The organism is Spiroplasma endosymbiont of Eupeodes luniger (assembly GCF_964019525.1).
Taxonomy (GTDB): Bacteria; Bacillota_I; Bacilli_A; order Mycoplasmatales; family Nriv7; genus Nriv7.
The window spans coordinates 865,070-922,740 of the sequence record NZ_OZ026453.1 but is presented as its reverse complement, the minus strand read 5'-3'; the positions used below and the strand labels follow the sequence as shown (position 1 = coordinate 922,740).

At 27.1% G+C, this 57,671-nt stretch carries 74 protein-coding genes and 1 pseudogene (2 of these 75 running past the window's edge); 10 read left to right on the top strand and 65 right to left on the bottom strand.

Annotated elements, in window-relative coordinates; all coding sequences use genetic code 4:
- Together AACK86_RS05385 and AACK86_RS05380 are read right to left on the bottom strand one after the other, a co-directional pair.
- Positions 1 to 429 carry the 5' portion of a rolling circle replication-associated protein gene (locus AACK86_RS05385; RefSeq protein WP_338981763.1) on the bottom strand. Its footprint begins 414 nt before the window's first position, so only the first 429 of its 843 coding nucleotides appear in the window; it begins with the start codon at positions 427 to 429; its stop codon lies off the left edge, out of view.
- Positions 430 to 561: 132 nt separating this feature from the next.
- Positions 562 to 861, bottom strand: coding sequence for a hypothetical protein (locus AACK86_RS05380; RefSeq protein ID WP_338966992.1), 300 nt, complete (start codon positions 859 to 861; stop codon positions 562 to 564).
- A 291-nt stretch (positions 862 to 1,152) separates the two neighbouring features.
- On the opposite strand from AACK86_RS05380, the gene AACK86_RS05375 reads away from it, so the two are divergent.
- Both AACK86_RS05375 and AACK86_RS05370 read left to right on the top strand, forming a co-directional pair.
- On the top strand, positions 1,153 to 1,518 hold the full coding sequence (locus AACK86_RS05375; RefSeq protein WP_338981761.1) for a hypothetical protein: 366 nt from the start codon (positions 1,153 to 1,155) through the stop codon (positions 1,516 to 1,518).
- A 36-nt stretch (positions 1,519 to 1,554) separates the two neighbouring features.
- Positions 1,555 to 2,166 (top strand): hypothetical protein, encoded by a 612-nt coding sequence (locus AACK86_RS05370; RefSeq protein ID WP_338981760.1) that lies wholly within the window; start codon positions 1,555 to 1,557, stop codon positions 2,164 to 2,166.
- Positions 2,167 to 2,377: 211 nt separating this feature from the next.
- Here AACK86_RS05370 and AACK86_RS05365 read toward each other — a convergent pair whose 3' ends face one another.
- From AACK86_RS05365 to AACK86_RS07935, 25 genes are all read right to left on the bottom strand, one after another.
- Complete coding sequence (locus tag AACK86_RS05365; protein ID WP_338981759.1) at positions 2,378 to 2,899, bottom strand: integrase core domain-containing protein; 522 nt, start codon at positions 2,897 to 2,899, stop codon at positions 2,378 to 2,380.
- A gap of 34 nt (positions 2,900 to 2,933) precedes the next feature.
- Entirely contained in the window at positions 2,934 to 3,461 is a 528-nt protein-coding gene (locus AACK86_RS05360) for a hypothetical protein (RefSeq protein ID WP_338981758.1), read from the bottom strand.
- Between the two features lie 75 nt (positions 3,462 to 3,536).
- On the bottom strand, positions 3,537 to 3,962 hold the full coding sequence (locus AACK86_RS05355; RefSeq protein WP_338981757.1) for a hypothetical protein: 426 nt from the start codon (positions 3,960 to 3,962) through the stop codon (positions 3,537 to 3,539).
- A 54-nt stretch (positions 3,963 to 4,016) separates the two neighbouring features.
- The gene (locus tag AACK86_RS05350) at positions 4,017 to 5,867 is read right to left on the bottom strand and encodes a hypothetical protein (RefSeq protein ID WP_338981756.1); all 1,851 of its coding nucleotides are present in this window, start codon (positions 5,865 to 5,867) and stop codon (positions 4,017 to 4,019) included.
- 25 nt (positions 5,868 to 5,892) lie between these two features.
- Positions 5,893 to 6,138 (bottom strand): hypothetical protein, encoded by a 246-nt coding sequence (locus AACK86_RS05345; protein WP_338968823.1) that lies wholly within the window; start codon positions 6,136 to 6,138, stop codon positions 5,893 to 5,895.
- 9 nt (positions 6,139 to 6,147) lie between these two features.
- The gene (locus tag AACK86_RS05340) at positions 6,148 to 6,474 is read right to left on the bottom strand and encodes a hypothetical protein (RefSeq protein ID WP_338981755.1); all 327 of its coding nucleotides are present in this window, start codon (positions 6,472 to 6,474) and stop codon (positions 6,148 to 6,150) included.
- A gap of 13 nt (positions 6,475 to 6,487) precedes the next feature.
- A complete protein-coding gene (locus AACK86_RS05335) occupies positions 6,488 to 7,477 on the bottom strand; it encodes a hypothetical protein (protein ID WP_338981754.1) in 990 nt (329 codons plus the stop codon).
- Positions 7,478 to 7,508: 31 nt separating this feature from the next.
- Complete coding sequence (locus AACK86_RS05330) at positions 7,509 to 7,751, bottom strand: hypothetical protein (protein ID WP_338968818.1); 243 nt, start codon at positions 7,749 to 7,751, stop codon at positions 7,509 to 7,511.
- Between the two features lie 15 nt (positions 7,752 to 7,766).
- Positions 7,767 to 7,997: a hypothetical protein gene (locus AACK86_RS05325; RefSeq protein ID WP_338981367.1), complete on the bottom strand. Its 231-nt coding sequence runs from the start codon at positions 7,995 to 7,997 to the stop codon at positions 7,767 to 7,769.
- 164 nt (positions 7,998 to 8,161) lie between these two features.
- Complete coding sequence (locus AACK86_RS05320; RefSeq protein ID WP_215825617.1) at positions 8,162 to 8,374, bottom strand: hypothetical protein; 213 nt, start codon at positions 8,372 to 8,374, stop codon at positions 8,162 to 8,164.
- Positions 8,375 to 8,447: 73 nt separating this feature from the next.
- Positions 8,448 to 9,290, bottom strand: a complete 843-nt coding sequence (locus AACK86_RS05315; protein ID WP_338981753.1) for a rolling circle replication-associated protein — start codon at positions 9,288 to 9,290, stop codon at positions 8,448 to 8,450.
- 132 nt (positions 9,291 to 9,422) lie between these two features.
- Complete coding sequence (locus tag AACK86_RS05310) at positions 9,423 to 9,722, bottom strand: hypothetical protein (RefSeq protein ID WP_338966992.1); 300 nt, start codon at positions 9,720 to 9,722, stop codon at positions 9,423 to 9,425.
- 386 nt (positions 9,723 to 10,108) lie between these two features.
- Positions 10,109 to 11,188: an integrase core domain-containing protein gene (locus AACK86_RS05305; protein ID WP_338981752.1), complete on the bottom strand. Its 1,080-nt coding sequence runs from the start codon at positions 11,186 to 11,188 to the stop codon at positions 10,109 to 10,111.
- 76 nt (positions 11,189 to 11,264) lie between these two features.
- The gene (locus AACK86_RS05300; RefSeq protein WP_338981357.1) at positions 11,265 to 11,681 is read right to left on the bottom strand and encodes a hypothetical protein; all 417 of its coding nucleotides are present in this window, start codon (positions 11,679 to 11,681) and stop codon (positions 11,265 to 11,267) included.
- 53 nt (positions 11,682 to 11,734) lie between these two features.
- Positions 11,735 to 13,609: a hypothetical protein gene (locus AACK86_RS05295; RefSeq protein WP_338981355.1), complete on the bottom strand. Its 1,875-nt coding sequence runs from the start codon at positions 13,607 to 13,609 to the stop codon at positions 11,735 to 11,737.
- A gap of 382 nt (positions 13,610 to 13,991) precedes the next feature.
- A complete protein-coding gene (locus tag AACK86_RS05290; RefSeq protein ID WP_338967003.1) occupies positions 13,992 to 14,237 on the bottom strand; it encodes a hypothetical protein in 246 nt (81 codons plus the stop codon).
- Positions 14,238 to 14,255: 18 nt separating this feature from the next.
- Positions 14,256 to 14,573: a hypothetical protein gene (locus AACK86_RS05285; RefSeq protein ID WP_338981353.1), complete on the bottom strand. Its 318-nt coding sequence runs from the start codon at positions 14,571 to 14,573 to the stop codon at positions 14,256 to 14,258.
- A gap of 13 nt (positions 14,574 to 14,586) precedes the next feature.
- Positions 14,587 to 15,576, bottom strand: coding sequence for a hypothetical protein (locus AACK86_RS05280; RefSeq protein WP_338981351.1), 990 nt, complete (start codon positions 15,574 to 15,576; stop codon positions 14,587 to 14,589).
- 31 nt (positions 15,577 to 15,607) lie between these two features.
- Positions 15,608 to 15,850 (bottom strand): hypothetical protein, encoded by a 243-nt coding sequence (locus AACK86_RS05275; protein WP_338968818.1) that lies wholly within the window; start codon positions 15,848 to 15,850, stop codon positions 15,608 to 15,610.
- 15 nt (positions 15,851 to 15,865) lie between these two features.
- Positions 15,866 to 16,096, bottom strand: coding sequence for a hypothetical protein (locus AACK86_RS05270; RefSeq protein ID WP_338981733.1), 231 nt, complete (start codon positions 16,094 to 16,096; stop codon positions 15,866 to 15,868).
- 164 nt (positions 16,097 to 16,260) lie between these two features.
- Positions 16,261 to 16,473 carry a hypothetical protein gene (locus AACK86_RS05265; protein ID WP_215826178.1) on the bottom strand — a complete coding sequence of 71 codons (213 nt, stop codon included), beginning with the start codon at positions 16,471 to 16,473 and terminating at the stop codon, positions 16,261 to 16,263.
- A 73-nt stretch (positions 16,474 to 16,546) separates the two neighbouring features.
- Positions 16,547 to 17,389 carry a rolling circle replication-associated protein gene (locus tag AACK86_RS05260; RefSeq protein WP_338981751.1) on the bottom strand — a complete coding sequence of 281 codons (843 nt, stop codon included), beginning with the start codon at positions 17,387 to 17,389 and terminating at the stop codon, positions 16,547 to 16,549.
- A 162-nt stretch (positions 17,390 to 17,551) separates the two neighbouring features.
- Complete coding sequence (locus AACK86_RS05255) at positions 17,552 to 17,737, bottom strand: hypothetical protein (protein WP_338981750.1); 186 nt, start codon at positions 17,735 to 17,737, stop codon at positions 17,552 to 17,554.
- Positions 17,738 to 18,523: 786 nt separating this feature from the next.
- Positions 18,524 to 18,916 (bottom strand): transposase family protein, encoded by a 393-nt coding sequence (locus tag AACK86_RS07940; RefSeq protein ID WP_422398327.1) that lies wholly within the window; start codon positions 18,914 to 18,916, stop codon positions 18,524 to 18,526.
- Positions 18,901 to 19,353 (bottom strand): transposase family protein, encoded by a 453-nt coding sequence (locus AACK86_RS07935; protein WP_338982632.1) that lies wholly within the window; start codon positions 19,351 to 19,353, stop codon positions 18,901 to 18,903. Before AACK86_RS07935 ends, AACK86_RS07940 begins: the two co-directional genes overlap by 16 nt.
- A 102-nt stretch (positions 19,354 to 19,455) precedes the next feature.
- Between AACK86_RS07935 and AACK86_RS05245 the strand changes: the two genes are divergently transcribed.
- Positions 19,456 to 19,770: a hypothetical protein gene (locus AACK86_RS05245; RefSeq protein WP_338981747.1), complete on the top strand. Its 315-nt coding sequence runs from the start codon at positions 19,456 to 19,458 to the stop codon at positions 19,768 to 19,770.
- Positions 19,771 to 19,801: 31 nt separating this feature from the next.
- Here the strand turns inward: AACK86_RS05245 and AACK86_RS05240 are convergent, their stop codons facing one another.
- The 11 genes from AACK86_RS05240 to AACK86_RS05190 all read right to left on the bottom strand — a co-directional run bounded on the left by AACK86_RS05240 (position 19,802) and on the right by AACK86_RS05190 (position 27,241).
- Entirely contained in the window at positions 19,802 to 20,884 is a 1,083-nt protein-coding gene (locus AACK86_RS05240; protein ID WP_338981746.1) for a DDE-type integrase/transposase/recombinase, read from the bottom strand.
- Between the two features lie 66 nt (positions 20,885 to 20,950).
- Entirely contained in the window at positions 20,951 to 21,406 is a 456-nt protein-coding gene (locus AACK86_RS05235; RefSeq protein WP_338981745.1) for a hypothetical protein, read from the bottom strand.
- A 53-nt stretch (positions 21,407 to 21,459) separates the two neighbouring features.
- The gene (locus tag AACK86_RS05230) at positions 21,460 to 23,376 is read right to left on the bottom strand and encodes a hypothetical protein (RefSeq protein ID WP_338981748.1); all 1,917 of its coding nucleotides are present in this window, start codon (positions 23,374 to 23,376) and stop codon (positions 21,460 to 21,462) included.
- 36 nt (positions 23,377 to 23,412) lie between these two features.
- Positions 23,413 to 23,658: a hypothetical protein gene (locus tag AACK86_RS05225; protein WP_338981743.1), complete on the bottom strand. Its 246-nt coding sequence runs from the start codon at positions 23,656 to 23,658 to the stop codon at positions 23,413 to 23,415.
- Positions 23,659 to 23,667: 9 nt separating this feature from the next.
- Positions 23,668 to 23,994, bottom strand: coding sequence for a hypothetical protein (locus AACK86_RS05220; RefSeq protein ID WP_215826163.1), 327 nt, complete (start codon positions 23,992 to 23,994; stop codon positions 23,668 to 23,670).
- 12 nt (positions 23,995 to 24,006) lie between these two features.
- Positions 24,007 to 24,996, bottom strand: a complete 990-nt coding sequence (locus AACK86_RS05215; protein ID WP_338981742.1) for a hypothetical protein — start codon at positions 24,994 to 24,996, stop codon at positions 24,007 to 24,009.
- A gap of 31 nt (positions 24,997 to 25,027) precedes the next feature.
- Complete coding sequence (locus tag AACK86_RS05210) at positions 25,028 to 25,270, bottom strand: hypothetical protein (protein ID WP_338981741.1); 243 nt, start codon at positions 25,268 to 25,270, stop codon at positions 25,028 to 25,030.
- Between the two features lie 15 nt (positions 25,271 to 25,285).
- On the bottom strand, positions 25,286 to 25,516 hold the full coding sequence (locus tag AACK86_RS05205) for a hypothetical protein (RefSeq protein ID WP_338981740.1): 231 nt from the start codon (positions 25,514 to 25,516) through the stop codon (positions 25,286 to 25,288).
- A gap of 164 nt (positions 25,517 to 25,680) precedes the next feature.
- Positions 25,681 to 25,893 (bottom strand): hypothetical protein, encoded by a 213-nt coding sequence (locus AACK86_RS05200; RefSeq protein ID WP_215826178.1) that lies wholly within the window; start codon positions 25,891 to 25,893, stop codon positions 25,681 to 25,683.
- 73 nt (positions 25,894 to 25,966) lie between these two features.
- Positions 25,967 to 26,809, bottom strand: a complete 843-nt coding sequence (locus AACK86_RS05195; protein ID WP_338981739.1) for a rolling circle replication-associated protein — start codon at positions 26,807 to 26,809, stop codon at positions 25,967 to 25,969.
- Between the two features lie 132 nt (positions 26,810 to 26,941).
- Entirely contained in the window at positions 26,942 to 27,241 is a 300-nt protein-coding gene (locus AACK86_RS05190; RefSeq protein ID WP_338966992.1) for a hypothetical protein, read from the bottom strand.
- 566 nt (positions 27,242 to 27,807) lie between these two features.
- Here AACK86_RS05190 and AACK86_RS05185 point away from each other — a divergent pair.
- On the top strand, positions 27,808 to 28,122 hold the full coding sequence (locus AACK86_RS05185) for a hypothetical protein (RefSeq protein ID WP_338981747.1): 315 nt from the start codon (positions 27,808 to 27,810) through the stop codon (positions 28,120 to 28,122).
- Between the two features lie 31 nt (positions 28,123 to 28,153).
- On the opposite strand, the gene AACK86_RS05180 is transcribed toward AACK86_RS05185, so the two are convergent.
- The 24 genes from AACK86_RS05180 to AACK86_RS05070 all read right to left on the bottom strand — a co-directional run bounded on the left by AACK86_RS05180 (position 28,154) and on the right by AACK86_RS05070 (position 45,126).
- Entirely contained in the window at positions 28,154 to 29,236 is a 1,083-nt protein-coding gene (locus tag AACK86_RS05180; protein WP_338981746.1) for a DDE-type integrase/transposase/recombinase, read from the bottom strand.
- A 66-nt stretch (positions 29,237 to 29,302) separates the two neighbouring features.
- Positions 29,303 to 29,758, bottom strand: a complete 456-nt coding sequence (locus tag AACK86_RS05175; protein ID WP_338981745.1) for a hypothetical protein — start codon at positions 29,756 to 29,758, stop codon at positions 29,303 to 29,305.
- Between the two features lie 53 nt (positions 29,759 to 29,811).
- Positions 29,812 to 31,728 carry a hypothetical protein gene (locus AACK86_RS05170; protein ID WP_338981744.1) on the bottom strand — a complete coding sequence of 639 codons (1,917 nt, stop codon included), beginning with the start codon at positions 31,726 to 31,728 and terminating at the stop codon, positions 29,812 to 29,814.
- 36 nt (positions 31,729 to 31,764) lie between these two features.
- Positions 31,765 to 32,010: a hypothetical protein gene (locus tag AACK86_RS05165; protein WP_338981743.1), complete on the bottom strand. Its 246-nt coding sequence runs from the start codon at positions 32,008 to 32,010 to the stop codon at positions 31,765 to 31,767.
- Positions 32,011 to 32,019: 9 nt separating this feature from the next.
- Positions 32,020 to 32,346, bottom strand: a complete 327-nt coding sequence (locus AACK86_RS05160) for a hypothetical protein (protein WP_215826163.1) — start codon at positions 32,344 to 32,346, stop codon at positions 32,020 to 32,022.
- A gap of 12 nt (positions 32,347 to 32,358) precedes the next feature.
- Positions 32,359 to 33,348, bottom strand: coding sequence for a hypothetical protein (locus tag AACK86_RS05155; RefSeq protein WP_338981742.1), 990 nt, complete (start codon positions 33,346 to 33,348; stop codon positions 32,359 to 32,361).
- Positions 33,349 to 33,379: 31 nt separating this feature from the next.
- Entirely contained in the window at positions 33,380 to 33,622 is a 243-nt protein-coding gene (locus AACK86_RS05150; protein WP_338981741.1) for a hypothetical protein, read from the bottom strand.
- A gap of 15 nt (positions 33,623 to 33,637) precedes the next feature.
- Positions 33,638 to 33,868 carry a hypothetical protein gene (locus AACK86_RS05145; protein ID WP_338981740.1) on the bottom strand — a complete coding sequence of 77 codons (231 nt, stop codon included), beginning with the start codon at positions 33,866 to 33,868 and terminating at the stop codon, positions 33,638 to 33,640.
- Between the two features lie 164 nt (positions 33,869 to 34,032).
- Positions 34,033 to 34,245, bottom strand: coding sequence for a hypothetical protein (locus AACK86_RS05140; RefSeq protein ID WP_215826178.1), 213 nt, complete (start codon positions 34,243 to 34,245; stop codon positions 34,033 to 34,035).
- A gap of 73 nt (positions 34,246 to 34,318) precedes the next feature.
- The gene (locus AACK86_RS05135; RefSeq protein ID WP_338981739.1) at positions 34,319 to 35,161 is read right to left on the bottom strand and encodes a rolling circle replication-associated protein; all 843 of its coding nucleotides are present in this window, start codon (positions 35,159 to 35,161) and stop codon (positions 34,319 to 34,321) included.
- 132 nt (positions 35,162 to 35,293) lie between these two features.
- Positions 35,294 to 35,593: a hypothetical protein gene (locus tag AACK86_RS05130; RefSeq protein WP_338966992.1), complete on the bottom strand. Its 300-nt coding sequence runs from the start codon at positions 35,591 to 35,593 to the stop codon at positions 35,294 to 35,296.
- Positions 35,594 to 36,248: 655 nt separating this feature from the next.
- On the bottom strand, positions 36,249 to 36,641 hold the full coding sequence (locus AACK86_RS07930) for a transposase family protein (RefSeq protein WP_422398306.1): 393 nt from the start codon (positions 36,639 to 36,641) through the stop codon (positions 36,249 to 36,251).
- Entirely contained in the window at positions 36,626 to 37,078 is a 453-nt protein-coding gene (locus AACK86_RS07925) for a transposase family protein (RefSeq protein WP_338982632.1), read from the bottom strand. Before AACK86_RS07925 ends, AACK86_RS07930 begins: the two co-directional genes overlap by 16 nt.
- Positions 37,079 to 37,343: 265 nt before the next feature.
- On the bottom strand, positions 37,344 to 38,426 hold the full coding sequence (locus AACK86_RS05120) for a DDE-type integrase/transposase/recombinase (protein WP_338981738.1): 1,083 nt from the start codon (positions 38,424 to 38,426) through the stop codon (positions 37,344 to 37,346).
- Positions 38,427 to 38,495: 69 nt separating this feature from the next.
- A complete protein-coding gene (locus AACK86_RS05115; protein ID WP_338981737.1) occupies positions 38,496 to 38,957 on the bottom strand; it encodes a hypothetical protein in 462 nt (153 codons plus the stop codon).
- A gap of 53 nt (positions 38,958 to 39,010) precedes the next feature.
- Positions 39,011 to 40,912: a hypothetical protein gene (locus AACK86_RS05110; protein ID WP_338981736.1), complete on the bottom strand. Its 1,902-nt coding sequence runs from the start codon at positions 40,910 to 40,912 to the stop codon at positions 39,011 to 39,013.
- A 383-nt stretch (positions 40,913 to 41,295) separates the two neighbouring features.
- Positions 41,296 to 41,541 carry a hypothetical protein gene (locus AACK86_RS05105; protein ID WP_338968823.1) on the bottom strand — a complete coding sequence of 82 codons (246 nt, stop codon included), beginning with the start codon at positions 41,539 to 41,541 and terminating at the stop codon, positions 41,296 to 41,298.
- 9 nt (positions 41,542 to 41,550) lie between these two features.
- A complete protein-coding gene (locus AACK86_RS05100) occupies positions 41,551 to 41,877 on the bottom strand; it encodes a hypothetical protein (protein WP_338981735.1) in 327 nt (108 codons plus the stop codon).
- Positions 41,878 to 41,894: 17 nt separating this feature from the next.
- Positions 41,895 to 42,881, bottom strand: coding sequence for a hypothetical protein (locus AACK86_RS05095; protein ID WP_338981734.1), 987 nt, complete (start codon positions 42,879 to 42,881; stop codon positions 41,895 to 41,897).
- A 31-nt stretch (positions 42,882 to 42,912) separates the two neighbouring features.
- Entirely contained in the window at positions 42,913 to 43,155 is a 243-nt protein-coding gene (locus AACK86_RS05090; protein ID WP_338968818.1) for a hypothetical protein, read from the bottom strand.
- 15 nt (positions 43,156 to 43,170) lie between these two features.
- Positions 43,171 to 43,401 carry a hypothetical protein gene (locus AACK86_RS05085; protein WP_338981733.1) on the bottom strand — a complete coding sequence of 77 codons (231 nt, stop codon included), beginning with the start codon at positions 43,399 to 43,401 and terminating at the stop codon, positions 43,171 to 43,173.
- A gap of 164 nt (positions 43,402 to 43,565) precedes the next feature.
- Positions 43,566 to 43,778 (bottom strand): hypothetical protein, encoded by a 213-nt coding sequence (locus tag AACK86_RS05080; protein ID WP_215826178.1) that lies wholly within the window; start codon positions 43,776 to 43,778, stop codon positions 43,566 to 43,568.
- 73 nt (positions 43,779 to 43,851) lie between these two features.
- The gene (locus AACK86_RS05075) at positions 43,852 to 44,694 is read right to left on the bottom strand and encodes a rolling circle replication-associated protein (RefSeq protein WP_338981732.1); all 843 of its coding nucleotides are present in this window, start codon (positions 44,692 to 44,694) and stop codon (positions 43,852 to 43,854) included.
- A gap of 132 nt (positions 44,695 to 44,826) precedes the next feature.
- Positions 44,827 to 45,126, bottom strand: coding sequence for a hypothetical protein (locus AACK86_RS05070; protein ID WP_338966992.1), 300 nt, complete (start codon positions 45,124 to 45,126; stop codon positions 44,827 to 44,829).
- A gap of 403 nt (positions 45,127 to 45,529) precedes the next feature.
- Between AACK86_RS05070 and AACK86_RS05065 the strand changes: the two are divergent.
- Together AACK86_RS05065 and rpoC are read left to right on the top strand one after the other, a co-directional pair.
- A pseudogene (locus AACK86_RS05065) lies at positions 45,530 to 49,225 on the top strand (DNA-directed RNA polymerase subunit beta); the annotation flags it as partial.
- 32 nt (positions 49,226 to 49,257) lie between these two features.
- Complete coding sequence (gene rpoC / locus AACK86_RS05060) at positions 49,258 to 53,022, top strand: DNA-directed RNA polymerase subunit beta' (protein ID WP_338981730.1); 3,765 nt, start codon at positions 49,258 to 49,260, stop codon at positions 53,020 to 53,022.
- A gap of 71 nt (positions 53,023 to 53,093) precedes the next feature.
- Here rpoC and AACK86_RS05055 read toward each other — a convergent pair whose 3' ends face one another.
- Positions 53,094 to 53,744 (bottom strand): nitroreductase family protein, encoded by a 651-nt coding sequence (locus AACK86_RS05055; protein WP_338981728.1) that lies wholly within the window; start codon positions 53,742 to 53,744, stop codon positions 53,094 to 53,096.
- 201 nt (positions 53,745 to 53,945) lie between these two features.
- On the opposite strand from AACK86_RS05055, the gene rpiB reads away from it, so the two are divergent.
- From rpiB to AACK86_RS05040, 3 genes are all read left to right on the top strand, one after another.
- Entirely contained in the window at positions 53,946 to 54,398 is a 453-nt protein-coding gene (rpiB, locus tag AACK86_RS05050; RefSeq protein ID WP_215826141.1) for a ribose 5-phosphate isomerase B, read from the top strand.
- Positions 54,391 to 55,740, top strand: coding sequence for a serine hydroxymethyltransferase (gene glyA / locus AACK86_RS05045; protein ID WP_338981727.1), 1,350 nt, complete (start codon positions 54,391 to 54,393; stop codon positions 55,738 to 55,740). The genes rpiB and glyA overlap by 8 nt, the downstream gene beginning before the upstream one ends.
- A 61-nt stretch (positions 55,741 to 55,801) precedes the next feature.
- Complete coding sequence (locus tag AACK86_RS05040) at positions 55,802 to 56,164, top strand: hypothetical protein (RefSeq protein WP_338981726.1); 363 nt, start codon at positions 55,802 to 55,804, stop codon at positions 56,162 to 56,164.
- A 153-nt stretch (positions 56,165 to 56,317) separates the two neighbouring features.
- Here AACK86_RS05040 and AACK86_RS07920 read toward each other — a convergent pair whose 3' ends face one another.
- Positions 56,318 to 56,710 carry a transposase family protein gene (locus tag AACK86_RS07920; protein ID WP_422398306.1) on the bottom strand — a complete coding sequence of 131 codons (393 nt, stop codon included), beginning with the start codon at positions 56,708 to 56,710 and terminating at the stop codon, positions 56,318 to 56,320.
- Positions 56,695 to 57,147, bottom strand: coding sequence for a transposase family protein (locus tag AACK86_RS07915; RefSeq protein WP_338982632.1), 453 nt, complete (start codon positions 57,145 to 57,147; stop codon positions 56,695 to 56,697). Before AACK86_RS07915 ends, AACK86_RS07920 begins: the two co-directional genes overlap by 16 nt.
- 97 nt (positions 57,148 to 57,244) lie before the next feature.
- Here AACK86_RS07915 and AACK86_RS05030 point away from each other — a divergent pair, with 97 nt between their 5' ends.
- Positions 57,245 to 57,671 carry the 5' portion of a class I SAM-dependent methyltransferase gene (locus tag AACK86_RS05030; protein WP_338981725.1) on the top strand. Its footprint extends 302 nt past the window's final position, so 427 of the gene's 729 nt are visible here — the first part of the coding sequence; it begins with the start codon at positions 57,245 to 57,247; its stop codon lies beyond the right edge, outside the window.

Sequence of the window (57,671 nt, the reverse complement as noted above, 5' to 3'; positions counted from 1 at the left end):
ATGAGGTATTTTTTCGGTAATTAAAATATGAAAATGAATAACGCCTCGTTTCTGATATTCATAGGTATACAAATACTTAATATTTTTATTTTTAACTTTAAATCAGTATTTTAATTTTTTAAAAAATTTATTTAAATCACGCTTACATTTTCTAATATCAAATTCATTAACATTAGCATAAGTAAGCGTTAAAAATGTAAGTTTTTTGCAGTCTCAAAAATTATGATATGCCTTCCGAATAACATTAGATTTTGCACGAATATTGCTATTAAGCAGTTTTGTATCACAATTACCCTTATTTTTTAAACCGCTAGCATTACGAGTATTTGCTTTGATGTGTTCTAAAGGCATAACAATATTGCGAATATATTGACCGTAATAAATGGTTTTCATATAAAAATCAGTCGAATTTTGAGGTTGTAAATTCATATTTTATGCTCCCATTTTAGATTTTCGCCAGTTGTGTTATTTAATCAAGTAATAGTCGGCTTCGCCGACTAACCCGCTAGCGGGCGGGGCATACGCCTTCCGCACCGCTTCGCAGACCGAAGTGATTATCAATTAACTGGACAAGTTTTTTTGATTTTTTGATAATTCAATTTTTTGCAAGTTAACTATTTTGGGGGTTTTTTCAAAAGTTAATTCGCAACTAAAAAATGATTTAACATTTTCTTTTAACAGTTTATAAATTTCTTGTTGTTCTAGATTGTTATCATCAATTCATAAAGCCTTTTGTTCGCCGGTAGGCTCAAATAAGTCATTTTCATAACGCAAAAATTCGGCAGAATAACCTGACATCATAGAGCCATCTTTATTTTTAAATATTTTTCTTTTTATACTAACTAATTTAACTTTAAACATTATTTTTTAAATTCCTTTTACTTTTATTTTTTAAAATTTTTTTAATATGATTAATAAATTTTTTCTCACAAGCAACATGCAAATATCGTTTATCACTAAATAGATGTAAACACCAGCGACATATTTTATAATCTATCGTTCCTTTCAAAATTTAAAAACCCTTTTCATCGCAAGAATTACAGATTCCAACTGTATTTTTATTACCAACGATATAACTTTCGTTGTCGCATTCAATACAAAATATTACCGCCAAAAGAAAACACCCCCTAAAAGTGTGTAGAAAACAAAATCTTGTCATATGTATATGGTTTCTACAGATTTTTAGCTCATAATGGTATACAAATTAGAATAAGTAATGATACTTTTAATCAAATTTCATTTAATCATGATTTAAAAACAAAAACTGAATTTGAAAATTATTTATATTTAATTTTAAAAGAATTTCCATTTTATAATGGGTCATCAAACGCAGGAGACGGTCAATGATATATTAGTAATGAAGACATTTGACATTCTGTACATGTTATAAGTAATCATTATGAAGAAATTTTAAATTTATATAATAAAAAAGAAGATAATAATAGAGGAATAAAAATAATTACTAATAGAGCTGAGAGCTGAGAAAAGGGTGATTATGGTGTTTTTTTAGATAATTAATTTTCAAAATATTATAAAGAAAGGAAATATAAAGTTATGAAGAAACTTTTAAGTTTATTAAGTGTAGTAACAATTACTGGAACGGCGATGCCGATAGTCGTTGCCAAAGCACCTCATGAAAAAGAAGAAATTAATTTAGAAAAATTAATTAGAAGTAAAAGAGATAATCATGAAATAGTAATTGATATAGAAGGTCATGATGATTTACTTTTTCAATCAAATGATATTAATGTTCAATGATATCGAAGTTATGGTTTAAATTGAATATTAAAGATTGGTGCAAATTCATGTAATACTATTTTAAATTGATGAAAAAATGAGCCCAATTCTCCTGAAAATAAAATTAATAAATTTGCAATAATTTTAGGAACTCTTGTTAGTGCGGCAGGGACAGATTATCTTTCACAATTAGGTTACCAGTGGCCAACTTTAACTGCTACAACGGTGGGGCTCACCACAGGAGCTTTATGAACTAAAGCATCAGAAAAACAAGTATTAAGAAAAATTATTGATTTAATAGTACTATCAGGAACTGTTGCGACAAGAAATGTTGGAGTTTGAATTTCATTTAATTCAGTTTATCCTGTTTTTAATATTGGAAATTTAAATTCTGATAATGCTGAAACTGGTTTAATTGTAAGACCATAATATATTTTTTTATATTATCATATTTATATAAATAATTATTCTCTGGTTCAATAATAGTTAAGTATAGTATTTTACTACCAACAGTTGTTGATTTAGAAATCCGTATGCAGTTCAAGTTAATTTTTGTTTCCCTATGTAAGAGCAAAAAATAAATCTTTTAAAATTTAATAAAGAGAATTATATAAAAAATAATTATTCAAACTTCTAGAAATTACTTTGTTAAAAATTTTTGTAATGTTTGAAAAGGAGTTTTAGTGTTTAATGACGAATGACGGCGTTCGAAGTTATAAAAGTAATAATATTTGTTTAAATAATGTTGAAGTTCGTTTTGATTTAATTTTTTATCATTATCATAAAATAATTTGGTATAATGTTGATGGAATCTTTCAATCTTCCCATTAGATTGAGGCGAACGAATTGGTGTCGTTTCATGAACAATCCCATTATTTGAAAGAAAGGTTGTAAAAGGCCTTTCTTTTACTTTGTATGATTTTTTATTGCTTCAGTTAGTAGTAGTAAATTCCGGAGCATTGTCAGTACGAAGGCGTTTAATAATTATGCCAAGTTCACGAAAATCTTTCATTGCTCTTTGCACGGCATTAATGGCGTTATTGGTTCCTAAACTATCATAAACATAGCCAAATACTATCCGTGTTATTTCGTCAATGAAATCATAAATATAATATTTTTTATCAACCGGAAAATTTGATGTGGTAATAATTTTAGCATCCATTTGTAAAAGACCAATCTCGGATACTTCATAACGCTTAAAATGGCGTTTTTTTTTGTTTGATTTGTTGTTTTAATTCTTTTCAACGAGGGTCAGATTTAATTCAGCGATAAAAAGTTTTGATATTTTTCGGAACTTCTGAATTTTTAATATCGTGAAAACCGTTTTTTAAATTGTTAAATAAAGACCACATTCCGCCGGCTTGAAGATTTTTGTAATCAAAATATAACTCACATACTTTTTCGCGAGAATTTAAACTATATTGATAATTAAGATTTTGTGGTTTTGTAGTTTTAAACAATAACAAATCTAAATTATCAGAATAATAAGCGGTCATAATTTTTTCTGCCCAACGATAAAAGGTTTTTGTCGCCCCTTTAAAATATTTTTTAATAAGTTTTGTTAAAGTAGTTTCTGCAATATAGAAATAAGTACATAAATTTAAATAGGTGGTAATGCGTTTTTTAGTTTTATAGTAATAAGGATTACGGCAATTGGCACTTAATCAACTTTGTACTTTTGCTTTTAAATCTGCTAAATCAGCTTGGGAAATAATATATTTCATTTTTAAACTCCTTAAATTAAGAAAATCGCATTACAAAAAAATACGATTTTCAAGAATGGTTATTAAATTACTAAATTAATGAGGCATTTCTGCTGAGAAAAAGATTAAGGAATAAGGACTTAAATTTCTTAATTTAATTACAATATCAACTACTTTTGGAATAGTATAAATTTTTTTACTACCAATAGATTGAAAGGTTCCATATTTTTGAAAAAAATCTTTTATAGGTAGAAAAGCTTGACTATCCATAAAAAAAGGTAAACGATTAGGATAATTTTTATTTTGATTTTTAACATCATTAGGTAATTCAATATCAAATTTAGATAAATCAAAATAAACACCAGAATCAACAACAAGAGTGATGTTTAATAAACTAGAAAATTTCAATTCACAACTGTTATTGCAAATATTATCTTTTTTTGATTTAGAAACATCTGCTTTACTACAACCAAAAATAAACATTACACATATTAAATTTAAAGCTGATAAAAATTTTCTCATAAAGAAAAATCCTCCTTTCAAAGGAATTATATTATATAAAAATATTGGCAATATTTAAGAGAACTTTTTTAATATCATTAGTAAGATTGCTAGTGGAACTACAAATTCAAATAACATCTGAAATGCCGGAATAACTTCAAACACTGGAAAGGCAGTTTTGGTAAAGTTAATTGTTGTTTTGGCAATATCTGCAATGGGGCGAATTAAAAGATTAATCCCAGAAAGGCCAAGCAATCAATTCAACACACTAACAGAAGCGTGCTGAATGCCACAGGATATTGCACTAAATAAACCCCAATAAGAACAGTTGGGCGTCGGAATTAAGTCATCCATATTACCGCTTATTCCACCGCCAATAAAAGCCGTTGAATTCAAAATGTTAAAATCGTATAAAGAATAATGATATTCAGTGTTTTCACTTTTCTTTTTATATAGTGGAAAAGTTAGCGTAAAAATATTAATCCCATACATTACATCGACTTTAGCATTATAAAAATGCAGTTTATTACTAGTAGCATTTCATAATTGGTTATCATATGCTTTTAAAACATTAAAATCTATTTGATAAGAATTTTTACCAGTATTAAAACCATTGGCAATTTGTTTATCTTTCACAAAAAAATACGAACGAAAAATCATATTCTTACTATTTTGTAGTGTTGAACCAAAGTTAATTAAATACTGTTTGGGATAAAAAGTAATTAAGGAACGATAGAAAAAACCCATTTGTAAAACATTTTTAGGAATTTGTTGCATCCCTCTGTAATCTAATTCTACATAAGTAGAGGTATCTGTATCAAAACTCGCATAAAAGAATTGTACAAAAAACTCACCTAAAACTTTATAAATTTTATTAAATAAACCATTAATAAAATCAACAGTTAAATGTTTTTGATAATGGAGCATAAAATCTTTAAAATCAGTCTTTAATTTGTCATCATAGCGTAAAAAATGGAAAGTATTACCATAATAATTAATTTGTCCAAAAAAGGTATTAATAAAATCTTCTCCAAAACTTGTTCGCGAGCCAAATTTTAAAATTGATTTACCATTCTCTAAAAACTCAATATCACCCATAGAGTCAACACCATTAGTTTTTATAGTAATAACATCACCAAAACTAGAAAAGGAAAGTTCTGTAAAAATAATATCTTGTGCTATATAATCATCATACAAAGTCTTTCGACTTAAACTAAATTTACTATTTTGTTTAAAACCATTTAATTTAATTGAAATTTCACTCATATATTTAAAATTATCGTCAAAGAAATTAAAAATGGGTACTCAATATAAATAGCTATAATTAAATTTATCAAAATCTCGGCGTTGTATCATTAAATAATCTAATTTATCTTGAAACTGATTATATTGATATTCACCATCATTTTTAGTTATTGCAGTCGGTAATGGTTGCTCGTTATCTTTTTCTGATTGTAGTGGCATTTCTACCGAGAAAAAGATTAAAGAATAAGGACTTAAATTTCTTAATTTAATCACAATATTAACTACTTTTGGAATAGTATAAATTTTTTTACTACCAATAGATTGAAAGGTTCCATATTTTTGAAAAAAATCTTTTATAGGTAGAAAAGCTTGACTATCCATAAAAAAAGGTAAACGATTAGGATAATTTTTATTTTGATTTTTAACATCATTAGGTAACTCAATATCAAATTTAGATAAATCAAAATAAACACCAGAATCAACAACAAGAGTGATGTTTAATAAACTAGAAAATTTCAATTCACAACTATTACCACATTGACTAGTATTAGTTGCTCGTTTTTCTCGCTTCATAAAGGATTTTTCCATATTAGTTTTTGGTGGTTGTTTTGTATCAAAGAAGGCACCTAGAGGAACTAAACCAATAAAAGCGATAACTAACCATGACATAAATTTATACATATTTATTTTATCCTTTCTTTTGTGTTTAACTCCTTAAAATTAAATATATTGTTGATAAAATGCAAATTGTTCCTAAAATTTGGAAAATCGGATGTTGAGAAAATAATCTAATCATTGGTTTAAACAAATCTAAAATTTTAATATTACTTGATAGAACTTTATTAAAATATTCTAAACCCTCACGCACATAAGCTCACAAACCTAAAAAGTCATTTAAAGCAAAAATAGAAAAAACAGCAACAAGAATAAATAATATTATTAATTTAAACATTTTTTAAACCTACCTTTTTATTCGCAGCCCGTGTTGGTTAACTCACGGTCTATTTTTAGGACTATTACCACTAAATTTCTTAATTGGACCACTAGATGATTGCTTCTTAGTTCCTCAATTAGCAACTGATTTTCGATATTTTTTACGAAAACCAACTTTTGGTCGTTCGATATGAATACCTAAAATGCCACCAATTACAAGATTTATCACAAGCATAATTAGCGGAAAAATAATAATGCGAATATCTGTCCCGGGAATAGTTAAAGTTCAAATTAAATCAAAAACTTTATAAAACATATCGCCAATTAAACTAGCCATTTTTTCTAAGTTTTCCATTTTTTAAACTCCTTTACTTGTTTTTCTTATTCAGATTATTTTTTAACTTAGTAAGTATCTTACTAAATTTTTCCATTTTTAAATATTCTAATGCTTCAATATCCATTACATTATCATTTCAAAATTTATGTTGATAATTATCATTCAAAGCACGATTACTTAATTCACGCAAGAATGATAAATATTTATTATCGTAAAGATTTAAGATTGACATTGGAATTTTCAATTTAAAGAAATAAATATCTAATTCCGGAATGCTACGATACTTAATTTTGCGACCTTTTTTATCATTTTTAGCATTAATTAAAGTTAATCGTCATTGCTCGTATTCGCTTACCGATTTAAAAGTGCCATAAATAACTTGTAAATAGGGTCGAAAGATACTAACGGGTTTTTTTCTAATGCCAACAATTATTGAATTCGCAATATCACGAACTTTAACTCATATATGTTCGGCTCGTTGTCCGCTTGCTAATACGATATGGGTGAATTGGCGAGCCGAAGCAAAATATTCTTGTAAACCTTGGGTTACTCTATCATTTTCTTTATAATCAGTACCTTCAAGAAATAAGTTAGTTTCATCTCAAAGTAATAATGATTTTTCATCTAAAATTGGATAATTATAATCCAATAAAGACATATGCCCTAATGAAAGCATTTGTTTATTGGTAATCGGAAAAGTAGAAATCGTTTTTCAACCACTTAATAAGTAAGAAGCTAAAACCATTAAAGCGGTTTTTCCAGTCCCTAAGGCACCAATAATTAAATTTAAGGGTGAATTTAATAAGAAATTAATAAAACTACGACGAGCAAAGAAATGAGAAATTTTAGTATATAAAATATATAAAGCAATTAATAAATAAATAATATCAAATAGCATTAGTCAACTCTGAGGATTATAATAATGCAAAATCGCACCATAGAATCACGCAATAATAAATAAAGTGCGATTCAAAGCAACAAAATCATATAATCTTAAATTTATGTTTTTAAACAATGGCATCACTTAAATCACACTTTCTTTATTTTTATTATTATCTGCCGGGCATTAATTTTTCAAACATTTTGAAAGCGATTAAAAATAAACCAATAATCACACCAAGCAAGAAAACTCAATATGTAGCAAAGAAATTAACAACATTTGGCATATTACCACCAATAATATCAGTTCAAATATTACCGAACGCTTTAATTAATGCTTTTCATAAGTTAGTAACCGCTTGTTCACCAGTAACAGCTACTGGCGTAACCACTTCTGTTAAGAAAGTTCTAATCATATAATCACCCCCTTTCTAAACAAAATATGATTTAACCTTATAAAATAAAATAACCATAAATAAGACAATGAATACTAATACCATTCAAAACGCAATATTTGCTATTAAAAGTCAAAGTAGTTCTTTGGTTAAATCAATTTCTTTACCAGAAACTCACGCCGGAATAACTTTAATTTGAATAAATAAATCTCAAAAATATAATTTTGTCATTTCTCAATCTAAATCTTTTCAAGCAACTAAAAACATAATAATTACCGCTTAAAAGGTCAAAAGAGTATAAAAATAATTGCTGAGAAGAGCATTACAATTATTAAAATTGAAAACAAAAATACAACTTGGGGTGGTAAATCGGTAGTTGGATAAATTAATTCAATTAACTCAATAATTATTTTTTTAAACATTTTCTAAACCTACTTTTTAATTTCTTTTTCATCTTGTTCTAATAAATTTCGCTTAAACTTTGCAATAAATATTCGTTGTGAATAAGTAAAATCTTTTGGCAACTGTTTTGCTTCGCTACCATATTTCTTTTTATCTTTAAAAAACCGATAAATATTAACCGCAATATAGTATGCTAGTAATAATGTTAAAATCGTAAAAAACACTAATCCAAAAATACTCATTTTTCTTTTCTCCTTAATTTTTTAATTTTTAATTCTTATTTTAAATTGCAATTTTTCTTTCATTTTTTAACTCCTAATGTTTCATTTTTCTTAGTTGATTTCTAAATCTTAAACTTTCTAATGAAACATAATTTACACTTTCAAAGTCTATATAATTAATATTTTTAAATTCATAGATTGCTCCGCACATTTTGGTTTTAAATTTATTAACTGTTGATTTTAAGTATTTTACAAATTCAGAATTTACAGTTCGATTAACAATATTATTCAAAGTGTCGGTAAATACTTGTTTTCTAGTAATAGGGTTTTGACAGTTATATGAGAATTGATAAGCCTTGATATTTAAGTCATACTGGTTTAATGACTTTTCGTTCAAGACATTTTTAGTTATATATTTGGAGCAATATTTTACAACCATTTCATTAGTGTTTTCACGAACTCTAATATTTTTATTAATTCCATAAGGTCAAAATTGTAAAATAATTTTATGAGGTATTTTTTCGGTGATTAAAATATGAAAATGAATAACGCCTCGTTTCTGATATTCATAGGTATACAAATACTTAATATTTTTATTTTTAACTTTAAATCAGTATTTTAATTTTTTAAAAAATTTATTTAAATCACGCTTACATTTTCTAATATCAAATTCATTAACATTAGCATAAGTAAGCGTTAAGAATGTAAGTTTTTTGCAGTCTCAAAAATTATGATATGCCTTCCGAATAACATTAGATTTTGCACGAATATTGCTATTAAACAGTTTTGTATCACAGTTACCCTTATTTTTTAAACCGCTAACATTGCGGTTATTTGCTTTGATGCGTTCTAAAGGCATAACAATATTACGAATATATTGACCGTAATAAATGGTTTTCATATAAAAATCAGTCGGATTTTGAGGTTGTAAATTCATATTTTATGCTCCCGTTTTAGATTTTCGCCAGTTGTGTTATTTAATCAAGTAATAGTCGGCTTCGCCGACTAACCCGCTAGCGGGCGGGGCATACGCCTTCCGCACCGCTTCGCAGACCGAAGTGATTATCAATTAACTGGACAAGTTTTTTTGATTTTTTGATAATTCAATTTTTTGCAAGTTAACTATTTTGGGGGTTTTTTCAAAAGTTAATTCGCAACTAAAAAATGATTTAACATTTTCTTTTAACAGTTTATAAATTTCTTGTTGTTCTAGATTGTTATCATCAATTCATAAAGCCTTTTGTTCGCCGGTAGGCTCAAATAAGTCATTTTCATAACGCAAAAATTCGGCAGAATAACCTGACATCATAGAGCCATCTTTATTTTTAAATATTTTTCTTTTTATACTAACTAATTTAACTTTAAACATTATTTTTTAAATTCCTTTTACTTTTATTTTTTAAAATTTTTTTAATATGATTAATAATTTTTTTCTCACAAGCAACATGCAAATATCGTTTATCACTAAATAGATGTAAACACCAGCGACATATTTTATAATCTATCGTTCCTTTCAAAATTTAAAAACCCTTTTCATCGCAAGAATTACAGATTCCAACTGTATTTTTATTACCAACAACATAACTTTCGTTGTCGCATTCAATACAAAATATTACTGCCAAAAGAAAACACCCCCTAAAAGTTTGTAGAAAACAAAATCTTGTCATATGTATATGGTTTCTACAGTTTCTACAAAAATATGTAATATACCACAGATGTTTAGTACAATCAAGAAAAATATTAAAAAAGTAGAAATTAATTTATTAATTCTTGTAATTTTTGAAATGGTGATTTATTTTGTAATGCTGAATGACAGCGTTGGAAGTTGTAATAGTAATAATATTGATTTAAGAAATGTTGGAGTTCATTTTGATTTAATTTTTTATCCTTAACATAAAATAATTTAGTATAATGTTGATGAAACCGCTCAATTTTACCGTTACTTTGTGGCGAACGAATTGGAGTGGTTTCATGAATAACCCCATTCCTTGAAAGAAAGGCCGTAAAAGGTCTTTCTTTTACTTTGTATGCTTTTTTATTACTTCAATTAGTAGTAGTAAATTCTGGGGCATTATCAGTACGAAGGCGTTTAATAGATATTCCAAGTTCACTAAAATCTTTCATTGCTCTTTGCACAGCGTTAATCGCGTTATTGGTTCCTAAACTATCATAAATATAACCAAATACTATGCGTGTTATTTCGTCAATGAAATCATAAATATAATACTTTTTATCAACTGGAAAATTTAATGGGGTAATTATTTTGGCATCCATTTGTAAAAGACCAATCTCTGAGACTTCATAACGCTTAAAATGGCGTTTTGTTTGTTTGATTTGTTGTTTTAATTGTTTTCAACGAGAGTCAGATTTAATTCAGCGATAAAAAGTTTTAATATTTTTTGGAATTTTTGAATTTTCAATATCGTGAAAACCCATTTTTAAATTGTTAAATAAAGACCACATTCCACCGGCTTGAATATTTCTATAATCAAAATATAAATTGCATATTTTTTCACGAGAATCTAAATCATATTGATAACTAATTTTGTTAGGTTTTTTATATTTTAAAATTAAACTATTAAAATCATCATTTTGATAAGCAGCAAGAATTTTATTAGCTCATTGATAAAATGTATTTCGTATACCGTGAAAATGCTTTTTTACTAATTTATTTAAAGTTATTGGTTCTAAATAAAATTGATTACATAAATTTAAATAACTAGTAACTCGTTTTTTGGTTTTATGGTAGTGTTTATGGTTATAAATTGTTGTTAATCAACTTTGTACTTTTGCTTTTAAATCTGCTAAGTCAGCTTGGGAAATAATATATTTCATTTTTTTAAACTCCTTAAATTAAGAAAATCGCATTGCAAAAAATACGATTTTCAAACATATTTATTAAAATTGCTAATTAATTAGGTATTTTTGCTAAAAATGAACTTATAAAATATTGTGGTTTATTTAATTGATATCTATCTAAATAAACAAATGACACTTTAATACTTTCAAGTTTAGGAATTTCTCAGCCATAAGTAGTCAATATATCTTCAGATGGTTTTGGTTTATAAACACCTTCTCGTTTAAAAAAATCCTCTATAGGATTATTAATACTTTGATTTTGGATTAAAAAGCTTTTTTCAGACATATCATCTGGAAAACGAACACCTTCGTCATAAAAAGTTATTCTTCCAGCAGAGCCAAAACTCTCTACATTAAAAAATGTATTATTTAAACTAGAAAATTGTAATTTTTTTTCATAAACATTACTTCTACACCCAAAAATAAACAGTACACATACTAAATTTAAAGCTGATAAAAATTTTCGCATAAAGAAAAATCCTCCTTTCAAAGGAATTATATTATAAAAAATATTGGCAATATTTAAGAGAACTTTTTTAATATCATTAATAAGATTGCTAATGGCACTACAAATTCAAATAACATCTGAAATGCCGGAATAACTTCAAACACTGGAAAGGCGGTTTTGGTAAAATTAATCGTTGTTTTGGCAATATCCGCAATGGGGCGAATTAAAAGATTAATCCCTGAAAGACCAAGCAATCAATTTAACATACTAACAGAAGCGTGCTGAATGCCACAAGATATCGCACTAAATAAACCTCAATAAGAACAATTGGGTGTCGGAATTAAGTCATCCATATTACCACTTATTCCACCGCCAATAAAAGCCGTTGAATTCAAAATGTTAAAATCGTATAAAGAATAATGATATTTAGTACTTTCATTTTTCTTTTTATATAGTGGAAAAGTTAGCGTAAAAATATTAATTCCATACATGACATCAACTTTAGCCTTGTAAAAATGCAATTTATTGCTAGTAACATTCCATAATTGGTTATCGTATGCTTTTAACACATTAAAATTTATTTGATAAGAACTTTTACCAGTTTTAAAATCATTAGCAATTTGTTTATCTTTAACAAAAAAATAGGAACGAAAAATCATATTCTTACTATTCTGCATTGTGGAATTAAAATTAATTAAATACTGTTTGGGATAAAAGGTAATTAAGGAGCGATAGAAAAAGCCCATTTGTAAAACATTTTTAGGAATTTCTTGCATTCCTTTGTAATCTAATTCTACATAAGTAGAAGTATCCATATCAAAACTTGCATAAAAGAATTGTACGAAAAAACCACCTAAAACTTTATAAATTTTATTAAATAAACCATTAATAAAATCAACAGTTAAATCTTTTTGATAATGAAGCATAAAATCTTTAAAATCAGTTTTTAATTTATCATCATAGCGTAAAAAATGGAAAGTATTACCATAATAATTAACTTGTCCAAAAAAAGTATTAATAAAATCTCCTCCAAAACCTGTTTGTGAGCCAGATTTTCAAAGTGATTTACCATTTTCTAAAAACTCATTATTACCCACAATACTACCGTGCTCAGTTTTTATAGTGATAACATCACCAAAACTAGAAAAGGAAAGTTTCCTAAAAATAACTTTTTCAATGAAACCTTGTGGATATGAATTTTTGCGACTTAAACTAAATTTACTATTTTTTTTAAAACCATTTAATTTTATTGACACTTCATTCATATATTTAAAATTATCGTCAAAGAAATTAAAAATAGGAACTCAATATAAGTAACTATAATTAAATTTATCAAAATCTCGGCGTTGTATCATCAAATAATCTAGTTTATCTTGAAACTGAGTATAATCATACTCACCATCATTTTTATTTATTTCCGTAGGTAACGGTTGCTCGTTATCTTTCTCTGGTTGTAGTGGCACTTTAGCTGAAAATAAACTTATAAAATATTGTGGTTTATTTAATTGATATCTATCTAAATAAACAAATGACACTTTAATACTTTCAAGTTTAGGAATTTCTCAGCCATAAGTAGTCAATATATCTTCAGATGGTTTTGGTTTATAAACACCTTCTCGTTTAAAAAAATCCTCTATAGGATTATTAATACTTTGATTTTCGATTAAAAAGCTTTTTTCAGACATATCATCTGGAAAACGAACACTTTCATCATAAAAAGTTATTCTTCCAGCAGAGCCAAAACTCTCTACATTAAAAAAAGTATTTTTAATACTAATAAACTCTAATTCACAATTATTTCCGCATTGACTAAGGTTTGAGGCTCGTTTTTGTCGTTTCATAAAGGAATGTTCCATATTAGGTTTTGGTGGTTGTTTTGTATCAAAGAAAGCCCCTAATGGCACCAAACCAATAAACATTATAATAAATCAAGAAATAATCTTATGCATCTCATCACGCCTTAAAACTCTTTTTTATCGCTTTAAAAGCATCACAAAATTTATATTGATTATGTTGTGGACATTCACAATTAACAACTTGCATTTGGTGCTTTCTAAAAACTTTATTAAAGTAATAACCCCTAATAATTAATTTATTAATACCAGTTATTAACAAATAAACGATTAATAATCAAAAATACACCTTAAAAACTACATTTTGGAAATCAAACAATATAAAATCTTTAAAAAACTCATCTGTGTTAGTTCGAATTTTTGTTAAAAACACTCAAATTATAACCATAACAGTATGAAATATAATAAAAAAATGCATAAAACCTAAAACGCTTTTAAATAATTTAATACTTAATATTTTCTTTAACATTTTCATTTTTTAACTCCTTAAAATTAAATATATTGTTGATAAAATACAAATCGTTCCTAAAATTTGAAAAATCGGATGTTGGGAAAATAACCTTATCATTGGTTTAAACAAATCTAAAATTTTAATATTATTTGATAGAACTTTATTAAAATATTCTAAACCCTCACGCACATAGGCTCATAAACCTAAAAAGTCGTTTAAAGCAAAAATGGAAAAAACAGCAACAAGAATAAATAATATTATTAATTTAAACATTTTCTAAAACCTACCTTTTTATTCGCCGTCCGGCTGCTTAACTCACGGTCTATTTTTAGGGCTATTACCACTAAATTTCTTAATTGAACCACTAGATGATTGTTTCTTAGTTCCTCAATTAGCAACTGATTTTCGATATTTTTTACGAAAACCAACTTTTGGTCGTTCAATATGAATACCTAAAATACCACCAATTACAAGATTTATCACAAGCATAATTAGCGGAAAAATAATAATGCGAATATCTGTTCCGGGAATGGTTAAAGTTCAAATTAAATCAAAAACTTTATAAAACATATCGCCAATCAAACTAGCCATTTTTTCTAAGTTTTCCATTTTTTAAACTCCTTTACTTGTTTTTCTTCTTCAGATTATTTTTTAACTTAGTAAGTATCTTACTGAATTTTTCCATTTTTAAATATTCTAATGCTTCAATATCCATTACATTATCATTTCAAAATTTATGTTGATAATTATCATTCAAAGCACGATTACTTAATTCACGCAAGAATGATAAATATTTATTATCATAAAGGTTTAAAATTGACATCGGAATTTTTAATTTAAAGAAATAAATGTCTAATTCCGGAATGCTACGATACTTGATTTTGCGACCTTTTTTATCATTTTTTGCATTAATTAGCGTTAATCGTCATTGTTCGTATTCACTTACCGATTTAAAAGTGCCATAAATAACTTGTAAATAAGGACGAAAGATACTAACCGGTTTTTTTCTAATACCAACAATTATTGAATTCGCAATATCACGAACTTTAACTCATATATGTTCGGCTCTTTGTCCGCTCGCTAATACAATATGGGTGAATTGTCGAGCCGAAGCAAAATATTCTTGTAAACCTTGGGTTACTCTATCATTTTCTTTATAATCAGTACCTTCAAGAAATAAATTAGTTTCATCTCATAACAGTAAATGTTTTTCATCTAAAATTGGATAATTATAATCTAAAAGTGACATATGCCCTAATGAAAGCATTTGTTTATCTGTAATCGGAAAAGTAGAAATCGTTTTTCAACCACTTAATAAGTAAGAAGTTAAAACCATTAAAGCGGTTTTTCCAGTCCCTAAGGCACCAATGACTAAATTTAAAGGTGAATTTAATAAGAAATTAATAAAACTTCGACGAGCAAAGAAATGAGAAATTTTAGTATATAAAATATACAAAGCAATTAATAAATAAATAATATCAAATAGCATTCGTCAACTCTGAGGATTATAATAATGCAAAATCGCACCATAGAATCACTCAATAATAAATAAAGTGCGATTTAAAGCAACAAAATCATATAATCTTAAATTTATTTTTTTAAACAATAGCATCACTTAAATCACACTTTCTTTATTTTTATTATTATCTGCCGGGCATTAATTTTTCAAACATTTTGAAAGCGATTAAAAATAAACCAATAATCACCCCAAGCAAGAAAACTCAATATGTAGCAAAGAAATTAACGACATTTGGCATATTACCACCAATAATGTCAGTTCAAATATTACCGAACGCTTTAATTAATGCTTTTCATAAGTTAGTAACCGCTTGTTCACCAGTAACAGCTACTGGCGTAACCACTTCTGTTAAGAAAGTTCTAATCATATAATCACCCCCTTTCTAAACAAAATATGATTTAACCTTATAAAATAAAATAACCATAAATAAGATAATGAATACTAATACCATTCAAAAGGCAATATTCGCTATTAAAAGTCAAAGTAGTTCTTTAGTTAAATCAATTTCTTTACCAGAAACTCACGCTGGAATAATTTTAATTTGAATAAATAAATCTCAAAAATACAATTTTGTCATTTCTCAATCTAAATCTTTTCAAGCAACTAAAAACATAATAATTACCCCTTAAAAGGTCAAAAGAGTAGAAAAATAATGGCCGAGAACAGCATTACAATTATTAAAATTGAAAACAAAAATACAACTTGGGGTGGTAAATCGGCAGATGGATAAATTAATTCAATTAACTCAATAATTATTTTTTTAAACATTTTCTAAACCTACTTTTTAATTTCTTTTTCATCTTGTTCTAATAAATTTCGCTTAAATTTTGCAATAAATATTCGTTGTGCATAAGTAAAATCTTTTGGCAACTGTTTTGCTTCGCTACCATATTTCTTTTTATCTTTAAAAAACCGATAAATATTAACCGCAATATAGTATGCTAGTAATAATGTTAAAATCGTAAAGAACACTAGCCCAAATATACTCATTTTTCTTTTCTCCTTAATTTTCTAATTTTTAATTCTTATTTTAAATTGCAATTTTTCTTTTATTTTTTAACTCCTAATGTTTCATTTTTCTTAGTTGATTTCTAAATCTTAAACTTTCTAATGAAGCATAATTTGCACTTTCAAAGTCTATATAATTAATATTTTTAAATTCATAGATTGCTCCGCACATTTTGGTTTTAAAGTTATTAACTGTTGATTTTAAGTATTTTACAAATTCAGAATTTACAGTTCGATTAACAATATTATTCAAAGTATCGGTAAATACTTGTTTTCTAGTAATAGGATTTTGACAGTTATATGAGAATTGATAAGCCTTGATATTTAAGTCATACTGGTTTAATGACTTTTCGTTCAGGACATTTTTAGTTATATATTTAGAGCAATATTTTACGACCATTTCATTAGTGTTTTCACGAACTCTAATATTTTTATTAATTCCATAAGGTCAAAATTGTAAAATAACTTTATAAGGTATTTTTTCGGTGATTAAAATATGAAAATGAATAACACCTCGTTTTTGATATTCATAGGTATACAAGTATTTAATATTTTTATTTTTAACTTTAAATCAATATTTTAATTTTTTAAAAAACTTATTTAAATCACGCTTACATTTTTTAATATCAAATTCATTAACATCAGCATAAGTAAGAGTTAAGAATGTAAGTTTTTTGCAGTCTCAAAAATTATGATATGCCTTCCGAATAACATTAGATTTTGCACGAATATTGCTATTAAGCAGTTTTGTATCACAATTACCCTTATTTTTTAAACCGCTAGCATTACGAGTATTTGCTTTGATGCGTTCTAAGGGTATAACAACATTACGAATATATTGACCGTAATAAATGGTTTTCATATAAAAATCGGTCGGATTTTGAAGTTGTAAATTCATATTTTATGCTCCAGTTTTAGATTTTCGCCAGTTGTGTTATTTAATCAAGTAATAGTCGGCTTCGCCGACTAACCCGCTAGCGGGCGGGGCGGCATACGCCTTCCGCACCGCTTCGCAGACCGAAGTGATTATCAATTAACTGGACAAATTTTTTTGATTTTTTTATAATTCAATTTTTTCCAAGTTAACTATTTTGGGGGTTTTTTCAAAAGTTAATTCGCAACTAAAAAATGATTTAACGTTTTCTTTTAACAGTTTATAAATTTCTTGTTGTTCTAGATTGTTATCATCAATTCATAAAGCCTTTTGTTCGCCCGTAGGCTCAAATAAGTCATTTTCATAACGCAAAAATTCGGCAGAATAACCTTACATCATAGAGCCATCTTTATTTTTAAATATTTTTCTTTTTATACTAACTAATTTAACTTTAAACATTATTATCTAAATTCCTTTTACTTTTATTTTTTAAAATTTTTTTAATATGATTAATAAATTTTTTCTCACAAGCAACATGCAAATATCGTTTATCACTAAATAGATGTAAACACCAGCGACATATTTTATAATTTATCTTTCCTTTCAAAATTTAAAAACCCTTTTCATCGCAAGGATTACAGATTCCAACTGTATTTTTATTACCAATGACATAGCTTTCGCTGTCGCATTCAATACAAAATATTACTGCCAAAAGAATATACCCCCAAATAATTTATAAAAACCAAATGTACTAAACATCTATGGTTTCTACAGTTTCTACAAAAATATGTAATATACCACAGACTTATGACAAGAACAAGAGGGTTTTTAAAAAGGGTGAATTTAATTTTTACTTAAAATTTTTATAAATAACGACAAAATTATAAGAAAGTTTTTTAAAATAGTTTATAATTAAATTCCAAGGTAAAAAGATTGTAGATTATTTTTTTGGTAGAAAGGCTGTTGATTGTTGAATAAATTTTTATTAATTAGACTTCTTGCATAACCTATTAAAAAATTACAAATATTTGTAAAAAGACAGTAATAGAAAAATATAATTTTAATTAATTATGTCTTTTATCTAAAAAATTAATATTTTGCCACAACAAAAAATGAATTTATTATTTAAATTCTTTAATTTTAAATAAATCTTTTATGTTAAATTAATAATTGCAAATTATAAATTGAGGCAATTAAATTAAATCTTAAACCAAATCTTTTTCTACGATTACGATATTTTTCTGTCATAATTTTAAATTTTTTAAGAATAGCAAAAATATTTTCAATAATAATTCTCATTTTTGAAACTAGTCTATTATGTTGTTTTTGTGCTTTATTTAAATGGTTTTTATTTGTTTTCTTTGTAGGTATTAGAACATTATTGTGAATTTTTTGTATTCCTTGATAACCACTATCAACTATTAATTTGGTATTTTTTAAAATTGAGATTTTTGATTCTTTAAATAAAGCATAATCATGTTTTTTCCCAAGTGAAAAACTTGTTGCAATAATTTTTCTGGTTTCTTGTTCGATAATTACTTGTGTTTTAATGGTGTGTTTTTTCTTTTTACCAGAATAAGATTGTTTTTGTCTTTTTTTGGGCGTTGGATTGGAGTTTCGGTAGCATCAATAATAATAGTTTTATCATTAAAATAATCATTTATTAGTGCTTTTTTACCAGCAAGTTGTTGAAAATCAGAGTTTTTAATTAAAATATCTTCAATTCACTTGATATTCCGATAACAATTAGCTTCACTAATTCCGAAATTTTTACCAAGATGAAAATAAGTCTGATATTCTCGTCAATATGATAAAGTCATCAATAATCTATTTTCTAGTGATAATTTATTAGTTTTACCACCTTTTTTAAATTTTTCTATTTCAGCTACTTGTAAAATATCTAACATTTTATTAAAAGTGGATTTTTTTATTCCTGTTAATCTTAACCATTCTTTATCATTAAGAGTATTAAATTTATTATTGTTCATATTTTGATATCCTCATAAATTATATTTTATAAGAATATTTTAATAAAAAAAGTATCGCAAGAAGTCTATTAGTAAAAATTCACGAAAAGGAAATTAATTAATATGAAAAAATTATTAGGAATCTTAGGAACAATTACCATTGCAGGAAGCGGAATAGCAGGACTTGTCGGAAATGCCCCAGCAAAAAATAATATTGTTTATCAACAAACAAATAATTTAGAAACTTTAAAAAGAAACAAAAGACAATGAGCTCAAATTGGAGGGGCAATCGGTCTTGCCTCTGGTATTGCCGGATTGGCGGATTCTTATAAAAGCGGTGGCGTAGTAAAAGATACTTCAAATTTTATTGATAAAAACTACAATTCTCAACAAAATACAGCCATTAAGAATGGTCTCGCTTGAGGAGGTTGAGGTTAATAAAAAAAGTAATCATTCAAACTTCTAGAAATTACTTTGTTAAAATTTTTTGTAATGTTTGAAATGGAGTTTTAGTGTTTAATGATGAATGATGACGCTCAAAGTTATAAAAGTAATAATATTTGTTTAAATAATGTTGAAGTTCGTTTTGATTTGATTTTTTATCATTAGCATAAAATAATTTGGTATAATGTTGGTGGAATCGTTCAATCTTTCCGTTACTCTGCGGAGAACGGATTGGTGTGGTTTCATGGACAATTCCGTTCCTCGAAAGAAAGGTTGTAAAAGGCCTTTCTTTTACTTTGTACGATTTTTTATTGCTTCAATTAGTAGTAGTAAATTCAGGAGCGTTGTCAGTACGAAGGCGTTTAATAGTTATGCCAAGTTCACGAAAATCTTTCATTGCTCTTTGCACAGCATTAATGGCATTGTTAGTTCCTAAACTATCATAAACATAGCCAAATACTATGCGTGTCATTTCGTCAATGAAATCATAAATGTAATATTTTTTATCAACCGGAAAATTTGATGGGGTAATAATTTTGGCATCCATTTGTAAAAGACCAATCTCGGAGACTTCGTAACGCTTAAAATGGCGTTTTGTTTGTTTGATTTGTTGTTTTAATTCTTTTCAACGAGGGTCAGATTTAATTCAGCGATAAAAAGTTTTGATATTTTTTGGAATTTCTGAATTTTTGACATTATGAAAATTAATTTTTAAATTATTAAATAAAGACCACATTCCACCGGCTTGAAGATTTTTGTAATCAAAATATAAGTCACATAATTTTTTGCGAGAATTTAAACTATATTGATAATTAAGATTTTGTGGTTTTGTAGTTTTAAACAATAACAAATCTAAGTTGTCAGAATAATAAGCCGTCATAATTTTTTCTGCCCAACGATAAAAGGTTTTCGTTGCATTCTTAAAATATTTTTTAATAAGTTTTGTTAAAGTAGTTTCTTCAATATAGAAATAAGTACATAAATTTAAATAGGCGGTAATGCGTTTTTTAGTTTTATAGTAATAAGGATTATGACAATTAGCACTTAGTCAGCTTTGTACTTTTGCTTTTAAATCTGCTAAATCAGCTTGGGAAATAATATATTTCATTTTTAAACTCCTTAAATTAAGAAAATCGTATTACAAAAAATACGATTTTCAAGAATGGTTGTTAAATTAATGAGGCATTTTGGCAGAAAAAGATGTTATAACTCAGTTCTGATAATAATTTTGATTAGAAAATGTAATTTTAACATCAACAAGTTTATCAATAAAATATTTCTCATAATAAGAAACGATAGGAAAGCTATCTTTAACAACTCTTGTCGCATTAGATTTATAAAAATCTCTAACTTTTATTCTGGTTAAAAAATCATTATAATCATAATATTTAAAACCATATTCAAAATTTTCAAAATCAGAATTAGGAACAACAATATCAGAGGGTAATTGATTTTTAACATCACTAATATCTATACCAGTCACACTACCAAAATTACGAATAATCGTTAAATAGCTATTTGAAATTTCAGGAAATGATAAATCATATTTTTTAAAATTACTGATATTTTTACTACATCCAGAAATAAACACTACACACATTAAATTTAAAGCTGATAAAAATTTTCACATAAAGAAAAATCCTCCTTTCAAAGGAATTATATTATAAAAAATAATGGAAATATTTAAGAGAACTTTTTTAATATCATTAATAAAATTGCTAATGGCACTACAAACTCAAATAACATCTGAAATGTCGGGACAACTTCAAATACCGGAAAGGCAGTTTTTGTAAAATTAATTGTTGTTTTAGCAATATCGGCAATAGGACGAATTAAAAGATTAATCCCAGAAAGACCAAGTAATCAATTTAACACACCAACAGAAGCGTGCTGAATACCACAAGATATGGCACTAAATAATCCCCAATAAGAACAATTAGGTGTTGGAATTAAATCATTCATGTCGCCACTTATTCCGCCACCAATAAAAGCCGTTGAATTCAAAATGTTAAAATCGTATAAAGAATAATGATATTCAGTGCTTTCATTTTTCTTTTTATACAGCGGGAAGGTCAGTGTAAAAATATTAATCCCATACATTACATCAACTTTGGCATTGTAAAAATGCAATTTATTACTAGTGGCATTTCATAATTGGTTATCATATGCTTTTAACACATTAAAATCTATTTTATAAGAACTTTTACCGGTATTAAAACCATTGGCGGTTTGTTTATCTTTAACAAAAAAATATGAACGAAAAATCATATTTTTACTATTTTCAATTGTTGAACCAAAATTAATTAAATATTGTTTGGGATAAAAGGTAATTAATGAGCGATAGAAAAAGCCCATTTGTAAAACATTTTTAGGAATTTGTTGCATCCCTTTGTAATCTAATTCTACATAAGTAGAGGCATCCATATCAAAACTGGCATAAAAGAATTGTGTAAAAAAGCCACCTAAAACTTTATAAATTTTATTAAATAAATCATTAATGAAATCAATAGTTAAATCTTCTTGATAATGAAGCATAAAATCTTTAAAATCAGTTTTTAATTTATCATCATAGCGTAAAAAATGGAAAGTATTACCATAATAATTAACTTGCCCAAAAAAGGTATTAATAAAATTTCCTCCAAAACTTGTTTCCGAACCAGATCTTCAAAGCGATTTACCATTTTCTAAAAACTCATTATAGCCAACAATGCTACCATGTTCAGTTTTTATAGTAATAACATCACCAAAACTAGAAAAGGAAAGTTCTCTAAAAATAACTTTTTCAATAAAACCGGGTGGATATGAATTTTTGCGACTTAAATTAAATTTACTATTTTGTTTAAAACCATTTAATTTAATTGATATTTCACTCATATATTTAAAATTATCATCAAAGAAATTAAAAATTGGCACTCAATATAAATAACTATAATTAAATTTATCAAAATCTCGGCGTTGTATCATTAAATAATCAAGTTTATCTTGAAACTGATTATACTGATATTCACCATCACTTTTAGTTATTGCAGTTGGTAATAATTGTTCATCATCTTTTTCGGGTACTTGAATTACAGGAGGAGGCGGAGCAACATATACTTTTGCAGAAAAAGATGTTATAACTCAGTTCTGATAATAATTTTGATTAGAAAATGTAATTTTAACATCAACAAGTTTATCAATAAAATATTTCTCATAATAAGAAACGATAGGAAAGCTATCTTTAACAACTCTTGTCGCATTAGATTTATAAAAATCTCTAACTTTTATTCTGGATGAAAAATCATTATAATCATAATATTTAAAACCATATTCAAAATCTTCAAAATCAGAATTAGGAACAACAATATCAGAGGGTAATTGATTTTTAACATCACTAATATCTATACCAGTCACACTACCAAAATTACGAATAATCGTTAAATAGCTATTTGAAATTTCCTGAAATTTCAACTCACAAATTTCACCACATTGACTAGGGTTTGTAGCTCGTTTTTCTCGTTTCATAAAAAATTGTTCCATATTAGGTTTTGGTGGTTTTTTTGTATCAAAGAAGGCACCTAGAGGGACTAAACCAATAAAAACGATAACTAACCACGACATAAATTTATACATATCTATTTGTCCTTTCTTTTGCGTTTAACTTCTTAAAATAAAGTATATTGTTGATAAAATACAAATCGTTCCTAAAATTTGGAAAATTGGATGTTGAGAAAATAACCTTATCATTGGTTTAAACAAATCTAAAATTTTAATATTACTTGATAGAACTTTATTAAAATATTCTAAACCCTCACGCACATAAGCTCATAAACCTAAAAAGTCGTTTAAAGCAAAAATAGAAAAAACAGCGATAAGAATAAATAAAATTATTAATTTAAACATTTTAAAAACCTACCTTTTTATTCGCCGTCCGTGTTGGTTAACTCACGGTCTGTTTTTAGGACTATTACCACTAAATTTCTTAATTGGGCCACTAGATGATTTTTTCTTAGTTCCTCAATTAGCAACTGATTTTTGGTATTTTTTACGAAAACCAACTTTTGGTCGTTCAATATGAATACCTAAAATGCCACCAATTACAAGATTTATCACAAGCATAATTAGTGGAAAAATAATAATGCGAATATCTGTTCCGGGAATGGTTAAAGTTCAAATTAAATCAAAAACTTTATAAAACATATCGCCAATCAAACTAGCCATTTTTTCTAAGTTTTCCATTTTTAAACTCCTTTACTTATTTTTCTTATTTAGATTATTTTTTAACTTAGTAAGTATTTTACTGAATTTTTCCATTTTTAAATATTCTAACGCTTCAATATCCATTACATTATCATTTCAAAATTTATGCTGATAATTATCATTCAAAGCACGATTACTTAATTCACGCAAAAATGATAAATATTTATTATCATAAAGGTTTAAAATTGACATCGGAATTTTCAATTTAAAGAAATAAATGTCTAATTCGGGAATACTACGATATTTGATTTTGCGACCTTTTTTATCATTTTTTGCATTAATTAGCGTTAATCGTCATTGCTCGTATTCGCTTACTGATTTAAAAGTGCCATAAATAACTTGTAAATAGGGTCGGAAAATACTAACTGGTTTTTTTCTAATCCCAACAATTATTGAATTCGCAATATCGCGAACTTTAACTCATATATGTTCGGCTCGTTGTCCGCTGGCTAATACGATATGGGTAAATTGGCGAGCTGAAGCAAAATATTCTTGTAAACCTTGGGTTACTCTATCGTTTTCTTTATAGTCAGTACCTTCAAGAAATAAATTAGTTTCATCTCAAAGTAATAATGATTTTTCATCTAAAATTGGATAATTATAATCTAATAAAGACATATGCCCTAATGAAAGCATTTGCTTATTGGTAATCGGAAAAGTAGAAATCGTTTTTCAACCACTTAATAAGTAAGAAGCTAAAACCATTAAAGCAGTTTTTCCCGTTCCTAAAGCACCAATGACTAAATTTAAGGGTGAATTTAATAAGAAATTAATAAAACTACGACGAGCAAAGAAGAGAGAAATTTTAGTATACAAAATATACAAAGCAATTAATAAATAAGTAATATCAAATAACATTCGTCAACTTTGGGGATTATAATAATGCAAAATTGCACCATAAAATCACGCAATAATAAATAAAGTGCGATTTAAAGCGACAAAATCATGTAATCTTAAATTTATTTTTTTAAACAATAGCATCACTTAAATCACACTTTCTTTATTTTTATTACTATCTGCCGGGCATTAATTTTTCAAACATTTTGAAAGCGATTAAAAATAAACCAATAATCACACCAAGCAAGAAAACTCAATATGTAGCAAAGAAATTAACGACATTTGGCATATTGCCACCAATAATATCAGTTCAAATATTACCAAATGCTTTAATTAATGCTTTTCATAAGTTAGTAACCGCTTGTTCACCAGTAATTGCTACTGGTGTTATTGCTCCATCAAGAAAAGTTGTAAACATATAATCACCCCCTTTCTAAACAAAATATGATTTAACCTTATAAAATAAAATAACCATAAATAAGACAATGAATACTAATACCATTCAAAAGGCAATATTTGCTATTAAAAGTCAAAGTAGTTCTTGGGTTAAATCAATTTCTTTACCGGAAACTCACGCCGGAATAGTTGTAATTTGGATAAATAAATCTCAAAAATACAATTTTGTCATTTCTCAATTTAAATCTTTTCAAGCAACTAAAAACATAATAATTACCGCTTAAAAGGTCAAAAGAGTAGAAAAATAATTGCTGAGAAGAGCATTACAATTATTAAAATTGAAAATAAAAATACAACTTGGGGTGGTAAATCGGCAGTTGGGTAAATTAATTCGATTAACTCAATAATTATTTTTTTAAACATTTTCTAAACCTACTTTTTAATTTCTTTTTCATCTTGTTCTAACAAATTTCGTTTAAACTTTGCAATAAATATTCGTTGTGCATAAGTAAAATCTTTTGGTAGCTGTTTTGCTTCACTACCATATTTCTTTTTATCTTTAAAAAAACGATAAATATTAACCGCAATATAGTATGCCAGTAATAATGTTAAAATCGTAAAAAACACTAATCCAAAAATACTCATTTTTCTTTTCTCCTTAATTTTCTAATTTTTAATTGTTATTTTAAATTGCAATTTTTCTTTCATTTTTTAACTCCTAATGTTTGATTTTTCTTAGTTGGTTTCTAAATCTTAAACTTTCTAATGAAGCATAATTTGCACTTTCAAAGTCTATATAATTAATATTTTTAAATTCATAGATTGCTCCGCACATTTTGGTTTTAAAGTTATTAACTGTTGATTTTAAGTATTTTACAAATTCGGAATTTACGGTTCGATTAACAATATTATTCAAAGTATCGGTAAATACTTGTTTTCTAGTAATGGGATTTTGACAGTTATATGAGAATTGATAAGCCTTGATATTTAAGTCATATTGATTTAATGATTTTTCATTCAGAACATTTTTAGTTATATATTTGGAGCAGTATTTTACAACCATTTCATTAGTGTTTTCACGAACTCTAATATTTTTATTAATGCCATAAGGTCAAAATTGTAAAATAATTTTATGTGGTATTTTTTCGGTAATTAAAATATGAAAATGAATAACGCCTCGTTTCTGATATTCATAGGTATACAAATACTTAATATTTTTATTTTTAACTTTAAATCAGTATTTTAATTTTTTAAAAAATTTATTTAAATCACGCTTACATTTTCTAATATCAAATTCATTAACATCAGCATAAGTAAGCGTTAAGAATGTAAGTTTTTTACAGTCTCAAAAATTATGATATGCCTTCCGAATGATATTAGATTTTGCACGAATATTGCTATTAAGCAATTTTGTATCACAATTACCCTTATTTTTTAAACCGCTAGCATTACGAGTATTTGCTTTGATGCATTCTAAAGGCATAACAATATTACGAATATATTGACCATAATAAATCGTTTTCATATAAAAATCAGTTGGATTTTGAGATTGTAAATTCATATTTTATGCTCCCGTTTTAGATTTTCGCCAGTTGTGTTATTTAATCAAGTAATAGTCGGCTTCGCCGACTAACCCGCTAGCGGGCGGGGCATACGCCTTCCGCACCGCTTCGCAGACCGAAGTGATTATCAATTAACTGGACAAGTTTTTTTGATTTTTTGATAATTCAATTTTTTGCAAGTTAACTATTTTGGGGGTTTTTTCAAAAGTTAATTCGCAACTAAAAAATGATTTAACATTTTCTTTTAACAGTTTATAAATTTCTTGTTGTTCTAGATTGTTATCATCAATTCATAAAGCCTTTTGTTCGCCGGTAGGCTCAAATAAGTCATTTTCATAACGCAAAAATTCGGCAGAATAACCTGACATCATAGAGCCATCTTTATTTTTAAATATTTTTCTTTTTATACTAACTAATTTAACTTTAAACATTATTTTTTAAATTCCTTTTACTTTTATTTTTTAAAATTTTTTTAATATGATTAATAATTTTTTTCTCACAAGCAACATGCAAATATCGTTTATCACTAAATAGATGTAAACACCAGCGACATATTTTATAATCTATCGTTCCTTTCAAAATTTAAAAACCCTTTTCATCGCAAGAATTACAGATTCCAACTGTATTTTTATTACCAACAACATAACTTTCGTTGTCGCATTCAATACAAAATATTACTGCCAAAAGAAAACACCCCCTAAAAGTTTGTAGAAAACAAAATCTTGTCATATGTATATGGTTTCTACATCATTATCAAAAGTATGTAATATACCACAGACTTATGACAAGAACAAGAGGGTTTTTAAAAAGGGTGAATTTAATTTTTACTTAAAATTTTTATAAATAACGACAAAATTATAAGAAAGTTTTTTAAAATAGTTTATAATTAAATTCCAAGGTAAAAAGATTGTAGATTATTTTTTTGGTAGAAAGGCTGTTGATTGTTGAATAAATTTTTATTAATTAGTAAAAATTCACGAAAAGGAAATTAATTAATATGAAAAAATTATTAGGAATCTTAGGAACAATTACCATTGCAGGAAGCGGAATAGCAGGACTTGTCGGAAATGCCCCAGCAAAAAATAATATTGTTTATCAACAAACAAATAATTTAGAAACTTTAAAAAGAAACAAAAGACAATGAGCTCAAATTGGAGGGGCAATCGGTCTTGCCTCTGGTATTGCCGGATTGGCGGATTCTTATAAAAGCGGTGGCGTAGTAAAAGATACTTCAAATTTTATTGATAAAAACTACAATTCTCAACAAAATACAGCCATTAAGAATGGTCTCGCTTGAGGAGGTTGAGGTTAATAAAAAAAGTAATCATTCAAACTTCTAGAAATTACTTTGTTAAAATTTTTTGTAATGTTTGAAATGGAGTTTTAGTGTTTAATGATGAATGATGACGCTCAAAGTTATAAAAGTAATAATATTTGTTTAAATAATGTTGAAGTTCGTTTTGATTTGATTTTTTATCATTAGCATAAAATAATTTGGTATAATGTTGGTGGAATCGTTCAATCTTTCCGTTACTCTGCGGAGAACGGATTGGTGTGGTTTCATGGACAATTCCGTTCCTCGAAAGAAAGGTTGTAAAAGGCCTTTCTTTTACTTTGTACGATTTTTTATTGCTTCAATTAGTAGTAGTAAATTCAGGAGCGTTGTCAGTACGAAGGCGTTTAATAGTTATGCCAAGTTCACGAAAATCTTTCATTGCTCTTTGCACAGCATTAATGGCATTGTTAGTTCCTAAACTATCATAAACATAGCCAAATACTATGCGTGTCATTTCGTCAATGAAATCATAAATGTAATATTTTTTATCAACCGGAAAATTTGATGGGGTAATAATTTTGGCATCCATTTGTAAAAGACCAATCTCGGAGACTTCGTAACGCTTAAAATGGCGTTTTGTTTGTTTGATTTGTTGTTTTAATTCTTTTCAACGAGGGTCAGATTTAATTCAGCGATAAAAAGTTTTGATATTTTTTGGAATTTCTGAATTTTTGACATTATGAAAATTAATTTTTAAATTATTAAATAAAGACCACATTCCACCGGCTTGAAGATTTTTGTAATCAAAATATAAGTCACATAATTTTTTGCGAGAATTTAAACTATATTGATAATTAAGATTTTGTGGTTTTGTAGTTTTAAACAATAACAAATCTAAGTTGTCAGAATAATAAGCCGTCATAATTTTTTCTGCCCAACGATAAAAGGTTTTCGTTGCATTCTTAAAATATTTTTTAATAAGTTTTGTTAAAGTAGTTTCTTCAATATAGAAATAAGTACATAAATTTAAATAGGCGGTAATGCGTTTTTTAGTTTTATAGTAATAAGGATTATGACAATTAGCACTTAGTCAGCTTTGTACTTTTGCTTTTAAATCTGCTAAATCAGCTTGGGAAATAATATATTTCATTTTTAAACTCCTTAAATTAAGAAAATCGTATTACAAAAAATACGATTTTCAAGAATGGTTGTTAAATTAATGAGGCATTTTGGCAGAAAAAGATGTTATAACTCAGTTCTGATAATAATTTTGATTAGAAAATGTAATTTTAACATCAACAAGTTTATCAATAAAATATTTCTCATAATAAGAAACGATAGGAAAGCTATCTTTAACAACTCTTGTCGCATTAGATTTATAAAAATCTCTAACTTTTATTCTGGTTAAAAAATCATTATAATCATAATATTTAAAACCATATTCAAAATTTTCAAAATCAGAATTAGGAACAACAATATCAGAGGGTAATTGATTTTTAACATCACTAATATCTATACCAGTCACACTACCAAAATTACGAATAATCGTTAAATAGCTATTTGAAATTTCAGGAAATGATAAATCATATTTTTTAAAATTACTGATATTTTTACTACATCCAGAAATAAACACTACACACATTAAATTTAAAGCTGATAAAAATTTTCACATAAAGAAAAATCCTCCTTTCAAAGGAATTATATTATAAAAAATAATGGAAATATTTAAGAGAACTTTTTTAATATCATTAATAAAATTGCTAATGGCACTACAAACTCAAATAACATCTGAAATGTCGGGACAACTTCAAATACCGGAAAGGCAGTTTTTGTAAAATTAATTGTTGTTTTAGCAATATCGGCAATAGGACGAATTAAAAGATTAATCCCAGAAAGACCAAGTAATCAATTTAACACACCAACAGAAGCGTGCTGAATACCACAAGATATGGCACTAAATAATCCCCAATAAGAACAATTAGGTGTTGGAATTAAATCATTCATGTCGCCACTTATTCCGCCACCAATAAAAGCCGTTGAATTCAAAATGTTAAAATCGTATAAAGAATAATGATATTCAGTGCTTTCATTTTTCTTTTTATACAGCGGGAAGGTCAGTGTAAAAATATTAATCCCATACATTACATCAACTTTGGCATTGTAAAAATGCAATTTATTACTAGTGGCATTTCATAATTGGTTATCATATGCTTTTAACACATTAAAATCTATTTTATAAGAACTTTTACCGGTATTAAAACCATTGGCGGTTTGTTTATCTTTAACAAAAAAATATGAACGAAAAATCATATTTTTACTATTTTCAATTGTTGAACCAAAATTAATTAAATATTGTTTGGGATAAAAGGTAATTAATGAGCGATAGAAAAAGCCCATTTGTAAAACATTTTTAGGAATTTGTTGCATCCCTTTGTAATCTAATTCTACATAAGTAGAGGCATCCATATCAAAACTGGCATAAAAGAATTGTGTAAAAAAGCCACCTAAAACTTTATAAATTTTATTAAATAAATCATTAATGAAATCAATAGTTAAATCTTCTTGATAATGAAGCATAAAATCTTTAAAATCAGTTTTTAATTTATCATCATAGCGTAAAAAATGGAAAGTATTACCATAATAATTAACTTGCCCAAAAAAGGTATTAATAAAATTTCCTCCAAAACTTGTTTCCGAACCAGATCTTCAAAGCGATTTACCATTTTCTAAAAACTCATTATAGCCAACAATGCTACCATGTTCAGTTTTTATAGTAATAACATCACCAAAACTAGAAAAGGAAAGTTCTCTAAAAATAACTTTTTCAATAAAACCGGGTGGATATGAATTTTTGCGACTTAAATTAAATTTACTATTTTGTTTAAAACCATTTAATTTAATTGATATTTCACTCATATATTTAAAATTATCATCAAAGAAATTAAAAATTGGCACTCAATATAAATAACTATAATTAAATTTATCAAAATCTCGGCGTTGTATCATTAAATAATCAAGTTTATCTTGAAACTGATTATACTGATATTCACCATCACTTTTAGTTATTGAAGTTGGTAATAATTGTTCATCATCTTTTTCGGGTACTTGAATTACAGGAGGAGGCGGAGCAACATATACTTTTGCAGAAAAAGATGTTATAACTCAGTTCTGATAATAATTTTGATTAGAAAATGTAATTTTAACATCAACAAGTTTATCAATAAAATATTTCTCATAATAAGAAACGATAGGAAAGCTATCTTTAACAACTCTTGTCGCATTAGATTTATAAAAATCTCTAACTTTTATTCTGGATGAAAAATCATTATAATCATAATATTTAAAACCATATTCAAAATCTTCAAAATCAGAATTAGGAACAACAATATCAGAGGGTAATTGATTTTTAACATCACTAATATCTATACCAGTCACACTACCAAAATTACGAATAATCGTTAAATAGCTATTTGAAATTTCCTGAAATTTCAACTCACAAATTTCACCACATTGACTAGGGTTTGTAGCTCGTTTTTCTCGTTTCATAAAAAATTGTTCCATATTAGGTTTTGGTGGTTTTTTTGTATCAAAGAAGGCACCTAGAGGGACTAAACCAATAAAAACGATAACTAACCACGACATAAATTTATACATATCTATTTGTCCTTTCTTTTGCGTTTAACTTCTTAAAATAAAGTATATTGTTGATAAAATACAAATCGTTCCTAAAATTTGGAAAATTGGATGTTGAGAAAATAACCTTATCATTGGTTTAAACAAATCTAAAATTTTAATATTACTTGATAGAACTTTATTAAAATATTCTAAACCCTCACGCACATAAGCTCATAAACCTAAAAAGTCGTTTAAAGCAAAAATAGAAAAAACAGCGATAAGAATAAATAAAATTATTAATTTAAACATTTTAAAAACCTACCTTTTTATTCGCCGTCCGTGTTGGTTAACTCACGGTCTGTTTTTAGGACTATTACCACTAAATTTCTTAATTGGGCCACTAGATGATTTTTTCTTAGTTCCTCAATTAGCAACTGATTTTTGGTATTTTTTACGAAAACCAACTTTTGGTCGTTCAATATGAATACCTAAAATGCCACCAATTACAAGATTTATCACAAGCATAATTAGTGGAAAAATAATAATGCGAATATCTGTTCCGGGAATGGTTAAAGTTCAAATTAAATCAAAAACTTTATAAAACATATCGCCAATCAAACTAGCCATTTTTTCTAAGTTTTCCATTTTTAAACTCCTTTACTTATTTTTCTTATTTAGATTATTTTTTAACTTAGTAAGTATTTTACTGAATTTTTCCATTTTTAAATATTCTAACGCTTCAATATCCATTACATTATCATTTCAAAATTTATGCTGATAATTATCATTCAAAGCACGATTACTTAATTCACGCAAAAATGATAAATATTTATTATCATAAAGGTTTAAAATTGACATCGGAATTTTCAATTTAAAGAAATAAATGTCTAATTCGGGAATACTACGATATTTGATTTTGCGACCTTTTTTATCATTTTTTGCATTAATTAGCGTTAATCGTCATTGCTCGTATTCGCTTACTGATTTAAAAGTGCCATAAATAACTTGTAAATAGGGTCGGAAAATACTAACTGGTTTTTTTCTAATCCCAACAATTATTGAATTCGCAATATCGCGAACTTTAACTCATATATGTTCGGCTCGTTGTCCGCTGGCTAATACGATATGGGTAAATTGGCGAGCTGAAGCAAAATATTCTTGTAAACCTTGGGTTACTCTATCGTTTTCTTTATAGTCAGTACCTTCAAGAAATAAATTAGTTTCATCTCAAAGTAATAATGATTTTTCATCTAAAATTGGATAATTATAATCTAATAAAGACATATGCCCTAATGAAAGCATTTGCTTATTGGTAATCGGAAAAGTAGAAATCGTTTTTCAACCACTTAATAAGTAAGAAGCTAAAACCATTAAAGCAGTTTTTCCCGTTCCTAAAGCACCAATGACTAAATTTAAGGGTGAATTTAATAAGAAATTAATAAAACTACGACGAGCAAAGAAGAGAGAAATTTTAGTATACAAAATATACAAAGCAATTAATAAATAAGTAATATCAAATAACATTCGTCAACTTTGGGGATTATAATAATGCAAAATTGCACCATAAAATCACGCAATAATAAATAAAGTGCGATTTAAAGCGACAAAATCATGTAATCTTAAATTTATTTTTTTAAACAATAGCATCACTTAAATCACACTTTCTTTATTTTTATTACTATCTGCCGGGCATTAATTTTTCAAACATTTTGAAAGCGATTAAAAATAAACCAATAATCACACCAAGCAAGAAAACTCAATATGTAGCAAAGAAATTAACGACATTTGGCATATTGCCACCAATAATATCAGTTCAAATATTACCAAATGCTTTAATTAATGCTTTTCATAAGTTAGTAACCGCTTGTTCACCAGTAATTGCTACTGGTGTTATTGCTCCATCAAGAAAAGTTGTAAACATATAATCACCCCCTTTCTAAACAAAATATGATTTAACCTTATAAAATAAAATAACCATAAATAAGACAATGAATACTAATACCATTCAAAAGGCAATATTTGCTATTAAAAGTCAAAGTAGTTCTTGGGTTAAATCAATTTCTTTACCGGAAACTCACGCCGGAATAGTTGTAATTTGGATAAATAAATCTCAAAAATACAATTTTGTCATTTCTCAATTTAAATCTTTTCAAGCAACTAAAAACATAATAATTACCGCTTAAAAGGTCAAAAGAGTAGAAAAATAATTGCTGAGAAGAGCATTACAATTATTAAAATTGAAAATAAAAATACAACTTGGGGTGGTAAATCGGCAGTTGGGTAAATTAATTCGATTAACTCAATAATTATTTTTTTAAACATTTTCTAAACCTACTTTTTAATTTCTTTTTCATCTTGTTCTAACAAATTTCGTTTAAACTTTGCAATAAATATTCGTTGTGCATAAGTAAAATCTTTTGGTAGCTGTTTTGCTTCACTACCATATTTCTTTTTATCTTTAAAAAAACGATAAATATTAACCGCAATATAGTATGCCAGTAATAATGTTAAAATCGTAAAAAACACTAATCCAAAAATACTCATTTTTCTTTTCTCCTTAATTTTCTAATTTTTAATTGTTATTTTAAATTGCAATTTTTCTTTCATTTTTTAACTCCTAATGTTTGATTTTTCTTAGTTGGTTTCTAAATCTTAAACTTTCTAATGAAGCATAATTTGCACTTTCAAAGTCTATATAATTAATATTTTTAAATTCATAGATTGCTCCGCACATTTTGGTTTTAAAGTTATTAACTGTTGATTTTAAGTATTTTACAAATTCGGAATTTACGGTTCGATTAACAATATTATTCAAAGTATCGGTAAATACTTGTTTTCTAGTAATGGGATTTTGACAGTTATATGAGAATTGATAAGCCTTGATATTTAAGTCATATTGATTTAATGATTTTTCATTCAGAACATTTTTAGTTATATATTTGGAGCAGTATTTTACAACCATTTCATTAGTGTTTTCACGAACTCTAATATTTTTATTAATGCCATAAGGTCAAAATTGTAAAATAATTTTATGTGGTATTTTTTCGGTAATTAAAATATGAAAATGAATAACGCCTCGTTTCTGATATTCATAGGTATACAAATACTTAATATTTTTATTTTTAACTTTAAATCAGTATTTTAATTTTTTAAAAAATTTATTTAAATCACGCTTACATTTTCTAATATCAAATTCATTAACATCAGCATAAGTAAGCGTTAAGAATGTAAGTTTTTTACAGTCTCAAAAATTATGATATGCCTTCCGAATGATATTAGATTTTGCACGAATATTGCTATTAAGCAATTTTGTATCACAATTACCCTTATTTTTTAAACCGCTAGCATTACGAGTATTTGCTTTGATGCATTCTAAAGGCATAACAATATTACGAATATATTGACCATAATAAATCGTTTTCATATAAAAATCAGTTGGATTTTGAGATTGTAAATTCATATTTTATGCTCCCGTTTTAGATTTTCGCCAGTTGTGTTATTTAATCAAGTAATAGTCGGCTTCGCCGACTAACCCGCTAGCGGGCGGGGCATACGCCTTCCGCACCGCTTCGCAGACCGAAGTGATTATCAATTAACTGGACAAGTTTTTTTGATTTTTTGATAATTCAATTTTTTGCAAGTTAACTATTTTGGGGGTTTTTTCAAAAGTTAATTCGCAACTAAAAAATGATTTAACATTTTCTTTTAACAGTTTATAAATTTCTTGTTGTTCTAGATTGTTATCATCAATTCATAAAGCCTTTTGTTCGCCGGTAGGCTCAAATAAGTCATTTTCATAACGCAAAAATTCGGCAGAATAACCTGACATCATAGAGCCATCTTTATTTTTAAATATTTTTCTTTTTATACTAACTAATTTAACTTTAAACATTATTTTTTAAATTCCTTTTACTTTTATTTTTTAAAATTTTTTTAATATGATTAATAATTTTTTTCTCACAAGCAACATGCAAATATCGTTTATCACTAAATAGATGTAAACACCAGCGACATATTTTATAATCTATCGTTCCTTTCAAAATTTAAAAACCCTTTTCATCGCAAGAATTACAGATTCCAACTGTATTTTTATTACCAACAACATAACTTTCGTTGTCGCATTCAATACAAAATATTACTGCCAAAAGAAAACACCCCCTAAAAGTTTGTAGAAAACAAAATCTTGTCATATGTATATGGTTTCTACATCATTATCAAAAGTATGTAATATACCACATACTTATGACAAGTACAAGAAGTTTTTTTAAAAGGGATGGATTTATTTTTTTATTTAAAATTTTTATAAATAACGACAAAATTATAAGGAAGTTTTTAAAAATTGTTTATAATTAAATTCCCAGGTAAAAAGATTGTATATTAGACTTCTTGCATAACCTATTAAAAAAATTACAAATATTTGTAAAAAGACAGTAATAGAAAAATATAATTTTAATTAATTATGTCTTTTATCTAAAAAATTAATATTTTGCCACAACAAAAAACGAATTTATTATTTAAATTCTTTAATTTTAAATAAATCTTTTATGTTAAATTAATAATTGCAAATTATAAATTGAGGCAATTAAATTAAATCTTAAACCAAATCTTTTTCTACGATTACGATATTTTTCTGTCATAATTTTAAATTTTTTAAGAATAGCAAAAATATTTTCAATAATAATTCTCATTTTTGAAACTAGTCTATTATGTTGTTTTTGTGCTTTATTTAAATGGTTTTTCTTTGTTTTCTTTGTAGGTATTAGAACATTATTGTGAATTTTTTGTATTCCTTGATAACCACTATCAACTATTAATTTGGTATTTTTTAAAATTGGGATTTTTGATTCTTTAAATAAAGCATAATCATGTTTTTTCCCAAGTGAAAAACTTGTTGCAATAATTTTTCTGGTTTCTTGTTCGATAATTACTTGTGTTTTAATGGTGTGTTTTTTCTTTTTACCAGAATAAGATTGTTTTTGTCTTTTTTTGGGCGTTGGATTGGAGTTTCGGTAGCATCAATAATAATAGTTTTATCATTAAAATAATCATTTATTAGTGCTTTTTTACCAGCAAGTTGTTGAAAATCAGAGTTTTTAATTAAAATATCTTCAATTCACTTGATATTGCGATAACAATTAGCTTCACTAATTCCGAAATTTTTACCAAGATGAAAATAAGTCTGATATTCTCGTCAATATGATAAAGTCATCAATAATCTATTTTCTAGTGATAATTTATTAGTTTTACCACCTTTTTTAAATTTTTCTATTTCAGCTACTTGTAAAATATCTAACATTTTATTAAAAGTGGATTTTTTTATTCCTGTTAATCTTAACCATTCTTTATCATTAAGAGTATTAAATTTATTATTGTTCATATTTTGATATCCTCATAAATTATATTTTATAAGAATATTTTAATAAAAAAGGTATCGCAAGAAGTCTATTATCATATTTATATAAATAATTATTCTCTGGTTCAATAATAGTTAAGTATAGTATTTTACTACCAACAGTTGTTGATTTAGAAATCCGTATGCAGTTCAAGTTAATTTTTGTTTCCCTATGTAAGAGCAAAAAATAAATCTTTTAAAATTTAATAAAGAGAATTATATAAAAAATAATTATTCAAACTTCTAGAAATTACTTTGTTAAAAATTTTTGTAATTTTTGAAAAGGAGTTTTAGTGTTTAATGACGAATGACGGCGTTCGAAGTTATAAAAGTAATAATATTTGTTTAAATAATGTTGAAGTTCGTTTTGATTTAATTTTTTATCATTATCATAAAATAATTTGGTATAATGTTGATGGAATCGTTCAATCTTCCCGTTACTCTGCGGAGAACGGATTGGTGTGGTTTCATGGACAATTCCGTTCCTCGAAAGAAAGGTTGTAAAAGGCCTTTCTTTTACTTTGTATGATTTTTTATTACTTCAATTAGTAGTGGTAAATTCCGGAGCATTATCAGTGCGAAGGCGTTTAATGGGTATACCAAGTTCACCAAAATCTTTCATTGCTCTTTGTACGGCATTAACTGCATTATTAGTTCCTAAACTATCATAAACATACCCAAATACTATGCGTGTCATTTCGTCAATGAAATCATAAATATAATATTTTTTATCAACCGGAAAATTTGATGGGGTAATAATTTTGGCATCCATTTGTAAAAGACCAATCTCAGAAACTTCATAACGCTTAAACTGGCGTTTTGTTTGTTTGATTTGTTGTTTTAATTCTTTTCAACGAGGGTCGGATTTAATTCAACGATAAAAGGTTTTGATATTTTTTGGAACTTCTGAATTTTTAACATCATGGAAACCAATTTTTAAATTGTTAAACAAAGACCATATTCCACCGGCTTTGATATTTTTGTAATCAAAATATAAATCACATACCTTTTCACGAGAATTTAAACTATATTGATAATTAAGATTTTGTGGTTTTGTGGTTTTAAACAATAACAAATCTAAATTATCAGAATAATAAGCGGTCATAATTTTTTGTGCCCAACGATAAAAGGTTTTCGTTGCATTCTTAAAATATTTTTTAATAAGTTTTGTTAAGGTAGTTTCTTCAACATAAAAATAAGTACATAAATTTAAATAGGCAGTAATGCGTTTTTTAGTTTTATAGTAATAACGATTATGGCAATTAGCACTTAATCAACTTTGGATTTTTGCTTTTAAATCTGCTAAATCAGCTTGGGAAATAATATATTTCATTTTTAAACTCCTTAAATTAAGAAAATCGCATTACAAAAAATACGATTTTCAAAAATATTTATTAAATTACTAATTTTTTTTATTAAGTATTTCCGCCGAGAATGAAGTGATATGAAACATTTTCGTGTTAAGGCCTTGTGGAACTTTCTTATTAAGAAATACTTTAAAATTAATTAAATTATCAATAAAATAAAATTCTTTAAAAGGCCTGGACTTATAAGAACCATTAGAACGATAAAAGTTATTAATTTGATTATAACCAGCACTATCTTTGTCAACAAATAATTGAAGGGCTGGTCTTTGAACAAAATCGCCATTACCTATTTGAATATCAAAATCACTAGAAAGTTTTAAATCAGTAGCATTAATTTCTAAATGATATGAACCCTGGCCATAACCACTAATTACTAAAGCACTTTTACCAATTTTAGAAAATTGTAATTTATATATTTTTAAATCATTGTTATTTTTACTACATCCAAAAATAAACATTACACACACTAAATTTAAAGCTGATAAAAATTTTCGCATAAAGAAAAATCCTCCTTTCAAAGGAATTATATTATAAAAAATATTGGTAATATTTAAGAGAACTTTTTTAATATCATTAATAAGATTGCTAATGGAACTACAAATTCAAATAACATCTGAAACGCCGGAATAACTTCAAATACCGGAAAGGCAGTTTTGGTAAAATTAATCGTTGTTTTAGCAATATCGGCAAGGGGGCGAATTAAAAGATTAATCCCTGAAAGACCAAGTAATCAATTCAACACACTAACAGAGGCGTGCTGAATACCACACGATATTGCACTAAATAAACCTCAATAAGAACAGGTGGGTGTTGGAATTAAGTCGTCCATATTACCATTTATTCCACCGCCAATAAAAGCCGTTGAATTCAAAATGTTAAAATCGTATAAAGAATAATGATATTCAGTACTTTCATTTTTCTTTTTATATAGCGGAAAAGTCAGTGTAAAAATATTAATCCCATACATCACATCAACTTTAGCGTTATAAAAATGCAGTTTATTACTAGCAGCATTTCATAATTGGTTATCATACGATTTTAAAACATTAAAATCTATTTGATAAGAACTTTTACCAGTATTAAAACCATTGATAATTTGTTTATCTTTAACAAAGAAATAAGAACGAAAAATCATATTCTTACTATTTTCGATTGTTGAACCAAAGTTAATTAAATACTGTTTGGGATAAAAGGTAATTAAGGAGCGATAGAAAAAACCCATTTGTAAAACATTTTTAGGAATTTGTTGCATTCCTTTGTAATCTAATTCTACATAAGTAAAGGCATCCATATCAAAACTCGCATAAAAGAATTGTACAAAAAAATCACCTAAAACTTTATAAAGTTTATTAAATAACCCATTAATAAAATCAATGGTTAAATCTTTTTGATAATGAAGCATAAAATCTTTAAAATCAGTCTTTAATTTGTCATCATAGCGTAAAAAATGGAAAGTATTACCATAATAATTAATTTGTCCAAAAAAGGTATTGATAAAATCTATTCCAAAACTTGTTCGCGAGCCAGATTTTCAAAGCGATTTACCATTTTCTAAAAACTCATTATTGCCCACAATGCTACCATGCTCAGTTTTTATAGTAATAACATCACCAAAACTAGAAAAGGAAAGTTCTCTAAAAATAACTTTTTCAATAAAACCGGCCGGGTATGAATTTTTGCGACTTAAATTAAATTTACTATTTTGTTTAAAACCATTTAATTTAATTGAAATTTCACTCATATATTTAAAATTATCGTCAAAGAAATTAAAAATTGGGACTCAATATAAATAACTATAATTAAATTTATCAAAATCTCGGCGTTGTATCATTAAATAATCTAGCTTATCTTGAAACTGAGTATATTGATATTCGCCATCATTTTTAGTTATTTCCGTAGGTAATGGTTGTTCGTTATCTTTTTCTGGTAAAGGAGGCATTTCCGCCGAGAATGAAGTTATATGAAACATTTTCGTGTTAAGACCTTGTGGAACTTTCTTATTAAGAAATACTTTAAAATTAATTAAATTATCAATAAAATAAAATTCTTTAAAAGGCTTGGACTTATAAGAACCATTAGAACGATAAAAGTTATTAATTTGATTATAACCAGCAGTATCTTTGTCAACAAATAATTGAAGGGCTGGTCTTTGAACAAAATCGCCATTACCTATTTGAATATCAAAATCACTAGAAAGTTTTAAATCAGTAGCATTAATTTCTAAATGATATGAACCCTGGCCATAACCACTAATTACTCAAGCACTTTTACCAATCTTGGAAAACTCTAATTCACAACTTTCACCACATTGACTAGAATTTGTGGCTCGTTTTTCTCGTTTCATAAAAGATTGTTCCATATTAGGTTTTGGTGGTTGTTTTGTATCAAAGAAAGCGCCTAACGGTACCAAACTAATAAACATTATAATAAATCAAGAAATAATCTTATCCATCTCATCACGCCTTAAAACTCTTTTTTATCGCTTTAAAAGCATCAGAAAATTTATATTGATTATGTTGTGGACATTCACAATTAACAACTTGCATTTGATGCTTTCTAAAAATTTTATTAAAGTAGTAACCCCTAATAATTAACTTAATACCAGTTATTAAGAAATAAATAATTAATAATCAAATATAAACATTAAAAAATACACTTTGAAAATTTAATGGTATAAAATCTTTAAAAAATTTATCCCCTTTAATTTGAAGGACCGTTAAAAATATTCAAATTATAACCATAACAGAACAGTATGAAGTATAATAAAAAAATGTATAAAACCTAAAACGCTTTTAAATCATTTAATACCTAATATTTTCTTTAATTTTTTCATTTTTAACTCCTTAAAATTAAATATATTGTTGATAAAATACAAATCGTTCCTAAAATTTGGAAAATCGGATGTTGAGAAAATAACCTTATCATTGGTTTAAATAAATCTAAAATTTTAATATTACTTGATAGAACTTTATTAAAATATTCTAAACCCTCACGCACATATGCTCATAAACCCAAAAAGTCATTTAAAGCAAAAATAGAAAAAACAGCAACAAGAATAAATAAAATTATTAATTTAAACATTTTAAAAACCTACCTTTTTATTCGCCGTCCGTGTTGGTTAATTCACGGTCTGTTTTTAGAGCTATTACCACTAAATTTCTTAATTGGACCACTAGATGATTGTTTCTTAGTTCCTCAATTAGCAACTGATTTTCGATATTTTTTACGAAAACCAACTTTTGGTCGTTCAATATGAATCCCTAAAATGCCACCAATTACAAGATTTATCACAAGCATAATTAGAGGAAAAATAATAATACGAATATCTGTTCCGGGAATGGTTAAAGTTCAAATTAAATCAAAAACTTTATAAAACATATCGCCAATCAAACTAGCCATTTTTTCTAAGTTTTCCATTTTTTAAACTCCTTTACTTATTTTTTTTTATTCAAATTATTTTTTAACTTAGTAAGTATCTTGCTAAATTTTTCCATTTTTAAATATTCTAATGCTTCAATATCCATTACATTATCATTTCAAAATTTATGTTGATAATTATCATTCAAAGCACGATTACTTAATTCACGCAAGAATGATAAATATTTATTATCGTAAAGATTTAAGATTGACATTGGGATTTTCAATTTAAAGAAATAAATATCTAATTCCGGAATGCTGCGATACTTAATTTTGCGACCTTTTTTATCATTTTTAGCATTAATTAGCGTTAATCGTCATTGCTCGTATTCGCTTACCGATTTAAAAGTGCCATAAATAACTTGTAAATAGGGTCGAAAGATACTAACGGGTTTTTTTCTAATGCCAACAATTATTGAATTCGCAATATCACGAACTTTAACTCATATATGTTCGGCTCGTTGTCCGCTTGCTAATACGATATGGGTAAATTGTCGAGCCGAAGCGAAATATTCTTGTAAACCTTGGGTTACTCTATCATTTTCTTTATAATCAGTTCCTTCTAAAAATAAGTTAGTTTCATCTCATAACAGTAAATGTTTTTCATCTAAAATTGGATAATTATAATCTAATAAAGACATATGCCCTAATGAAAGCATTTGTTTATCCGCAATCGGAAAAGTAGAAATCGTTTTTCAACCACTTAATAAGTAAGAAGCTAAAACCATTAAAGCGGTTTTTCCCGTCCCTAAAGCACCAATGACTAAATTTAAGGGTGAATTTAATAAGAAATTAATAAAACTACGACGAGCAAAGAAATGAGAAATTTTAGTATATAAAATATACAAAGCAATTAATAAATAAATAATATCAAATAGCATTCGTCAACTCTGAGGATTATAATAATGCAAAATCGCACCATAGAATCACGTAATAATAAATAAAGTGCGATTTAAAGCAACAAAATCATATAATCTTAAATTTATTTTTTTAAACAATAGCATCACTTAAATCACACTTTCTTTATTTTTATTATTATCTGCCGGGCATTAATTTTTCAAACATTTTGAAAGCGATTAAAAATAAACCAATAATCACCCCAAGCAAGAAAACTCAATATGTAGCAAAGAAATTAACGACATTTGGCATATTACCACCAATAATGTCAGTTCAAATATTACCGAACGCTTTAATTAATGCTTTTCATAAGTTAGTAACCGCTTGTTCACCAGTAACAGCTACTGGCGTAACCACTTCTGTTAAGAAAGTTCTAATCATATAATCACCCCCTTTCTAAACAAAATATGATTTAACCTTATAAAATAAAATAACCATAAATAAGATAATGAATACTAATACCATTCAAAAGGCAATATTCGCTATTAAAAGTCAAAGTAGTTCTTTAGTTAAATCAATTTCTTTACCAGAAACTCACGCTGGAATAATTTTAATTTGAATAAATAAATCTCAAAAATACAATTTTGTCATTTCTCAATCTAAATCTTTTCAAGCAACTAAAAACATAATAATTACCCCTTAAAAGGTCAAAAGAGTAGAAAAATAATGGCCGAGAACAGCATTACAATTATTAAAATTGAAAACAAAAATACAACTTGGGGTGGTAAATCGGCAGATGGATAAATTAATTCAATTAACTCAATAATTATTTTTTTAAACATTTTCTAAACCTACTTTTTAATTTCTTTTTCATCTTGTTCTAATAAATTTCGCTTAAATTTTGCAATAAATATTCGTTGTGCATAAGTAAAATCTTTTGGCAACTGTTTTGCTTCGCTACCATATTTCTTTTTATCTTTAAAAAACCGATAAATATTAACCGCAATATAGTATGCTAGTAATAATGTTAAAATCGTAAAGAACACTAGCCCAAATATACTCATTTTTCTTTTCTCCTTAATTTTCTAATTTTTAATTCTTATTTTAAATTGCAATTTTTCTTTTATTTTTTAACTCCTAATGTTTCATTTTTCTTAGTTGATTTCTAAATCTTAAACTTTCTAATGAAGCATAATTTGCACTTTCAAAGTCTATATAATTAATATTTTTAAATTCATAGATTGCTCCGCACATTTTGGTTTTAAAGTTATTAACTGTTGATTTTAAGTATTTTACAAATTCAGAATTTACAGTTCGATTAACAATATTATTCAAAGTATCGGTAAATACTTGTTTTCTAGTAATAGGATTTTGACAGTTATATGAGAATTGATAAGCCTTGATATTTAAGTCATACTGGTTTAATGACTTTTCGTTCAGGACATTTTTAGTTATATATTTAGAGCAATATTTTACGACCATTTCATTAGTGTTTTCACGAACTCTAATATTTTTATTAATTCCATAAGGTCAAAATTGTAAAATAACTTTATAAGGTATTTTTTCGGTGATTAAAATATGAAAATGAATAACACCTCGTTTTTGATATTCATAGGTATACAAGTATTTAATATTTTTATTTTTAACTTTAAATCAATATTTTAATTTTTTAAAAAACTTATTTAAATCACGCTTACATTTTTTAATATCAAATTCATTAACATCAGCATAAGTAAGAGTTAAGAATGTAAGTTTTTTGCAGTCTCAAAAATTATGATATGCCTTCCGAATAACATTAGATTTTGCACGAATATTGCTATTAAGCAGTTTTGTATCACAATTACCCTTATTTTTTAAACCGCTAGCATTACGAGTATTTGCTTTGATGCGTTCTAAGGGTATAACAACATTACGAATATATTGACCGTAATAAATGGTTTTCATATAAAAATCAGTCGGATTTTGAGGTTGTAAATTCATATTTTATGCTCCCATTTTAGTTTTTCGCCAGTTGTGTTATTTAATCAAGTAATAGTCGGCTTCGCCGACTAACCCGCTAGCGGGCGGGGCATACGCCTTCCGCACCGCTTCGCAGACCGAAGTGATTATCAATTAACTGGACAAGTTTTTTTGATTTTTTGATAATTCAATTTTTTGCAAGTTAACTATTTTGGGGGTTTTTTCAAAAGTTAATTCGCAACTAAAAAATGATTTAACATTTTCTTTTAACAGTTTATAAATTTCTTGTTGTTCTAGATTGTTATCATCAATTCATAAAGCCTTTTGTTCGCCGGTAGGCTCAAATAAGTCATTTTCATAACGCAAAAATTCGGCAGAATAACCTGACATCATAGAGCCATCTTTATTTTTAAATATTTTTCTTTTTATACTAACTAATTTAACTTTAAACATTATTTTTTAAATTCCTTTTACTTTTATTTTTTAAAATTTTTTTAATATGATTAATAAATTTTTTCTCACAAGCAACATGCAAATATCGTTTATCACTAAATAGATGTAAACACCAGCGACATATTTTATAATCTATCGTTCCTTTCAAAATTTAAAAACCCTTTTCATCGCAAGAATTACAGATTCCAACTGTATTTTTATTACCAACAACATAACTTTCGTTGTCGCATTCAATACAAAATATTACTGCCAAAAGAAAACACCCCCTAAAAGTTTGTAGAAAACAAAATCTTGTCATATGTATATGGTTTCTACATCATTATCAAAAGTATGTATTGATTTAAGAGTATAATTAGTATAAAATTATATAGTTTTAGTTATGAAAAACAAGGGGGATTTGTTAATGGCATTTAAGATGAAACATTTTGGAGATTATGTTCAAAGAAGAGATTATTCCAAGGTTTCAGGGAAATTAGAATTACCCAATTTGATTGAAGTACAAACTGATAATTATCAATGATTTATGAAAGATGGCATTCAGGAGGTTTTTGATGAAATATTTCCAATAACTGACCCTGAGGGGAAGACAACATTATCATTGTTAAGTTGAGAAGTAAAAAAACCACGACGTAGCTTAAAACAAGTACAAGAAGAATCAAAGATTTATGAAGTACCAATTTATGCTAAATTGCAATTAACTGTTATTAAAGATGATGAAAGAATTAATAGTCAAATTGCTAAAACGCCAGATCAAGCAATGTTATTATGAGTAAGAGAAGAATTTGGTTTTAAAAATCCAGTATTATCAAAACAAGATGATAATGTTTTTTATTTTGAAGATATTAATGTTGAAGATAAAATTGCTATTGAAATTATTATTAAAAAGCAAGATGAAGAAGAAATGTTAGTTGATTATACCCTTTGAAGAGCAGGTGAAGTTTTTTTAGGTGATTTTCCGTTAATGACCGATAAAGGAACTTTCATTATTAATGGTAGTGAAAAGGTTGTTGTTTCTCAATTAGTAAGGTCACCAGGAAGTTATTACAAAAAGAATATTGATCCGAAAACAGGAAAAATTATTTATTTTAATGATATTATCCCTTCGCGGGGCACATGATTAGAGTTTGAAAGTCATATTAAAAAGGTTAAAACTAAACAAAATAATTTATATAAACATATTTTTCAAGTAAAAATTGATAAGTCACGAAAAACTAATGCTACTGTTTTGTTTACAGCATTAGGTTTAAAAAAAGATGATTTATTAGCATTGTATAATGATGATCAGTTATTATTTGATACTTATGAAAGTGATTATATTAGTGGTTTAGAAAAAGACAGTTGAGAATTTGCGGTTCAAGAAATTTATAAAAAAATTCGATCAGGAGAAACAGCAACTGTTGATGGTGCTAGTAAGTTTTTTTTTGGATTATTATTTGATAAAAGAAAATATGATTTAACTAAAGCTGGCCGATTTAAATTGATTCAAAAGCTATCAATTGTTGATCGGTTATTAAATCGGATTTTGGCTGAAGATATTAAAGATGTTAAAGGTAATGTTGTTTTTAAAAAGGGATATTTAATTACTAAAAAAGATTTAGAATTGTTGCATACAATTTTAAATGCTGGGGCAATGTTGCAAGAAATTAATTTTCATCCGTATATTAAAAGTCATAATAAAATTCAAAGAGTTTTAGTTTATGCTAATAATGAAATGATTAATCCTGATGATAGTATTGCAATTTTAGGTGTTGATCCAAGTAATAAAATAGAACATATTACGATTCCAGATATTATTGCTTCTTTTTCATATTTATTAAATATTACTAAAGGTTTGGGAAATATTGATGATATTGATCATTTAGGTAATCGTCGTGTGCGAACAGTTGGTGAGTTATTACAAAATCAATTTCGGATTGGAATGGCAAGAATTGAAAAAAATGTTAAAGAAAAGATGTCAACTGCTGATAGTTCTGTTATTAAGCCATCAAATATTATTAATAATAAACCGTTAACAGCTGTTATTGGTGAGTTTTTTAACTTATCACAGTTATCACAGTTTATGGATCAAACTAATCCGTTATCAGAATTAACTAATAAAAGAAGAATTACTGCTTTAGGTCCGGGGGGATTATCTCGTGAACGAGCTGGTTTAGAAGTTCGTGATGTGCATTACTCGCATTATGGCAGAATTTGTCCGATTGAAACTCCTGAAGGACCAAATATTGGTTTAATTAATAATTTATCAACTTATGCTCATATTAATAAATATGGTTTTATTGAAACGCCATATCGGAAAGTAAATAATGCTATTGTATCTGAAATTAGTCATTATTTAACGGCAGATCAAGAAAAAAATTATGTTATTAGTCAAGCAAATATTGCAATTGATGATCAAGGAAAGATTATTGAAAAGCAAGTTGCTGCTCGTTTTAATGGTGAAAATATTATTGCTACTAGCAATGAAGTTGATTATATTGATGTTTCACCACGACAAATTGTTTCCATTGCGACATCTTGTATTCCTTTTTTAGAAAATGATGATGCTAACCGTGCTTTGATGGGTGCTAATATGCAACGCCAAGCAATCCCTTTAATTAAAGCACAATCACCGTTAGTAGGTACGGGTGTGGAGTATGCTGCTGCTAGAGATTCAGGATTAGCAATTATTTCTTTAGATGATGGAATTGTTGATTATGTTGATAGTAAAAAAATTACTGTTAAACATAAAGACCGAGTTAAAGTGTATGAATTAAATAGTTTTGATCGTAGTAATAGTGGTACGGCTTTAATTCATTCACCATTGATAAAACCAGGTGATACTGTTAGCAAAGGTCAAATTTTAGCTGATGGTGCTTCAATGGAAAAAGGTGAATTAGCGTTAGGTCAAAATGTTATGGTGGCATTTACAACTTGAAATGGTTATAACTATGAAGATGCGATTATTATTAGTGAACGCTTAGTATATGATGATGTTTTTACATCAATTCATATTGAAGAATATACTATTGAACGCCGACAAACAAAACAAGGTGAAGAAGAAATAACTCGTGAAATTCCCAATATTCCAGATAGTATGCGTCGTTATTTAGATATTGATGGGATTGTAATGGTTGGTGCGGAAGTTAAAGAAGGCGACATTCTTGTTGGGAAAGTAACTCCTAAAGGACAAACCCAATTGTCAGCAGAAGATAAATTATTGCAAGCTATTTTTGGTGAAAAATCTCGTAATGTTAAAGATAATTCTTTAATTGTTCCGAATGGCGGTGCGGGAATTATTCAAGCTGTGAAAAGATTTTCTCGTAAAGATGGACATGATTTACCAGTTTCGGTATTAGAAATTGTTAAAATCTATGTTGTTCAAAAACGAAAAATTCAAGAAGGTGATAAAATGGCGGGAAGACACGGTAATAAGGGTGTTATTTCTAAAGTTTTACCAATTGAAGATATGCCTCATCTTGTTGATGGTACGCCAATAGATATTATGTTAAACCCTTTAGGAGTTCCTTCGCGAATGAATATTGGTCAAGTACTAGAATTACATTTGGGAATGGCTGCTAAAAAGTTAGGGTTAAAAGTAGCTACCCCAGTTTTTGAAGGCGTAAGTAATAAAGAATTAATTGCCATTATGACAGAAGCCAAGATGGATAATTTTGGAAAAGAAACTTTAATTGATGGTCAAACAGGTGAAACATTTGGTAATAAAATATCTGTTGGTGTAATGTATATGTTAAAACTATCACATATGGTGGAAGATAAAATTCATGCTCGTAATGTTGGGCCATATTCTTTAATCACTCAACAACCATTAGGTGGAAAAGCACAAAATGGTGGCCAAAGATTTGGGGAAATGGAAGTATGAGCTTTGGAAGCTTATGGGGCTGCTCATACTTTAAGAGAAATATTAACAATTAAATCTGATGATATTATTGGAAGAACGAAGTTATATACTAAAATTGCTAAAAGTGAAAAATTGCCATTGTCAGGAATTCCTGAGTCATTTAATGTTTTAATTAAAGAATTACAAGGTTTATCAATCAATGTTGTTTTAAAAACTAAAGATGGTAAAGAACATAAGATGTTAAATTATGAAGAAGATGAAGAAAGTAAATTCTAGAGAGGAATAAATGATAAATGTTTAATGATCACAAAAACTTTAAAGAAATTAAAATTAGTTTAGCTTCTTCAGAAGATATTCGTTCTTGGTCGTACGGTGAAGTAACAAAACCAGAAACTATTAATTATAAATCATTAAAACCAGAAAAGGATGGTCTTTTTGATCAGCGAATTTTTGGGCCGATTAAAAACTATGAATGTGAATGTGGAAAATATAAAAAAGAAAATAATCGTGGTAAAATCTGTGAACGCTGTGGGGTACAATTAACAGAATCAATTGTTAGAAGAAAAAGAATGGGACATATTGAATTAGAAGATCCCGTATCACACATTTGAATGTTAAAAGCATCACCTTCCCAAATTGCTTTGGCATTAAATATGCGTACTAAGGATTTAGAGGAAGTGATTTATTTTGTTTCTTATATTGTTTTAGATGCTGGTGATGCTAAAAATTTAAGGGATAAAATGGTTTTAGATTTGGGTAATGCTAAAACTTCACAAGAAACTCGTGAACGATTAATTAAAACTTTAGAAAATATTAAAAAAGATTTAACTGTGGAATCATTTGCTTTTGAAAGAGCACAAGGAATGATTGAAGATTTAAAAACTACTAATATTCCTTTTTCAATGGATGAATGTGCTCAATTTATTAATAAATATACTAATGCTAAATTTGGTATTGGTGCTGAGGCAATTGAACATTTACTTAAAAATTTAGATTTAAAAGAAGAAATTAAGAAAATTAAAAGAAAAATTCAAGGTAAAAAATCGCAAACGGATAAATTAAAATTAATGCGTTCTTTAAAAACTTTAAATGATTTTTTGCGTTCAGGAAATAAGCCTGAGTGAATGATTTTACATGCTATTCCAGTGTTACCACCAGATATTAGACCAATTATTCAATTAGATGGGGGCAGATTTACAGCATCAGAATTGAATGATTTATATCGTAAGATTATTATTAGAAATGAACGATTAAAACGCGTTAAACAAATGGGAGCTCCTTCAATTATTATTAATAATGAAAAAAGGATGTTACAAGAAGCCGTTGATGCCTTAATTGATAATGATCGTAAAGCGCGTCCTGTAACCGGAAGAGATAAGCGACCGTTAAAATCATTAACAGCAATTTTAAAAGGAAAACAAGGGCGTTTTCGTCAAAACTTGTTAGGAAAACGAGTTGATTATTCTGGGAGAAGTGTTATTGCTGTTGGTCCAGAATTAAAAATGTATCAGTGTGGTTTACCACGCGATATGGCAATTGTTCTTTTTAAACCATTTATTATTGCTGAATTATTAAGAGATGCTAAAGAAAGTAATAGTAATTTAACTTATAAGATGGCAGAAAAGATGATTGATCAACGCGATGAACGCGTATGAGATTTTTTAGAAGTAGTTATTAAAGAACGGCCAGTATTATTAAATCGGGCACCAACACTGCATCGTTTAGGAATTCAAGCTTTTGAACCGAAGTTAGTAAAAGGGAAAGCAATTCGTTTGCATCCATTAGTAACACCAGCATTTAATGCTGATTTTGATGGTGACCAAATGGCAGTTCATGTGCCGATAACACCAGAAGCTGTTGCTGAAGCGCGATATTTAATGTTAGGTTCAAAAAATATTTTAGGACCGAAAGATGGAAAACCAATTGTAACGCCAACTCAGGATATGGTTTTAGGAAATTACTATTTAACTTTTGAAAGTAAAGGTAAAATTGGTGAAGGAAATATTTATCGGAATTTTGATGATGCTGTTTTAGCTTATGATAATAAACAACTACATTTACATGCGATAATTGCTATTCCGGTTAATGCTATGGATGATAAGATTAAGGTTAATGATAGTAAAAATAAGGTATTAATAACAACGGTTGGAAAATTAATTTTTAATAAAATTTTTCCTGTTGATTTTCCTTATTTTAATGAACCAACAGCAGAAAATCTTGATTATTTAGATGGCCGTCATATTATTTTAATTACTGAAGATATCCGAAAATTTATTGCATCACGAGAAGCAATTTCTCCATTTAAGAAAAGTAGTTTATCAAATATTATTACTAAGTTTTTTAAGAAATATGGAACGCAAAAAACTGCTGAAATGTTGGATAATATGAAAAATTTAGGATTTAAATTTTCAACAATTTCTGGTATTACGATTTCGGCACAAGATATGCAAGCATATGAAGGTAAAAAAGAATACTTTATTGAAGCTGATAAATATATTGCTGAAGTTCAAGAATTTTATCGTTTAGGAATGATAACTGAACGCGAAAAACATAAATTAATTGTTGAAAAATGATCGGATGTTAAAGATTTAATTCAAAAGAAGTTAGAAATAGTGTTAAAGCAAGATATTAATAATCCGATTACGATTATGACTGATTCGGGTGCGCGGAGTAATCTTTCTAACTTTACACAGTTAGTAGGGATGCGAGGATTAATGAATAATCCTAAGGGAGAAGTTATTGAATTGCCGATTCGTTCTTCTTTTATACAAGGAATAACGGTTCTTGAGTTCTATATAACTACGCATGGAGCGAGAAAAGGAATGGCTGATATGGCTTTAAAAACAGCTGATTCTGGTTATTTAACAAGAAGATTAGTAGATGTTGCTCAAGAAATTATTATTGTGATAGAAGATTGTCAAACAGAAAAAGGATTCTTAATTAAAGATATTGTTGATACTAAAAATTATATTATTATTGTGCCCTTACAAGATCGTGCTTTTGGAAGATTTACAAAATCAGCGATAATTAACAAAAATGGTAAGGAAATTGTTCCTGCTAATACTTTAATTACTGAAGATATTAATAATAAAATTGCCAAAAATAATATTACGGAATTTGAAATTCGTTCCGTTTTAACTTGTGATGCTTCTAAAGGAGTATGTAAAAAATGTTATGGACTTAATTTAGCAACGGGTGCAATTGTTGATATTGGTGAAACTGTTGGGATTGTCGCAGCTCAATCAATTGGTGAACCAGGGACACAATTAACAATGCGTACTTTCCATACAGGTGGGGTTGCTGGTGGTTTAGATATTACTCAGGGGTTACCAAGAATTAAAGAGTTATTAGATAATACGATTCCTAAGGGAGCAGTTGCCATTATTTCTGAGATTGATGGTACCATTCAAGAAATAAATGAAGAAAATGGTATTAATATTATTACTGTTGTATCTGAACATAATGAAAGAAAATATAAAACTCCTTATAACTCCAATATTCGTGTTAAAGTTGGTTCTCTAGTTAAAGCTGGTCAAAAATTAACTGAAGGGGCAATTAATGTTAAACATTTATTAGAAATTGCTGGGATTAAAGAAGTTCAAGAATATATTTTAAAAGAAGTTCAAAAAGTGTATCGTTTGCAAGGAATTGAAATTTCTGATAAATATATTGAAATTATTATTAAACAAATGTTAAATAAAATTCAAATTATTGATGGTGGCGATAGTGATTTATTAGTTGGGGAAACAGTTACGATTAAAGAATTTAAAGATATTGTTGGTAAGTTATTATCAGAAGATCGTCGTCCGCCTTATGGATTTCCAATTATGTTTGGTATTAAAAAAGTACCATTGGAATCGAATTCTTTCTTATCGGCAGCATCATTTCAAGATACTACACGCGTATTAACAAAAGCAATTATTAAAGGTAAAATTGATACTTTAGAAGGATTAAAAGAAAATGTTATTTTAGGTAATTTAATTCCTGCGGGAACAGGATTATTAGATTCCGAAGATATCATTGCTAGAGGAAAAAATGCTTATGAAGAGGAATATTAAAATTTAAATTATTAGATATTTTTTAAATATAAAAGAAACGCCATTATTGTAAAGATAATGGCGTTTTTGTTTTATTCAATTTTAGTAACTAATTGTTCGTAAGTTAAGGATTGTGGTTTTATTGATAATTCTTTATTTTTAGGTAAATATCCAGCAGCGAGAACAACGGCAACATTGTATTCGTTGGGAGCGATATATTTATTTGTTTCTAAATAATTAATGATGTCAGCACCATCAAACGCTTCCATTGGACTAGTACCAATGCCTTTAGCAAAAGCACAAAGAATAATGTTTTCTAATAAAATATATGCTTGTCGTTTAGCTCATTCTTCTGGGTCATTAATATATTTTTTTAAATAATTTATTAAGTTATTTTGTAATTGTTCAAATTTTTCATCAGAATTCTGATAACGCGTTTGATATCTTAAACGAAGAAAGGCACTATTTTTTGTAAAGGCATTTTTTTTATTAGTTAAAATTAAAAATAGATGTGAAGCATTAAGGACTTGTTTTTGTTTTCATATTAAAGGATGTAATTCTTGCTTTACTTTGTTATTACTAACAACAATAAGATGTCATGGTTCTGATCCGAATGCTGATGGTGAATGGCGGGCTGCTTCTAAGATTTCATTAATATCTTGTTCATTAATTTTTTGGGGATCATATTCTCGTCAAGAATGACGCGCTAAGAGAATTTCTTTTAGGATATCAAATTTATTCATAAGTTTACCTACTTTCTTGTAGTTATAATTATAAAACATTTTTTTAGGAAGAGATAAATAAAGTTAAAATTTAACTAATAATAAAATTAATGAAGTTGTTGTTACTTTTAAAATAAATTAATATTTGTTCAAAATAATTAATTTCTTTCTTTCATACTATATAATTAAATAAAAGGATATTGGAAGGAGGGAATTATAAATATGAAAGATAAAATTGCTATTGGATGTGATCACGCTGGATATGTATTAAAAACTGCTCTTATTGAATATTTAAAAAATAATGAATATGAGGTTATTGATTTAGGAACTAATAGTGAAGAAGAACAAGTGGATTATCCTGATTATGCCAAATTGGTTGGTAAAGAAGTAGGAAATGGTAATGCTAAGTATGGAATTTTAATTTGTGGCACAGGTATTGGAATAAGTATTAGTGCTAATCGCATGCCGAAAATTAGAGCGGCATTATGTTATGAAACAAAGTTAGCTGCCTTAGCTCGCGAACATAATGATGCTAATATTTTAGTTTTAGGAGGAAGAATTATTGCGCCTCAAAAAGCGATTTGAATTTTAGAAGAATTTTTAAATACTAAATTTTCAAACCGTCATCAACAACGAGTTGAAAAAATTGAATTAGGAGATATTAAAGATGTTTAAAGATGATACGCAAATAAATGATATTAGTTTAGAAGGAAAGGATATTGATTCATTAATAACTGATATTGATTCAGAAATACAAAATATTAATCGCAAAACAAATGATATTGATCCCGAACTAAAAGCAGTTGTTAAAGAAGAACTTATTAGACAACAACGCCATGTGGAATTAATTGCTTCGGAAAATTATGTTTCGCTTCCTGTATTAAGATTAGCAGGTTCAATATTAACTAATAAATATGCTGAAGGATATCCGGGAAGAAGATATTATGGTGGTTGTGAATTTGTTGATAAAAGTGAAAATTTAGCGATTGAAAGATTAAAGACTTTATTTAATGCTGAGCATGCTAATGTGCAACCGCATTCTGGTAGTCAAGCTAATGCTGCTGCATATCAAGCGATTTTAAAGCCGAATGATATTGTTTTGGCAATGAGTTTAGATGCAGGGGGTCATTTAACCCATGGACATAAATTGAATTTCTCAGGAATTGTTTATCAATTTCATGGTTATGGTGTTGATGAAAAGAGTCAACAATTAGATTATGAAGCAATTAGACAACAAACATTAGAACTTAAACCAAAATTAATTGTTGCGGGAGCCAGTGCATATTCAAGAACAATTGATTTTACTAAGTTTCGTGAAATTGCTGATGAAGTTGGAGCATTGTTAATGGTTGATATGGCTCATATTGCTGGTTTAATTGCTGCTGGATTACATCCAAATCCTGTAGTAGTAGCAGATATTGTAACAACAACAACACATAAAACATTACGCGGTCCAAGAAGCGGTGCAATTTTATGTAAAAAAGAATTAGCAAAAGCAATTGATCGGGCAGTATTCCCAGGTCAACAAGGGGGTCCTTTAGAACATATTATTGCTGCTAAAGCACAAGCATTTTATGAAGCGGCAACACCAGAATTTAAAGCATATCAACAGCAAATTATGGCTAATTGTAAAGTTTTAGAAAATATGTTTAGAAAACATGATGTTAAATTGATTAGTGGTGGTACTGATAATCATTTAATGATTATTGATGTAAAAACATCATTTAATCGTACGGGGCAGGAATGTGAAAATATTTTGCATCAAATTGATGTTATTTGTAATAAAAATATGATTCCATTTGATAAAGAAAAACCAATGACTACTAGTGGCATTCGGATTGGAACAGCAGCGATGACCACTAGGGGTTGAAAAGAAAAGGAATTTGAACAATTAGCAAATATAATTATTAGTGTTCTTAAAGAAAATGGTAATACTGAAGAGAATATTGCTAAGCATAAACACCAAATTGGTATTTTATTAAAAGATTTTCCAATATATGAAAATTACCAATTATAATTTTAATTTATAATATTTAGTAATTTAAGAGGTGGTATGTATTTTTAGGGAATTTTTACTATTGTATTCAACAACTCTGTTAAGTGTTTCTAGTGTTGCTAGCATTATGATGTTAAACCAATCTTTGCAAGCAATTAATACTGATTTTAGTTGACGAGTTACTAATCGGAGTAAAAGTAATAATGGCTATTTACAAATTGAAGAAAGTTTTGTATTGCAAAATTGGCATAATTATTCACAATCACTACTTGAATTTAGTAATGATTACCCGCTAATTTCTTTTGGTAAAAGTTCATATATTAAGTTATGAACTTTTAATAATCAAAAAATTGTTCCGGCAATAGATTTACAGTGGCCAACTTCATTATGAGTTAAAACAACAAAAAATGAACCTAATAAAGTACATAATAGACTTCTTGCATAACCTATTAAAAAAATTACAAATATTTGTAAAAAGACAGTAATAGAAAAATATAATTTTAATTAATTATGTCTTTTATCTAAAAAATTAATATTTTGCCACAACAAAAAATGAATTTATTATTTAAATTCTTTAATTTTAAATAAATCTTTTATGTTAAATTAATAATTGCAAATTATAAATTGAGGCAATTAAATTAAATCTTAAACCAAATCTTTTTCTACGATTACGATATTTTTCTGTCATAATTTTAAATTTTTTAAGAATAGCAAAAATATTTTCAATAATAATTCTCATTTTTGAAACTAGTCTATTATGTTGTTTTTGTGCTTTATTTAAATGGTTTTTCTTTGTTTTCTTTGTAGGTATTAGAACATTATTGTGAATTTTTTGTATTCCTTGATAACCACTATCAACTATTAATTTGGTATTTTTTAAAATTGGGATTTTTGATTCTTTAAATAAAGCATAATCATGTTTTTTCCCAAGTGAAAAACTTGTTGCAATAATTTTTCTGGTTTCTTGTTCGATAATTACTTGTGTTTTAATGGTGTGTTTTTTCTTTTTACCAGAATAAGATTGTTTTTGTCTTTTTTTGGGCGTTGGATTGGAGTTTCGGTAGCATCAATAATAATAGTTTTATCATTAAAATAATCATTTATTAGTGCTTTTTTACCAGCAAGTTGTTGAAAATCAGAGTTTTTAATTAAAATATCTTCAATTCACTTGATATTGCGATAACAATTAGCTTCACTAATTCCGAAATTTTTACCAAGATGAAAATAAGTCTGATATTCTCGTCAATATGATAAAGTCATCAATAATCTATTTTCTAGTGATAATTTATTAGTTTTACCACCTTTTTTAAATTTTTCTATTTCAGCTACTTGTAAAATATCTAACATTTTATTAAAAGTGGATTTTTTTATTCCTGTTAATCTTAACCATTCTTTATCATTAAGAGTATTAAATTTATTATTGTTCATATTTTGATATCCTCATAAATTATATTTTATAAGAATATTTTAATAAAAAAGGTATCGCAAGAAGTCTATTGAAAAATTAATTAGGAGTAGAAAACTAATGAAACAAAATAAATATGATGATCCAATTTTTTTTGATAAATATAAAAAAATGGCAAGAAGTATTGATGGTTTGAAAGCAGCTGGTGAGTGACATATATTTCAAAAGTTGTTACCAAATTTAAATAATAAACGCGTTTTAGATTTAGGATGTGGGTTTGGTTGACATTGTCAATATGCTGTTGAGCAAGGGGTATCATCAGTAGTAGAAATTGATATCTCAGAAAAAATGCTAAATATAGCAAGAGAAATGACGGCAAGTGAAATTCAATATTTGCAAATGCCAATTGAAAATATTAGTTTTCTTGCAAATTCATTTGATGTTGTTATTAGTTCGTTAACATTTCATTATATTGCGTCTTTTAGTAATATTTGTGCTAAGGTTTATGAATGTTTAGCAAATGGTGGTGCTTTTGTTTTTTCTGTTG